The organism is Phyllobacterium sp. K27 (assembly GCF_054796155.1).
In genome coordinates this window covers 1-57,671 of sequence record NZ_JBTWND010000004.1, presented here as the reverse complement: position 1 = coordinate 57,671, position 57,671 = coordinate 1, and the positions used below count along the sequence as shown (strand labels likewise).

Below are 57,671 nucleotides of genomic sequence, written 5' to 3'. Positions count from 1 at the left end.
CTTCGCGACTGGCGCTCGCCACCAAGTTGGGAATTGACTATGTGGTCGATGCCTCCAAACAAAACCTCGCCGATGTGATGCAAGAGATCGGAATGACCGAAGGCTTCGATGTCGGTCTTGAAATGTCTGGTGCGGCGGTGGCATTCCGGGACATGATCGACAAGATGAACAATGGCGGAAAGATTGCTATTCTTGGTATTGCTCCCACCGGATTTGAGATCGACTGGAACAAAGTTATCTTCAAGATGCTTAATCTTAAAGGCATCTATGGGCGCGAGATGTTCGAAACCTGGTATAAGATGATCGCTTTTGTTCAAGGCGGACTGGATCTTACGCCGATCATCACGCACCGGCTTTCGATTGATGACTTTCAAGCGGGATTCGATGCCATGCGCTCAGGCAGTTCCGGTAAGGTCGTTCTTAGCTGGTGATCCGTTCTCAGCTGAGAACATATCCTTCCAGCATTTCGCTGCTCCTCCTCTGGCTTGAGTGCTATGCAAGAAGGAGTATCATTTGACAGCCGCACCTTTTCCAGTAGCCAGAAAGTAGCTGTACTCGGCTACAGATTCCTCACCAAGCTCAACTGCGTGCCATTCGCCCTCAGTTGAGCCAAGAGCATTGGCCAGACGGAGAACGCTCCTTTGGAAGCCTTATGCGTAAGCGATCTTAGATATCCCCCGGCCGAACTGATTTGAGCAGCGCGCTCCAATATACAAGCCACAACAACCGCTGCATTCTCCTGACCAAGAATAGCGCAGGCTTCTTCATAGGCCGACGGGCTAACGCCCAACATTGACCGCACCACCACGGCAGCCGCCATTAAATCGGACCATGTTGCAATTCCGTTTGTGGCATAGGCTTCGATCTCCGGGCAGGCTTGCCTAACCAATCCAAGCGGAATTGGCCTGACATCTTGGCCTGTCGGCTGCATGTTCATGTGATCAGACGTGACTGATATTCTTGATAGATTTTCCTCTCCGGCAATCTCAACATTTGTCCTGTTCAGTTCGGACTTCGCCCTTTGGCTGTTTTCTATGCCAAGTTCAGATTCAAAGTGGTGTTGTGTATTTGAATTATGTTTGTGACGCTCAAAATGAGATTCATTGGCGCTCGTATTTTGAGAATTTACTTTGTTTTCCAACAAGCTGAGTATCTCGGTTTCAATACACTCCAGCCCATCAATTGCAGGTTCCAGGTCCAGTGCTGCCGCTTGCCGCGGAACACCCTCAACCACCCCCCTGAACCGCATGTAATAAGCGCTCCAGTCGAGCTGGGGGAGTTCCTCAAAACCGAGTTCAATAAGCTTGACGATGTTGCGGCGGAGCAGTGTCATACGCTCTTTCAACAGTTTTAACTGCAGTCTTTTCGCCTTCGCTTTGTCGGCCAGTGCTTCAAATTCACCTGAGCGCACGATCAATGGTGCCAATGAGAATCCGAAAGCCTCTCCCCCCTCGCTTGCCCGCGTTTTGCGAAGGTAGCGTTTTCCATTCGGGCTATCCTTGCGGAATATAAGTCCGGCCTCAACCAGAGCGCTCAAATGCCGGCGCAAGGTTGCTGGAGCCATTCCATGGGATCGGAGCGAAAGTTGAACGTTCGATGGGAAAACCACCAAACCATGCTCTTCCCTCAATTCCGCTTGAGGATAAAAGGTCAGCAATGCGTTCAACACAACCAGCGCCCGATCCGATAGGCCAAGGCTTATCCGCGCCTCACACAGGTTGCGAAACAGCTTCCACTTGTCGACTGATGCTTCGCTATCAACATTCTTGGCCGCGGCTTGTGTTGTTAACATGCCAAGCGACAGCGATCGCCGCCCAAAGGGCGTCGTTATGGCCTGTCCGGTCTGCATTGTCTTTCACCTTCTTTAAGGCAAAAGAAATCCACTCGCTCCAACGGCGCCAAAAAGTCTTGACAGTGATTCGAGGAAATGCGATTCTCTAGTTGCTAGACATGAGAAGGGCTTCCGCGACGGCAACGTTCGGGAGCTTTTTTCTTTTGCGGGTTAATCTCCTGTTTTTATTACAGTTTCCGATTCCTTGAAGGCCTGGTAGAGCTCTTCGAGGTTATCGGCAAGATATGCACCGAAGCGTGAGGCATTCTTGGCTTTCAGGGCCAGTGTGAATGCCTTCCCACTCGTGGTCATATCCGCTTTGATTGACTTGTCTGTCGATTGCCAGGACCGTGCTACTGATGCGCTGGTCTTCGCCACTGGCCGATTGGCTTTATTGAGTGCATCGAAAACCAGGCCAAAGCGCGCATCGGCGTCCACAGACTTTGCTTCAGCGCCGGAAAGCACCTCTTGAGCTTTCTCGATGCTTCCCTGCATTTGCAGAAGCTTCGAGAGTTGCCACCAGCGATCCCTGCCGGTCGCCTTTGCTGCACCGATCGCCAGGATCAGAGCTTCCGGAACCGAACCTGATACAGTCTGCATCTTGGAAAACGTTGTCGCATCAAGCGCAAGCGCTGATTTCACAACTGTTTGGCCATAGCCCAGATCAGCAAGGCGCTTGGCAAATAATGTGCGCTCGATGAAAGACAGGTTCGATCGCGCAGCGTTTTCCTGTCCCTGAGCGATGACATGATCCTGATCGGCGAGCGGCTTTACCAGCGCACGAACAGACCGTCCCAGCACCCGCGCGGCCTTGACACGGCGATGGCCAAAGACGATCTGATAACGTCCGGAAGCCGTCGGATGCGGACGCACCAGAATTGGCGTGTCTTGCCCTCTTTCTCTTATAGCGGTCACAAGGTCCTGAAACGCGTCGTCATCGTCATCGATGCGGTCAGAAACAAATGATCCATCGATAACACCCGGATCAAGATCAACGACACTGCCTTTTGCCAGCTCTTCGAAAGAACTTTTTATAGAGCGCGATGCGCCACTGACGACATAGGACAGTGCCTTATCATGATCGCCAGTGACTGGGGCAGGGTTCATGACACCACTGAAAATATCTTTACGAGCCATTTGCCTGCCCCGCAATCAGCTGCTCAACTTTTGTCAAAAAGTCGGTTTTTACCACAGTGAATATCCGCATCATCGACGCCCCCAAGCACGATGGACCAAGCTGGCAATCTCGGAATTCACAGCGTCCAGCGATTCAATTGCTCGCTCATAGGTTGACCGGGTGAAGTTGGTTTTCTCGACTTCGTACAGGGTTTGCTTTGTCAGTCCTGCATCTGAAACTGCTGTCGATTTCAACATGGGATTGGCAAGGATTTCTTCTGCAAGCATGGATTGCATGAAGCCCACCATCTGTGCCTGCGGTATATCCGACGGCTCATAGCGGGTGATCAGATAACGAAACCAGTCCAGTTCCACCTTAGCGCCTGCCTGCTTGACGGTCTTCAGAATGCCGCCAAGCATCAGAAGAAACTGCGACATTGACATCAGATCCAGCATCTGAGGATGCACTGTTATCAAAACGGACGTTGCGGCAGACATCGCAGTCAGCGTCAGATAGCCAAGCTGCGGCGGGCAGTCGACAACAACAACGTCATAACGAGCGTCAACTTCTTCCAAGGCTGCAGCAATGCGGGTAAAGAACTGGCGTCCTTGGCGCGAAGATTTATCCTGCATGGCAAGCGGCGTATCATACTCATATTCCTGCAATTCAAGATTTGCCGGAATAAGATCGAGCCCCGGGAAATTGGTGGGCAGGATAACATCGGAGATAGGTATGCGCTCTTCATCATATCGGATAGCTTCGTAGAGCGACAAGTTGCGGTCCAGCTCCGGTTGGAAGCCGTGCAGTGCAGAAAGAGAAGCCTGCGGGTCGAGATCTATGGCAAGAACACGATGACCTGTCAGCGCCAGATACTGGGCCAAATGGGCAGCTGTTGTTGTCTTTCCCGACCCGCCCTTGAAGTTGACGACTGCGATCACCTGCAGCTTGTCACCGGCTTTGCGATGCGGAACATATTTTTTAACCTCAGTACGCCCATTGCGATCAAGATAGTGCCGCAATTCAAGCATCTGCTCGGCCGTGTAGAAACGACGCCCGGACGACACCTGTGCAGGTACAGGGCCTTTGCCTTCAAGGTGAAGACGCTTGAGGTTGTTTTGTGTCACGCCAAGATAGTGCGCTACTTCCGCCATGGAAAATTGGCGCAGAGTCTTCTTGGCATTCGGCGGAAATTTTTCCATCCGAAGCTGGTTTAACCGGCGTGAGATCTCCGCACCCTGATCAAGTATCTTTTCATCGAACTCGAACTTTGGCAGAGGCACTGCGATATTCATCGAACCGAAACCTCTAATAGCGCTTTTTGAGGACAATTGTCCTGCCAACCGCCATTAGGCTCCGATTCGCACACGACAGCAAGGAAATTAAGCCTACTGGCACAGGCATGCCGTCCTGTCCTCAACAACTTATCAGCACTGGCTGCCAGTCACATCCAGCGGCAAGGCCGCCGTTAACGGCAACAAAAAAGCCGACAATTTACTGCGGTAAATTATCGGCTTTCAATCGTAAATCACATTCACTTAATGTCCGGATTGTCGATGTTTGTCCGGGATTTGTCGTCATCGACAAGCTCGTACCACATCGCGTTCAAAACGGCGAACGCTGCTGCAAAGGGCAATCCCAAAAGCCAGGCAAAATACCACATGTCGTTCTCCTGATTAGTAAGCGTGACCGCTTTTATCGCCAATAGTTGCTTCATCCACCTTGCCCCAGAGGACTTTGTAGACCCAGCTCGTATAGGCAACGATCAGCGGAATGAAGATTACCGAGACAACCAGCATGATGAACAGTGTCAGATGGCTTGATGAAGCATCCCAGACAGTGAGGCTCGATATCGGATCGAGAGATGATGGCAGAATGATCGGGAACATCGAAACCCCGACGGTCGCTATGATTGATGCGACAGACAAGGCGCTCAGGAATATCGTAGTGCCCTCACGTCTCGCTTTCAATCCAAGGAATGCAGCAATCGCACCGACAACAGCCAAGGCCGGAACCACCAGAAGCAAGGGCAGCGCAGCGTAATTGGCGAACCAGGCACCGTGCTCTATCACAACCGTCTTCATCAAAGGATTAGAAGGCGCGGCCTTGTCAAAAACACTTGTGACCTTGTATCCGTCGATGCCCATCCAGAGGTACAGCCCGGCAAGGACAAAGATTACCGGGGTTAAAACCGCTGCAACCATGCCGCAGCGTCTTGCCCTGTCTGCCACAGGACCGGACGTTTTGATCATCAGCCATGCACTGCCATGCATGATGAGCATGGCCACAGAAAGAACGCCGCATAGAAGCGCAAAAGGATTGAGCAGCCCGAAGAACGTGCCTTCGTAAAATATCCGCAGCTCATTGTTGAACCGGAACGGCACGCCCTGAATAACATTTCCGACCGCCACCCCAAAGATCAGCGCCGGCACAAAGCCGCCCACAAAAAGAGCCCAGTCCCATGTGGAGCGCCAGAGCGTACTTTCCCGCTTGGAGCGATATTTGAATGCCACAGGCCTGATGATCAGCGCTGCGAGTATCACGAACATGGCAAGATAAAAGCCGGAAAAGGAAACGGCATAGAGGGGAGGCCATGCAGCAAATATGACGCCGCCGCCCACAATCAGCCACACCTGGTTGCCTTCCCAGATGGGGCCAATCGTATTGATCACAACCCGGCGCTCCATATCGTTCTTGGCAATGAAAGGGAGGAGTGTGCCAATTCCCAGGTCAAAACCATCAGTGATGGCGAAACCGATGAGAAGAGTTCCAAGCAACACCCACCAGATGAGACGCAGCGTTTCATAGTCAAGAAGTTGATGCAGGATCATGATCGTCTACTCCGCTGGGACAATATGAGTGGAAATGAGAGCCGCTTCAGGCTCATGGTCTGGCTCTGGTCCTTGCCTGATCGCTTTCAGCATCAAGCCCATCTCGATAATGAAAAGCGTCGTGTAGATGATCACAAAGCCTGCAATTGTGATGAGCAGGGACTTGGCGCCCAGATGGGAAACCGCAGCGGCGGTAGGCAGCACGCCCTCGATAATCCATGGCTGGCGCCCAACCTCTGCAACGATCCATCCAAGTTCAGCTGCGATCCAGGGGAGGGGGATCGAAAAGACCGCGATACGCAAAAGAAAGGGGTAAGCATCAATCTTCCTGCGAACAGAAAGTACGAAAAAGGTGAAGGTCAGCAGGATAAAGAACATGCCAAGTCCGACCATGATACGGAATGACCAGAACAGTGTCGGTACATGCGGCACAGTATCCCAGGCTGCTTTCGCAATCTGTTCATCAGAAGCCTGCCTTGGATCATCGACATAACGTTTCAGAAGCAATGCATAGCCAAGATCAGAGCCATTGGTCTCGAAAGCGTCGCGGACATCAGCGCCAACGGTTGTGGTGCTGCCTTCCTCGCGAATCTTCTGAAGCGCGTCATAGGCTATCATGCCTTTTCGTATTCTGGATTCCGCATGTTCCACGAGGTCTTCTATACCGGGAATTTCTGTGGTCAGCGATCGTGTACCGATCAGACCCATGACCCATGGAATATGGACAGCGTAATGCGTCTCACGCGCCTCCTGGTCCGGAAACCCGAATGCGGTGAATGCGGCCGGGGCAGGCTCGGTTTTCCACATGGCTTCGATCGAAGCCAGTTTCATCTTCTGGTGCTCTGTCGAAAGGTATCCACTTTCATCCCCCAGAACGACAACAGAAAGGGCAGAGGCCAGCCCAAATGACGCGGCAATTGTCATTGAGCGTTTGGCAATCTCGATGTGGCGGCCCTTTAGCGCATACCATGCAGATACACCCAGCACGAAAATAGAGGCTGTGACATAGCCTGCAGAAACCGTATGAACAAACTTGGCCTGAGCAACGGGGTTGAGCAAAACCTCATAGAAATCAGATACTTCCATGCGCATCGTCTGTGGATTGAAGACCGATCCTACCGGATTTTGCATCCAGCCATTGGCAATCAAGATCCATAATGCGGAGAAGTTTGATCCTGCAGCAACCGCCCAGGTAGCGGCCAGATGGCCCACCTTGGACAGCTTGTCCCAACCGAAAAAGAAGAGACCGACGAAGGTAGCCTCCAGAAAGAAAGCCATCAGCCCTTCTATCGCCAGTGGCGCTCCGAAAATATCGCCCACATAGAGGCTGTAATAACTCCAGTTCATGCCGAACTGGAATTCCATGACGATACCTGTCGCCACGCCGATCGCGAAGTTGATTCCAAACAAGGTCCCCCAGAATTTGGTCATCTGCCGCCAGATCACGCGGCCGGTCATCACATAGACCGTCTCCATGATTGCCAGCAGCACGGAAAGCCCCAGCGTGAGTGGTACAAACAGAAAGTGATAAAGAGCTGTGATCGCGAATTGCAGGCGCGAAAGCGCTACTATGTCGAGTTCCATTGCTTTGCGTCGGTTACCCGACCCCCTGTTGGTCGGCTCGTCTCACACGAGCCGATTGAATAATCGTTCAGTCCGGCCTTAGACCGTCGAGGATGCTTTGATATTCCGGTTGCCCCTTGCAATATGCCGCTTTGAGGCGGCCATGCTCAAGCACCAGCAATCGATCAGCCAGCATGGCCTCTCGTCTGATATGTGTTGCGATGACGACGGTCTGTTGCTTCATTTGGCCGGCCAGCCGTTGCAGAACGTCGCGCGCAGTTTCCCCGTCGATACCTTCAGAGGGCTCATCAAGCAGCCAGACGGGCGCGTTACGCAACAAAAGGCGGGCTAGTGCGAAGCGTCGCCCTTGACCTCCCGAGAGGCCAATTCCGCTTTCCCCAAGCCTTGTGTTCAATCCTTCGGGCAACCCGGCAACCAGTTCAGCCAACCCGGCAATCGCCAAGACATCCAACAAACGTTGGTCGGTTGCGCTTGGATCAGCCAAAAGAAGATTATTGCGGAGGCTGTCCTGAAAAAGTTCGGTCCTTTGGGTGAGCAATGTTGAGGGCATACACTTTACAACCCCTTGCCCAGCTGGGATTTCGCCCGCCAGGAGCGCCAGCAACGTCGTTTTGCCTGAACCGCTTGCGCCAACGATAGCCACGCGCTCACCACGCTCAAGGGTGAGTGATATATTTTGCAAAGACGGAAAGGAGGACGCATTGTAGGTTACACAGGCACCCTGAAGCTCGATCGCCAAATTTCCTGTCGGGGCTTGCAAGGGGAGGGGATTTGCGGTGGCAACCAGATCCGGCCCGAGACGCCGTGCCGCAAGGACAGTTCTGCCAAGTTCTACTGCGCCGCGCCTTAAAGCCGCGAACGGTTCCAGCGCCGCAAGAGCAACCAACATTCCCATCACCGCCACAGGTCCACTGATAGCTCCTGCGCTGGCAAGATACGCAACACCATACAAAACACCACCAAGCAAAACGGCTGAAGCAACACCGAAACAGGCGGCAACTTTCGTTTCGATAAGATTTAGAGCGTCATCCGATACAGCAAGCCGTGCATCTGCTGTCAGAACTGACTTTCTGAAAGCCTGCAATTGCCCTGCCATAACCAGTTCGGTTTGGCCCGCCACAACGTCAATCGTGCGTGAACGAAGCAATTCAAGGTTATGAGCGCGGCGTCGAGCCGGCACTGTGCTCCAGCGCGCAGCAAGAAAGGGAATTCCAAATCCTGTTGCAAGGAGCCATGCCGCGGCTCCCAGACCAAGCAATGGGTGCATCGCGCCAAACACGACCGCTACAGTCAAAGCCGTGCAGAACGCGACCGCTGCCGGAACAAGAATCCGCAGATACAGCGAATCAAGTGCATCAATGTCAGCAGTCAGCCGAAACAATGTTCGGGAAGGCTGAAGTGACAATCTGTTTGATATGCGCCGTTGCACTGCATTCCTGAAAAGCCGCTCGCGCAGCCCTGCAAGTACGCCAAGCGTTGCCTCATGGGTTGTCAGGCGCTCACCATAGCGGGCTGCGGTTCTGGCAAGTGACAAGAACCTTATGGCGGCAGCGGGGGCGAACACGTCAAAGACGAGGGCAGTCGTTGCCGAAGCACCGGCAATTGCTGTCGCCGTGATAAACCAGCCGGACACACCCAGCAGCGCTATGCCTGCAAAGACAGTACAAGCTGCAAGCAACGCGCCTGCCAGCAGCATGGCGCGTTTTTCGGCAAGAAAGAGGCCAACAACAGGTCGAAACACGCTCCAGAGGGTCATGCGGGTTCCTTCACATTGGTCTCATTTCCAATGATGACTATTCTGTCCATGCGCTTCGCCAGAACCGGATCGTGTGTCGCAACAATCAAGGTCTTGCCAGCAGCAACGGCCAGCAAATGATCGGCAATTTCATCGGCAGTTGCCTTGTCGAGATGCGCGGTCGGCTCATCTGCGAGGATGATACCGGCGTCGGGGTTGATCGCCATCCGCGCCAATGCAAGCCGCCGGATTTCGCCCCCGGAAAGTCCTGAGCCGCCTTCGCCCAGATAGTTGTGGCTTTTTGCATTGGCAACGTTGCTCAGGGAAGAAACATCCAACGCTCCATTAACGTCGCCCTTGGTCAGATCATTGCGATGCAGGCATATGTTGTCGTAGACTGTACCCGCGAAAATATGCGGCTTTTGCCCCATGCAGCTCATCCGCTTGCGCAAGATTTCACTGCTGTTGGCATCCAGCAGCGTATCATCGATCTCAATTGTTCCTGCCGTATAAGGCGCCAGTCCTGCAACCAGTGCCAACAGGGTCGATTTGCCCGCGCCGCTTGGTCCCAATAGAGCCACATGCTCCCCAGCGCGAACGTCAAAATTGAATCCATCAAACAGGGGGGCGTTCGACCCCGCGTGACCAAATTTCAGGTTCTTTACCGAGAGCCTCGCCGGTACTCCGGACCACCGTACACTCGGCAGTTGCGAAGCGTTGCCCGGCATGGGCATCCCTGTCGTCGCGAGCCCGTCCAGCGCATCGATTGCGGCCTCTCCGGCAGCTCGGTCATGCCACACCGCCGACAATTCCCGCAAAGGATCAAAAAAAGCAGGCGCCAGCAAGAGAATAAAGAGACCTTCGCCAAGACTGAGGCGATTTCCCCAAGCGCCAAATTCAAGCTGCCCAAGGAAGTGGAACCCGACATAGACGGCGACCATGGCAACGCCCAAGGCAGCAAAAAGCTCAAGAACGGCTGAGGACAGGAATGCAATGCGCAATACAGCCATTGTGCGGATTTTGAGTTCTTCTGCATTGGCGCGCAGTCTTCGCGCCGTGAAATCCACAGCCCCCAAAGAACGGATAGTAGCGAGGCCGCGTAGCCGATCGAGCAAAAACGCATTCAGATCGCCCATTTCGGCGAGATGCCGTTCACTTGCCGCTTTTGCACGCCACCCGATCAGCGCCATGAAAATGGGGATCAATGGCGCTGCAATCAGCAAAACCAGCCCGGCAACCCAGGACAATGGAAAGACGCAGACCAGAATACCAAGCGGAACGATTGTCGCCTTCATTCTTGCTGGCCTGAAGCGCGCAAGATAGGGCAAGATCGCGTCCGCCTGCTCGGCAATCACACTGGCGGCCAGCCCCGATGCGGGCTTTTCAATGTCGAGCGGCGAGCGCCGGGAAAGCGTAAGGATTGCCTGCGTTCTCTTTACAGATAGAGTTTCGCGGGCCTTGTGAAAGGCAAGCCTGGTACCAAGGGCATCGAGCAGGGCTCGCAGTACACCCAAGGCGATGACGGCGGCAGCAACCCAATGGATATTCGCCATGCTGCCAGCAATGATGATGCTTGCTCCTTTGGCCAGTAAAGCGGCCTGCGGTATCCAAAGCAGAGAGGCCAGCACCTGAACAATGGCGGCAGCCTTGCCTCCATCATCTCCAGGTTTTTTCTTCACACCTGCCCCAACCGCGCCATGATCGAGGTTTGCGTGCTGCGATACATCACCGCCTGCCAATCCCTCCTTGTGAAGCGCTATGTTTGACGGGTGCACAGAGCTCATAGTCTCAGCCCTTGTCGTTCGTGCGTTTTGAGCGGCCAAGAGAAACGATCTTGTCCTTGGCTTCCAGAAGCTTTGTGACCTTCGCACCAAGCGTCAGCAACGTGGCAAGACGATCAGTTTCCAGTTGCTTGACATCTTCATACCAGGTTGTCAGCCGCTCGATAAGGCTATGCATTTCTCCCATCCGCACTTGCGCGTGGCGCTCTGCATCGCTTGCGGGTTTCTGCATGAGGATTTCCCGCAAAACCGACAGTGTTGGGTCAACTTCGCGCTTTTTCCGCTCTTCAGCAAGTGTTCTGAGTATTTGCCAGACATCATCCGGCGTCGTGAAAAAATCGCGCCGGTCATCCGGAAGATGCTTGAGCAGAACCAGATTCCACGTCTGCAGCTCGCGCAGGCTCATTGAAACATTGGAGCGGGAGATCCCGAGAGATTCAACGATTTGGTCAGCGTTCAGCGGTTCTGGAGATACATAAAGCAGGGCATAGATTTGACCGACAGTACGATTGATACCCCATCGGCTGCCCATTTCGCCAAAATGGAGCACAAATGATTGGACAAGTGGCGGCAGGTTCATTGTCGCTTTCCGTTACAACAGTTATTTCAGTAATTACTGAAATAACGATACTGCCGAAAAACTCTTTCTTCAACGTCAACCATGGAGGTGCGACGATTAGGCTTCCTTCGACCGCGCAAAAGAAAAGCCCGGCCGAGTCGCATGACCGGGCCGGGCTTTCATATCTAACAAAAGCGTTGCTTAGTTTAGACCAAGCTTACCGCGCAAGGTGGAAAGGTCTTCAGCAAGCGTGTTGACAGCGGCCGCCAGCACGGCACGGTCGTCCTCTGTCAGCTTGTCGTAAAGCTCATAGCCGTCGCCCTTTTTGTACTTTGCCAGAGTGACATCGACCTTGTCGAAGTTTCCTGTAACCTTGGTGATGAATTCACCCTCGTCCTTCTCAATCAAGGGGCGTACGAGATCGAAAATCTTGCGCGATCCATCAAAATTAGCCTTGAAATCCCAAAGGTCAGTGTGGCTGTAACGGTCTTCTTCGCCCGAAATCTTGGTGGCCGCAACTTCCTCCATAAGCACTGCAGCGCCGCCAACAACCTTCTCCGGCGGGAGTGTCAAATCAGTAATACGCTTGTTGAGTTCCGTCACATCTGCCATCAGCTTGTCGGCAAATGGTGCGAGGTCCTTCGTGCTGTTTTCGGAAAACAATCCGTACTCGATCCGGTGGAAACCAGTGAAAGCCGGATCTTTTTCAGCCTTTTCGTGGTCATCGGCCCGTGAATCAATCGACGCATCAAGATCGCTGAAAAGTTCTGCAATCGGTTCGATTGCTTCATAGCTCATGCGTGTTGGAGCAAAGAGAGACTTGGCTTTATCAACATCGCCAGCCTTCACGGCATCGGTAAAGGCCTTGGTATCAGAAACCAGCTTTTCCAGATTCTCGGATACGTAGATCTTATAATCGGCAATGGGGCCAACCAGATCGAGCGGAGCGACTTCGGCCGAAGCCACGCGCGGCAGGAATGCTGCAGAGATCGCAAAAAAGCTTGCAGAGAGTGCTATCTTCAATTTCATCGTCAAATTCCTTTAGGATTTTATGCGGGCCAGCTGATGACCCGACGCTTCAAGAAGTGTCCGGCCTACGAAGTCGTCCTCGTTCGCTGGGCCGGGCAGTGTAAAAAAGAAACCGCCACCAATCGGTTTGATATATTCTTCGAGCGGTTCACCATCGAGCTGTCGTTGAACGGTGATGAAGCCCTTCTCAAGATCAGCCTGGTAGCAAATGAAAAGCAGTCCCTGTTCAAGCTGGCCTGACTTGGAGACGCCATTCGAATAGTTGAATGGGCGGCGCAAAATGAGATTCTCATCAGATGTTTTCGTGCGCTTATTGGCCAATCTGATATGGGCATCCAAGGCAGTGACTTTGCCTTCCGGATCATTGGAATAGTCGGGGATATCAAATTCGCCAGCGCCTCCGAAAGGCGCTCCGCTGGCTTTTTTGCGACCGATGATTGCTTCCTGTTCGGCAAGCGGCGTCCTGTCCCAGCGTTCGACGAAATTGCGTATGATCCGCACGACCTGATATGTGCCCGCATGGGCCCATGATGGTTCGTCGCTTTGATGCACCCAGACGAGCTTGTCCATCAGCGGTGAATCATTGCCATCCGGATTGGCGGTGCCGTCACGGAAACCCAGAAAATTTCGCGCCGTTTCGTGACTGCCGTCAAGTTTTGGCGGAAGAACGGGCACAGAGCCCTCCTGCTTCCACCGAAGAACCATGAGATCGGGCAGGTTTTTCAGAATATCACGCAGGGCGTGGATGTTCGTATCTGGTGTGTTTGCGCAAATCTGCAAGCTCAGATCGCCGTGACATAAATCAGCATCGAGCGCATCGTTGGGTGACGCTTTCATGCGGGAAAGCCGCGCTGGCTTATGGGCTATGAGCCAATCGCGCTGATCAAAGAAGGAAGATCCCAATGACACTGTCATCGTCAAATTGTCCGGCGGGATAACAGGGCCCAAAATGCCCGAATCCGATGGCGGCAATTTATCGTCGAACTCCGGCGGCCTTCCACCTTGCATCAGAAAAGCGATGCGCTGCGACAGCGTTCTGAACAGTCGCTCGACTTCTTCCGGTGTCTTTGCAAGCACATGGAAAGACGCAACCATACCTGCTGCGGGACGTGGCGTGACTATGCCGGCTTGATGTACGCCGTAAAATGACTGCCGTTCCTGCGTTTTGTCACTGACTGGAGCATCCGTAACCTGTTCGCCCTGTTTTTCTGCGGCGCTTGCGGCCGATAGCCCCGCAACCACAGCGGAGCCCGCGCCAAACAGCACGGTACGGCGTGTCGTTGTAAATTTTCCAGTATCATTTTTCACTTAAATTACTCCAAACCAACTGCCATATTCAATTTGCCGATAGCATCAGCCAAAGCCTTCATTTTCTGCGCGAGTACCTCCCGGCTTTCCTTCGTCACCTTGTCATAGGCGGGATATCCTTCCGCACCACTCATTGCAGTCAGGGTCGTGTTGGCCTCGGCAAGCCGGGTTTCGATATCCGCCACAACTGCTGGCGCTGCCTGAACTGCGATCGGCTTCAAAAGCGCCATCATGCGCGATGTGCCAGACAGATTGGCTTCAAAATCAACCAGGTCGGTTTTGGAATAATGGTCCTCACCATTGGCAATCTTCGTATCGGCGATTGAGCCGATGAGGCGGGCAGCACCCTTGGCTATTTGCTCCGGAGGTATTCGCAGCCCGCGCACGCGATCTTTAAGGGCTGTTACATCAGCCAGCAGTTTCGCCGAAACCGGCTCCAGCCCATCAAGACTATCGGAAGCGTAAAGCCCATACTCAATCCGGTGAAAGCCGGTAAATGCAGGATCTTGTTCACGCTTCTCAAGATAATCGGCAATGGGATCGATGGCATTGTGCAGATCAGCAAACATATCTGCCATTGGCTCAATCTGCTTGTAGGGAATGCGGGCCGTTTGATAAAGCGCGCGCGCCTTCTCAAGATCCCCCGCCTGAATTGCTGCATCAAGCGCGGCTGTCGCCTTCACCAGACTATTGGTCTGGGTCATCAGAAACACCTGGAACTCGGCAAGCGCGCCAACAAAGGAAACAAGGGGAGGGCGCGCCGCTTCAGCTTCCGATTCTGCTGATGGCGTAACGTGCAATGTGCCGCGCGGGCTGCTGAGAAGTCCGCAAGTGATTTCATAATCACCGGCCTTCAGTTTTGCCTGCATCGTCTGGGTGAAGCCTGGAAGAATGTTTTCACGTTCCTCAAGAACCATAACGCCATCAAGGATTTCCCACTCGAGCGCACGGTCGGAATTGTTGATGATCTTGAACGTGGAGCGGCCGGCGGGAACGGTGATGGCGTTAGGATCGCAAGTACCATCTTTGATTGTCACGACGATTGCGTTGTCTTGTGTCCCTGACTTCATATTCTTCGACGCAAGATAGAAGGCTCCGGCCCCTGCAGCGACCAGAATTGCAGCACCGGCAACCGCCAGTTTCATCAGTTTTTGCGAAGGGGCAGGGGAAGCTGGACCTGTATTGCGCGTCATTCGGCGTTCTTTCAATTCAACGGGAAAGTTTTGGTGATGTTAAAGGTCTGTGAGCACTTGCAGGACGCAGGAAGAAAAAGAGGCTGATTGACAAAAACCCGATATAGACAATCACTTCGCCAAGTGTCGGTGCATCCTGATAACCGAATATACCCGACAGCAAAGTGCCGAGCGGGCTACCAATCGGCAAAATATTGCTGAAATCAAAAACAACGGACTGAAGACCATTCCAGACGCCAGCTTCGTGAAAATGACGCAGTGACCCTGACAGGATACCGGCAGCAACGATCAGAATAAAAATTCCGGTCCAGTAGAAGAACCGGCGAAGATTGAGGCGGATACCACCGGCATATATAGCGTAGCCAAGAACAATCGATACGAGAATGCCAAACAATGCGCCGAGTGGAGCATCGTTATTTGTGCTCTGCTGAAATATGGCGAGCAGGAAAAATACGGACTCCAGACCCTCACGCGCTACGGCAAAAAATACCATGGCAATCAAGGCGGTGGCCTGACCCGATGAATGCGCGAGTGCATTATCAATGGAGGCGTGCAGCTCCGATTTGATCGACCGTGCTGCCTTGCGCATCCAGAACACCATGGACAACAATATGAAAGCCGCGATGACGCCCACAATTGCTTCAAAAAACTCCTGCGCTTTCTGGGGGAACTCAGCGCTTACCATCTGGAGGCCCGCGCCGACAAATAGCGAGAGTGCAATCGCCAGCAATATGCCGATCCATACCGCAGGCATCCAGGCCCCACGCCCTGTCTGTTTCAGGTAACTGGCAACGATGCCGACGATCAAAGCCGCCTCGATGCCTTCGCGGAGCATTATCAGAAATGGAACCAGCATTTATCAACCTCAGCTTGCATAACGCCCTAAGGGCTGCCACGCAAAATCGCCGGAGTCATAGACCGCATCGAAAAACGAAGCAATAACAATATATTAGAAGAATTCTAATATAAAATTGCACTGGAAATTACCCAATCATTTCCATATGTTGACTGGATTTGTCACAATTCGACTGGGGATCTAAATCAAAAATCATCGTCGGCTGTGACGTTGTTCGTGGTTCGACAACCTCACCATGAGGGAGGGGGGTGGGTTGCAATGACAGTCGCCAACGTTGCAAGAGTTGGCTCCCTTCAACCACCCCCCCTCCCTGACGCTTCGCGTCCCGGGGCGAGCCACTTGTCTCTTCCGTCCTTCGAACCCCCACATGGGGAAGTACCCCGCATTGCCCACGAGATGACCTGTGGCTGATGGCAGTAGCACTTGTTTCTGCTGCATTGGCGCTGTGCGTGGTTCGACGGGGCTCACCATGAGGAGGACTGGTGATTGCAGGGAAACCGTATTTGCGATGTAGCTGAAACGTTGACGATGAGCTTGCAACCCGCTCACTTTCCTCATGGTGAGCCCCGTCGAACCACGCAATACATCACTGCATCCTCAAAAAAAATAATCTTCCAAAAACTTATCCAACAGTTCCCGCTCTGAATTATTCTGCTCCTGTCCTTCCCGCGGGAAACAGCTTCCGGAGCCGTTCGAAGTTTGGGGAAGGATGGGCGCCTCCGATGGCGGGTTACGGACCCGCCATCCGGGGAGGTTCTGTCCAAGGGTTCCCCTGCCGTTACCAGGAACGGCGCGTGCTGGACGAGCACTTTAAGGGGCGAGTAGGCGACGCATGGCGTGCCGCAAATGGCACTCCCCGACGCCGAGGCCTCCCAAGCGGAACGGCAGAATGAAAAATCGCCGGACGGGCGGTCTTCGGATCGCTTGAACTACTACAAAGACGCGCTTCGATGACCGCCCGTCTTTCCCACCACCTCAATAGCCAGACGCGAAAGCGGGCGTGGCAAGGGGTCACCACACCTGTTCTTTGAAAAGTGAACGATCAAGAACGAACAGGCACTTTCTGTGCGCTTAGCCGATCCAGCGTCTTGACCGCCCAGTCCCAATCCGGCGCCAGTTCCGCGCCTCGCATTGCAGCTTCGGTAGCCTTGGCTCTATCTCCATTGACCTCATGCAATTGTGACCGGAGCATATAAATTTCTGCTCTCTGTCGGGCTTGGAAAAGCGTTTCAAGCAACCGGTCAGTAGCGATAAGACCCTGCTCGGGGTTGGTTTTGGTGTGAACCCGCAGATTGGCAAGCTTGAGCAATGGCCACGTCCATTCCGGCTTCGCATCCGAAGCGCGCACGAAAGCTTCGGCAGCTTCTTCAATATTATCAAGTGCCTCATGGCACCGGCCAAGCAACTGCCAGGCATCTGCGGAATCAGGACGGCGCGAGAGATAATCTCTCATGATCTCTACAGATTCTGCATGCTTTTGCTGCCGGAACAGAACCTGTGCAAGCTGATAGTTCCACCAATCGACACTGCTATCCAGTTCGATGGCTTTTCGAAGCTGTTCTTCGGCTTTCTCCGGTTGTTCAAGCCGCATCAATGTCAGAGCCAGTTGATGGCGCGCACGTGCATTCCACGGTTCGGCAGCGACAGCACGTTCAGCATAGATTTTGGCATCGTCCAGCCGCTCGCCCAGACGGGATAACTCTGTCGAAATCAGATGATGCGCTTCTGGATTATCCGGATGATGCTTCTTCAGATCCTCTATCAATGCAGCGCTGATCGATTTGCCGCTATGGGCCGCAATTAACGCTTCATAGATTGGCCGTACAGGAAGGACCGCAGGCGAGACCTGCATCGTCTGCTTGGTTGCCTCCGCCAGATCATCCCGCGATAGAAGCTTCAGTTTGGAGCGGACAACGGACGCATAGCTGAAGTGTGGCGTATCGACAGGAGGATCGATTAGAAAGCGCTCGACAAATTCAGACAGGACAACATCGGGCCTGTAAGCTTCAATCAGTTCCCGGTCGAAGGATTTGCCATAGATATAGACCAGCGTACTGAAACTCTCCTTCAAAAATGGCAGGAGATTACCGCCAAAGGAATCGCCAAACATGACGCAACGCGGCAATGTCGTATCCTTGTTGGTGAAGACACGGATACGCCCACGATTCGGGATTCGATTGTCAAAGGAAAGCTTCCCGGCCGCCTTTTCTATTCTCGTAGACAGGGTAGGGGCCGAAACCGCTGGCTCAAACTTTATGCCTAGATCGCCGACATAAGGAACTTCCTCGAAGGAAATGCGCGATGGCTCGATTTGCAGCGGCTCAATGCCATTTTGCGACAGTCCCCGGCAAAACTCCTGATAACCTATATAGGCGCCAAAACCGCTCCAATGCGTATCTGTTTTGGGATAGGTAAGGCCCTTGGCCTTGCCTGCACGGATTGCCTCAAGCGGATAGACTATCTTTGATGCGCGGCGCGGTCCAAGCGCCGTCATGATCTGGTGGAGCGGTCTTGTGTCGGCAATCTCAACCCAATCAGGCAGCTGCTCGGAATAGACCAGCTCTTTGTTTGGGGCGACGAAAACCAGATGCTGTGCGCCCAGTGAAGAAACATAGGCATCGCGCTCAAGGATCAATTTACGCCAGGCTTCGACACCCTTCTGATCCAGAATATGCCGTCCGGTAATCTGATCGATGACACGATTGGAATCGTGATCGAGAAATATCCACCCATCCTTGCCCAACAGATATTTCTTGCTTTTGTCGGCGCGCGACGTTGAGGTAAAATCATCGGTCATGAACATCTCCTGACTTGCAATTCCTGCCAATCGGTATTTTGAAAGACACGGATATTTCTAATCGAGGTCGCAGCCCCGTCGACATCGCCATCGTCTTTCCCTGCGAAAGATGCCACTGCATTGCTGAACAGTAACTGCGCTGGCGTATGCGCAAAATCATTGACGGCCTCAAAGATTTTCTTCTCGTCGAAATAGAATTTGAAGCTGTCCTCGCTCCACAACATCCCGTAACGGTGAAATTCGTTTGCCAGCTTCACACGCGGACGGTAGCTCTTCGACAGCACCTTCTTTTCCGGCAACCACTGGCGTGCTGTCACATGCACGAGATTTGGAAACTTCGCTTCAACCACGTCGAGTTCGAAACGCTTGTCCCCCTCGCTTTCCGGCACGGAGGTCAGCCAGAATGCATTATTGACGCCCGCTTCATTGGCGATTTTCATCTCGCATTCAAAGTAGCCATATCGCTGACGAAAATCTTTCGTCCGAACATAGCCACCAACGAATGGTCGGTTGCCACGCTGATCATCGCGATTTCGTCCCAGCTTCAACAAAAGCCCGGCACCGGAAATCGTAACATTTTCCGGTCGCCGGACAGACTTGGTCTCACCGCCGCCGTCGGTAACTTTTACCCACCGCTGATCAAAACCGGGATTGTCGGTGAAATCATCGGTGAACGACAAATGCCAATCCCCGGATGCGCGCTGCAATGCAGTAGGCAGATCCGGGCAAAGCGCACGGGCAAGAGCGGGCCGTGCAAGCAAACCAGCCGAAGCAACCCCAAAGCCTGCAAGGGCCAGAAAGGAGCGCCGGCTGAGTCGTGCACGGCTTTCACTCATTCAGCAGCTACCTTTGCCACCGGCGCTTCTTTAAGGCTACGCAGGCTGGTTTCAAGATTCCAGGCACGATTGCGAAGCACTTCAACCTCACCAGTCATGAAATCGATCTCGCTGCGGAACCACGAAACGGCCTCATGGATGTTATGCGGCACCTGAACCAGATTAGGCGTCGATTGCGGCTTGTCTGCTGGCGCTGCCACTGGCTTGGGCAAGACGTGGTTGAGCTTGTTTTCCGTCAGGAAGCGATGGTACTCCGCAAAGTTCTGACGGTAGATATGCTGAACCTTGGTGAAATCGGCCTTCTCAAGCAGTTTCTCAAGATTGATCGGGAGGTAATCCTCGATCTCTATTGAAGGGATCGCAAAGAGCGAAGACAATTCGCGAATGCGTGAATCATAGGTGAAGAAGATTGCCGGAATGCCCTGATGCAAGGCGATGACATTGCCGTGCAGGCGGAAGCCGACCATAACATCGACATTGGCAGCGGCATCTGCTGCCCACTCGTCAATGTCAAAGAACGCGCTCATGCGGTTATTGAGCATTTCCTCAGCTTCGGGATGGCCGAGCAGTCCGAACTTGGTCAGGATGGCTTTGACATTATCCTGCTTCTCCTTGCCCGACGAGAAGATCGCAAGTGTCTCTTCCCGCTCACCCTGTGAATAGAGTTTGCTGGACGGACGTTTTGCAACCGCATCAATCAAAGCCCGCTGCATGCGATTGGTCTTGGTCGCATTGCTTGCATAATCTGCGGAGAGATATTTGTTCAGTGTCAGGCCAATACGTGCCTTCTCCGGGTCGATCGACTTGATGGCGATCGAAGGACGCAATGAACGGTAAAAGCTAGGGCAGCCGATAACGCGCACATTTTTGATACCTAGATCGTTGAATATCTCGGCACTGTAGAAGCCGCGAACGCCGATCGTTTCGCATTTGTCAGCGATGATCTTCCAGGCCTCAACCGTGCCTTTCGGAACATTGAGTTTCTTGTATTTGCCAGCCTGTGCACCGACGCCAATGGCAACGACCGGACCTTTCAGTTTCTTCAGCAAAGGTACAACGTGGCCAAGATCAACGGTCTCGGTCAGATAGTTTGATCCACGCACAACGGTGGCTTCATAGCTGTCATCCTGTGGCCACAGCTTTTCATTTCCCGCGTGGGAAAACTGCACGTTCCTGATTTCATCATAGGCCAGCGCCTTGAGCGTGGCATCATAGACGAGCACGTCGCCCGTATTGATGCCGCCCTTGTTGAAGGCCGCAAGCGGATCTTCAAACTTGAGATAAGCCGCCTTGTTGCCAGGCTTGACCGCAGCACCACCATTCAGAACGAAAAGTTTCTTCATCGCTAGTTCCTCAAATTATTCATATTGGCTGACCCGGCAGCAGCGATTTGCAACGGCCTGATTTCGGTAATTTCATTATGGTCTTCTTGATCTTCATCGAGTGTTGTCACCTCAACCCGGTGAACGCGGCTGGAGGAGATTGGAACAACGGCCTGCTCCAAGAGTTGTGGAGTTTGTTCAAGGCTCTGCGGCAGCCGATCGGGGAACCATGCCTTCAACTGCTTTACCAGCGGTGCAACACTTTCTTCCCAGGCAAGGGAACCACCTCGGATAGCTGCCGCTTCTGATAGACGCTGCAACGCATCAGGGTCGGTCGCCAGGGCAGAAATCGCTTCCGTCAGTTCGCGGATGATTATTGTGTCATCTTCGGACCGGATAAGCAGTCCGTCCACGGCATGATCAATAAGCTCATCGACGGCACCTACCGCCGTGGCAATCGGCACACAGCCGAGCCGCTGGGCCTCGATAATTGTCAGCGGAGCTCCCTCCCAGCGCGACGGCAATACGACAACGTCAGCCCAAGTGAATGCCTTATTGAGATGGCGGCTTGAAAATACCGGCGGCTCAACCTGTACGCCGATTTCTGCAAACCGGTCCTTCCACGATCCGCCTGCACCCGCATCCATCACGTCGCTGCCGATTATCTTCCAGTCGACGGGTTCCTGGCGTTCGCGCAGATCGCGGACGGATGCGAACAGGCGCTCAATACCTTTTTGTGCATCCAACCGGCCAAGGAAAAGCACGTTGAGCCTGTCCTTTTGAGCTTTGGTCCGCCGCGCCGACAACATGGTCTCCCGCTCTTTGGCCGCCAATGCATAGCTTGCTGCATTTTGTATATGCATGAGCTTTGCTATCGGCACACCCATTCCATGCAACCACTCGACCATATCGTTGGAGCAGGTCAGAATCGCATCGTAGACATGCTCAAATGCAAGTGTGAGATAAGGATGACCGGCATCACGCCCCATTCTGGATTTATCCAGCACATGGACATAGTTCAGAACCTTGACGCCGCGGCGGCGCAGATCGCCGAGCAAGGCGTTCACGGGTGCCACCTGATTGTTGATGACGACATCAAGACCGGCAAGAAAACCCATGATCTGCTCGGCCTTAGCTGCTTCGTCATGCCCCATCATCAGGTCATGGCCCGCAAATTTGTTAGGCCCACCCCAAAGTGGATAATCGTCGGACAGAAAGTTAACGGATTTGAATACGCCGTCATTTTCCGGGACGCGATTGTAGACAGCTTTGCCAAACAGGAAGAGATGCACTTCGCACCCGGCGCTCTTCAAAGCATTGGCCACCGCATAGGCCACCTTTTCGACGCCGCCAAAGCTGGCGATCGGCAACAGAAATCCGACGCGCAACGGGTTAGTCGCCTGCGGCAACCGTGGCATGACAGGCTTTGCACCAACTGCGTGGCGCAATAGCTCGAAATAGCGGCTCCGGTTGGGAAAATAAACAGACCGCCAAAGCCAACGGTTCCTTGTCTTTGAGCGATATCCAGCGTCCCGCAGCGCACCAAGCGTGGCCAGAAGTGCATTTGTCGACGATAACGCCGTGCTCTGCATTTCGCGTGCCGTAAATGGACCACTCACCACGATTTCTACGACGTTCGGCGAAGGGACAGATTTATGCAGCGAGCGTATCCAGTCATCTGAAGTATCATCTGCACAGGTTGAAAAAATATCGAATGTGCACATCCAGCCGAAGGGCTTATCGGTCAATTGCTCCGCATCGCTGATCGTACGGATGTCGATTCCCATTCTGGCGTTATTGCGTTCAAAGCGGATCGCGACGAAGTGGTGCTTCTCGGCGATACGCTCACTCAACCACAATAGATTATGGATGAGTCCAAGGCGTGTTAGCGCTTCGCGATGGGCAGCGGTCATCCAGAGCATGAATGGCGGAACACCGAATGTTTCGGGTTCGGTCTTTGCGGCCCAGAAGCGGGTCACAAAATCTTCCAGACTACATTTGGCATGATCGACCGTTGGGTCGGTAAACATATCGACTGCGTAAGCACCCATGCCGATTGCCGCATACCGAGGAGCTTCCTGATGCTCCCACGTCAACAAAGTTTCCGTGGCGAAGAGCTTCTTATGCTTCTGCCGGATATAGGTGAGAATACCTTCGCGTGTGCGATTGGAATCGCGAAGCATGCTTTCAGCGCGTTGGCGGTATTCAAACCCAAAAAAGGGATAGTTTGCACCGAGAAACCCGCGCCCGATTGCCTGCAGCCAAAAGTCCCAATCTTCAAACCCGGATGTCATGCTTTCATCGAAGCGAATACCCGCATCAAGCATACGCCGTGAAACCAGGCTGCCAGCCTCGCAAATATTATCAAAAGTCAGATGCAATAGACGCGAGTATTGTGTCGTGTAGTTTCCGTTCCACTCAATCCCGAACTTATCGATGTTGGGGTAAATCCAGTCAACCTTGTCATCCGCTTTCATAAAAGCAAGAATATCGCGAAGAGCGGTCGTCGTAATCCGGTTGTCGGCATCGAGAAAGTAAACCGCTTCAAGCTCCTCGAAATTGCGTAGTGCAAACTCAATCCCGTAATTGCGTGCTGAGCTCAGTCCACCATTGGCCTTGCGCAGATAAAAGACATTCGAATACGCCAGGGCATAGGTACGCCCGATTTCGCCAGTCTCGGGAAAAGGGCAACCATCGTCTACAATCAGCACAGCAATATCAAACGGTGCCTGTTGTGCCAGCGCCGATTCAATTGCTTCAGCCAGCAATACAGAGTGTTTATAAGCGGGAATTATGACCGCAACTTTCGGCGAAAAACGCGGCTCCGGTTCTTCGCCTGAAGGCAACTGACCTGCTACTTTCTCGCGTAGACGGTTTATCTGGTCCAGCATGAGACTATCCGTTGACCATGAGGCTGACATTACGGAACTTGGCCCAAGCGAAACTGTTGTCACCTGGCGTCTTCATCCGCGTTGCGAAATAGATATTTTGCCAAACACCGATCTGATCATCGATGAAGGCGCTGATCCGGTTGTTCTCCCCCGGTGCAATACTGACCCATCCCGAGAATCCTTCTCCCGGCTCCACCGTGCGCTGTTCCGAAAAAAGGGCCTGCGCATTGTCGAGGCTTGCGGCGATGACGATCGAAAATTCGACATCCTGCGACTCTTCGTTGTCGACAACGACATCGGACGAAATTCTCAATATTTTTGGAGGGCATGCTGCGGGGATCTGGCCAATTGTCATTCCCGTTGCAGGAGGGTGACAGCCTATCGCTTTCTCTTCCGGCAAGGGAAGGATGGCAGCGAACTCAAAAGAAATCTCATCGGTGTTTGCTAAGGTAGCGAGATCAAGAATGCTTGACGCCATTGGCATCTCTTTGAACCCGCCTTCCCGCGCTTGTTCCGACTGTGCCGGCAAATAATTGGCCCAGTTCGGCAGAACAACGCCCGGCATCCCGCACCAGACTTGTATAGCCAGACTGTTCTTCAGAAGCGGCACGTCATTGGCAGCATCGCGAACCTGAAACATTTCCAGCGGTTGCAGTCCACCGAGCGACAAGAGAGGTAACTCATCATCGGCGCCTTCGACCTGCAATCGCAAGCTCAAAGTGCGCCGCAATCCCGCAAGGGTTCTGGAAAGACCAAGGTAATTCCAGCCATGCTTGAGCTTCCGTAACGGAATAATCCAACTCTCGACGATAGACATATCTTCCATCGTTACAAGCTGAGCATTTAGCGTTGCGTCGTCGCGATGCGACACGCGATCGAAATGGATGGCAACGGCACTAACGCCCGCGCTCGCCACGGGAAGAATTTGTGAAATGCCGTCAAAGGAAGCATCGGCCAGCACGTTTGACCGAGACGAACTCGTGACGGGCTCGTTGGAGAAAGCTAGCTCGAAGGGTTGCATTCCCTTGCGATCGATAAAGCTCTCAACGGTGGCGAAACGATTTTGAAGGTTATCATTCAGGGTTCTCAAGGTTAAAAGCTCGCGGTTGGATTTAACCATCCGCCGTGCATCCGAAGCCAGCATTGCCGCCAGTTTCTTGATGAGAATACCCGCCGTCTCGATCTCTTTGCCGGCTCGCCATTCGATGATCACCGGCTCTTCGACAATGCCGCGACCCTTGAGCCACTCCAGCAATCGCTTCTCGCGCCCTCTATGTGCGGGATTTAGAAGGACGGCCAGGATGCACAGCGGCGCCTCGAAGGCCTCGGCCTTGCCTCCTGCCTCATCAGAGAAAATGGCGGCCTCTTCTTTCACTCCTTCGAATCCAAGAATTCTTACCGCATTGGAGAGCTCCATGGGCAAATCATCATGATCGATACCCAAGCGTAACAGGATCGGTTCTTTTAACAGATCAATGTTTTTCGAAGATTTCGTAGCCGGCGAAAGCTTGTACGAAGTCTGAACCGTCATATTCTGGACCCTTGATCGATTGATGTGTTAGATTTTTGATTTCTATACATATAAAATGGCAACTTCGTGAAGATTGTCACATATTTCTATTGCAGTGCAACAATAAAATTATTTCAACTGTTTGCCATTATTCTCTAATCAATCTGGGATTATTATAATAATAACTTGCCTATATTATACTATGACTTTAATTCAAGATTTGAAATATTTCGGCGAACAAGTACGTTTTCAACCCGGCCAATATGGCCGGGTTGAAATTTCAGATGGCTGGAATCAGACGGCCACGCGTTCTTGCTCTTCACGCCGCATTGTTTGCAGTTGGCGCTCCCAAGCGAGTGCATCACCTACAATCTTATCAAGATCTGCCCGCTTCGGTGTGAAACCGAATTCGTTACGGACGCGTTCATTTGCAGCCACCAGTATTGCCGGATCACCAGCACGACGAGGAGCCATCTTGACGGCAAAATCCACCCCCGACACACGCTTTACAGCATCAATAATTTCCAGCACTGAATAGCCGTAACCATAACCGCAATTTGCCGTCGTGCTCTTGCCGCCCGCCTCAAGGTAATTGAGTGCGCAAAGATGAGCTTCCGCCAGATCGCTGACGTGAATGTAATCGCGGATGCACGTTCCATCAGCGGTTGGATAATCGGTGCCATAGACATCGATATGGGGGCGGTCACCGGTTGCTGCCTGGCTTGCAATCTTGATCAGATGCGTTGCCCGGGGAAATGACTGGCCCGAACGCAGTTTTGGATCAGCACCAGCCACGTTGAAATAACGCAAAGCAACAAACCGAAAATCCGTATGAGCGGTAGCGGCATCGCGCAACATCCATTCTGTCATGAGCTTGGATGTTCCATAGGGTGAGATCGGTTGGTGAGGCATGCTCTCGGTGATTGGTGTCCGCTCTGGTTCGCCATAAACAGCAGCGGTTGACGAGAAGATGAAATGCCGGATGCCCTCCGCGATAGCCGTTTCCATCAATGCCCGTGATTGCACCGTATTGTTGCGGTAGTAGGTTAGGGGATCACTGACGGAATCGGGAACGACAATCGAGCCGGCAAAATGCAGGATCGCGGTGACGCCATGCTTGCGGATAGTTTCTGCAACCAATTCCTGATCGCCTACATCACCTTGAATAAAAGGAACACCTTCAGGAACCAGCCATTCGAACCCACAGCTAAGGTCGTCGAGGACAACGACATCTCTTCCCGTATCTTTCAGAGCAAGAACCATATGACTGCCAATATAGCCTGCACCGCCTGTAACAAGAACGCTCATTGGTAACTCCTGGGAGGTTGTTTCTAGCTTTGTTGAAGATTTTGGCTTTTGCCAATTAATGAATTCTGTTCAGGCCACACGCCGGACGGAATCCGGCACGCTGTCTTTTGTTTCAACCATTTTGTGATCGACCCGGTTCTCATCGAGAAATCTGCGCATTTCGCCGTAAGTCCGATGCCAGGCATCATTGTATTTATCGAACAATGATTGATCCCAGTAATCCTCCAACCGAAATTCCCCATCCTCGAACACATCAAAGCGGGGTATCTGATATGTTTCGGCAAATTCAACTGTCCGGCTATCATAGGTAAAATAGATCGAAGGCACGCCATTGGCCAAAGCCATAAGGTTGCCATGCAGGCGGTAGCCCAGAACAAGGTCTTTTGTCCGCACCAGATTCTCGTAGTCAGCCACGACATCCGAATAAAAGAGCCGCTCGCGGTAGAGCTTTTCTATTGCATCATCGAGATACCAGTCGGAAGCCCATCGATTGGCCTTCAACGCCGCAATGGCATCTTCCTTCTGTTCGTCAGTCCCAAATACAAGCTTCTTTTCCTCGATTTCACCCTGCGCCATCAGCGTCACATCGAAACGGCTTGCCGTGTCTTTGATCAGATCGCGATGAAATGTCAGATAGCGCTCAATATCACGAGCATAGGCCGGAGAGACCTCACGGCGCACCGTAAGACCTACATTGCGAACTTGCTCAAGCGGAGGAAGGGTGACTTTCAACGTTGGATCATTGCGCCGAAATGCAGTCGGACACCCAACGATCCGCACATTGTCGATACCGATATCCTTGAGGACCTGAGCAGAGTAGGCCCCCCGCACCCCAATGGATGCCGTGGAATCCGCCATGATTTTCAGGAGCGTCTTGAGATCTTCTGGGAGTTGTATCTGTCCTTCCACAGGAGCCTGCGCGCCAATACCCCAAGCGATTACCGGCAATCCGAGGCGCTTCAAAACTGCAATCGCATGCGGCCAGCCCATATGCTGATGAATATAGTTCGACCCACGCAGAATCACATAGTCGTATTCTTCTTTCAGCCGGTCGATCTGATCAAAGTTTGGCTCACCGAGCGGTAATTCCCGCAGCTTCTCGAAGTTCATCAGCTTGAGTGACGAGTCAAAGACAAAGGCATCACCAATATTATGATAATGGTCAATATATCTTTGAATGTCACTGTGCTGATACCAGCGAACATTATCGTGGTCGTAAACTTCGCCTGATGGGCTCATTACGAGTACACGTGCCATAGGGTATTCCTTTTTGTAACTTTTGAAAGCAATCAACTTGCTTGTGAAAGAACGACTTCGCTCGCTGCCGTTGTTTTGGTTGAGCCTTGATGAACGGACCGGAGCAATTTCGCATAAAGGGCAACATGCTCTTCCGCACAATCAATGTAGTTGGTCGGCTGACGAATTGAATGATGCAGTCGATCCCAGATAAGCGGATCACTCAAAACCTCAGTGAACCGGTCCGCAAGATCTTCGGCACTACGCACGCGGAAATGTAAGCCATCCTGTCCATCCCGCACCTTTTCTGCCATCCCCCCGATATTTGAGCAGATAATGGGACGACGATGATGCAATGCTTCCTGAATAACGATCGGAGAATTCTCCCACCAGATTGACGGCATTAATACCCAATCGATTGACTGCATCAGGCGAGGCATTTCGTTATTCTGGTAAGCACCGTGAAAGCGTACGCGAGAGCCTGCATCCTCCATGAGCTTTTCCATACGCGCCCGAAATTCTGCGGGCTGCTTTTCAAGGTTTCCGCCAAATATCATCAGCCTCGTATCTTCACCCCATACTTCCTCGGGTACTCGCGAGACCGCATCAATCAATACGTCTATGCCTTTAAACGGCGTGATCTGGCCGAAATAAGCGAACCGGTTCCGCCGTGGCTTCGGTCCGGAGAGTTCCCGCGGCGGCGTAACGCTGTCAATCGACACGCCATTTTCAATGACATGCAGTTTTTCCGGATCAAGACCCCACTCCGCATATTTCCCGGCGAGAAAACTGCTTGGTGAAACAAAGGCATCAGCCAGTTCAAGCATGCCGCGAACAAATTTCTCGCGTTTCAAGAACCGCGCAGGCGGGATATCGGGGAAACAGGCATGGCAATCGATGGGCGAAGCTTCGTTGCATAGTTTGGACGTGCCGGCTTTGACCATCTGTCCGTCATTGTTGCAGATGGCAAGATACTCATGAAAAGTCATCAGTATAACTGCCTTGGGCAGCGCCTCGCGAATAGCGTACAGTGTTTCCAAACCGAGCCCCAATACGTGGTGGAAATGGACCACATGCGGATTGAGATCCCCGACAAATCGCAAAAGATCACGACGAATTTCGTCCGTGTTATTGTTTGAAAGATAAAAATGATCGTACTCGTCCGAATGAAATAGAATTTCATCGCTGGAGCGCCGCAAACTCATGAGTGCAGTGGTCCCGTGACGCGGTATTGGATGTCCGGCGCGCGCGAGATATACAGATTGAACCCGTGGCAGGGTGTTTAAGCCCTTGTGCAAATTGTAAGATGCAATTTCACCGCCTCCAAGAGAGATACTTGGATGTGCATGAGAAATTACCAGAACGCGGAGTTGTTCAGTCATACTGGATTCTCCGGCTTCGGATTAGTCTCTTTCCCAAAGCTCTTGGCCCATCGGGCATCAAAAATCTGTCTGTCGATCCGCTCAATCAGCGCGACCGTGGAGGCCTTCTCGGATACCGTGAGATCATCAGAGCCCAGCATTTGTGCCGATGGCAGCCAATAGGACTTAAGTCCCGCTTGCTTCAACTTGAGCCCAAGGTCCAAGCCTTTCTCATGTGTTCCCATGTAACCGCGTGTAAAGCCGTCCACCGAAAACAGTGCTTCTCGCGGCATGATGCAACATTCGAACGTTGCCGTTGCAACTTCTGTCGTAGCCATACCAGCCACTGCATCAATGGGGTAACCCGCATAACGGCTGATCAAGGCGCGATCCGACTGCGCGCCAGCCACCCATGTCCCCGCCCAGCGTATGGAATCGTCCTCAAACGCTAGGGTGGGCGAGAGAACACAATTGTTGCGCGTCTCATATGCAGCCAGCAATTTGTTGAACCAGCCCTTGTTTCGGGGGAGCAACGACGCAGCGAGAAACACAACCGTTTCGCAAGACACCGCCCGCGCACCGACTTCAAGTGCATCATAGAGATCCTCGGAGCCGCTTGCCGACACCAACCGGACACTGAGTTTGTAAAACTGCGCCAGTCTGCGCACCCGCACCCCAATGCGATCGATAATATCTTCAGCACCGGCAATCACAATCGGCAGACACTGTGTTTCGGAATCAAGTGCCAAGAGAGCAATAAGTGGCCCGACTTCTTCAACTCTCTCGTCAATGCCGATGATAAGCGCCGGACCTTTACTGTCATCAAACGCACCAACATCGGCGACGCCGAAAATTTCCGGAGCAGGGCGACTCACATTCCGCAAAAGTGGCACAAGCTGCTGATCAACGATATGGCGAAGCGCCCATGCATTTGGATCAATCGCGCGAATCTGTCTGACCACAGCCTCACGCGATGTAACCCGGATCGGTGTCAAAGGCATAAAGGCGCGCCGCTCATCGCTAAGACAAAGCTCCAGATAGAAAGGAGCGGTGCTGTCACCGGAAAGTTCCCGAGCAAAGGCAACAAATCCGTGCGCATGACGGTTCGGATCGAGTCCAGCATTGAATGGGGCGCGATTGTCGAATTCGGCAGTGACATCGGGTCTGTCAATACGCGTCCAATTGCCATCAAGCTGGCTCTCACCACGATGACGGCGTAATTTTACACTTTCAATATGGTTGTCGGGATCAAGCAGCCACCCGGAAACGAGGAGACCACTGCCATCGACGCGCAGGACATTGTCAATGCCGGCGCGGACCGGAAGGGGCAGGCTGGAAACTGTCTCTGTTCCGTCAAAGCGGTTGGCAGCCGAACGCATCCGCAGCAATATTTCTGTCGAGCCACGAACGCGCGGCAGGATTGCACGCACGTGACTGGGCGTTTCCCGCGCACCAACAATCAGACGCCGGTCATACACTTCAGTGAAACGCCATCCGCGCCGCCCGCGAAACAAAAGCCGCTCGATATCGCTTGCCTCGACTGTTTCGTTGGCAAGCAAAAGCCCGGCAAAACCTGACGCTTGATCGTTTAAATCCGGGCGGGCAAACACCGATATTACACATTCCGCCAGAGATGATGCACGTCCGCTGATGAAAAGTCGCGTCACTGACGGTGTCAGGTCCTGTGCCCAGCCTTGTACGAAGATTTCGCCTTCATCGCTGCCACCGATAAGTTCAACACATCCATCCGAACGCGCGCCCGCCTGCAACAATACTGTAATCGCTGCGAGCTTTTTTCGCCCTATCGGTCCGGATATCAAGGCCTCGACAAGCCCATCAATGACCGATGGAAGATTTGATCCTGCCAGATCCGCGATCATAGCGATCAGATCGCCAGTCGAAGCCGCCCTGTTGGCAAAAGTATAACGCGTTACCTTCGCCCTGTGCTGGAACATGATGGTCTTGAGTGATGCGCGGCGCAATATGCCAGTGGGAACAACAGCTACAAAACCATGAGTACCGGCTGGCGAGGCATTCTTGAGCGGCCAGCATACCAGTGTTGCCTTGAGACTGAGTGCTGGATCGCCATTGAGGAACAGCGCCACTTGCTCCGAGTTAAAATTTCCTATGCCCATGACAAGCACCAGCGTATCGTCGACGGGACAACCAACAACCATCTCGCCTTCCATGACAATGGAATGACTTCCTGCTGGCTTGGCGGCGTTGGTTATCGGCAATATGTTTCTATCGTCTCGCAAGCGCTTTTACTCCAAAGGTTCAGTGGAGTACCGACAAGGAAACGAGAGCCCCGGCGGCAAAGCCGACAAGCACGAACAACAGCAGGAAAAGCGGCTTCACCTCGCCACTGGATCGCTTCTGCAGCGATTCAATGCGCTTCTCCAGGCCGCCAACCACTCCGTCAAGGCGCATCAGATGCACATCAAGTTCGGTCAGGCGATTGTTTACGTCACCGCGCATCGCTTCAATTGAACTGCCAATGTCCAGCCCCTCGACAGAAGAGCCGCCGCTATTGCCATCGAGCACCGGTGCAGCACGTTGCAGCGACCTCTGATTGACCTGCAACTGGCGTTGCGCGGCCATCAACATGTCAAGCTTGTCCAATATACGGGTCATTGGCGCGGCTATAAGTGCCTCAGCCGCTTGTTCAGCAGGCTTGGGCACACGTAAAGCCTGTTCAACACCTGCCGCATTGATAGCTACCACGACCAGTTCCGCCGCCCTTATCGATGCAAATTGCGGCAACATGACATTGAACGCATGTGCGCCATCACCAATACCGCTTCGCTTCAAGTCAGGACGATCCTGATCAGCTGTTGCTTCAGCAATCGGTTTACCGTCTAGCAGTACGCGGATTGTCACCCGCACTGTGGGAGCAGATGGATCGAAGGCCCAGCCATAAAGACGTCCATCGTCAACTGCGTCGACCCGGCCCTTCATCGGTTCTACCTTCGGTGATCGTGCATTATCTTGCACGGGAGCGGCAGTGGGCTGTGATAAAGCCTGCGCTGGGACTTGTGTCGCTATAGACATGATCTTCCTTTCAGGCTGCTGCCACACGGTGCGAGCGTAATGTCCCTATCAGGTCGAGATACTTTGCTGCTGTTATGGCAATAGTGTCGGGGTGGCGCGCATGACTGGAAAGCCGCTGACGCAAATCGGCATCTTCTGCGACACGCCGGATAGCAAAAGCCAGAGCCATCGGATCATTGGGAGTAACGGTCAGACCGTTTACTTCGTTCTCGATTGTTTCGGCCATACCGCCAATATTGCTGGTGATTACCGGGCAATTCTGACCCTGTGCTTCCTGAATGACCAATGGAGCATTCTCCCACCAGATCGAAGGCATGATTGCACAATCGACACTCGCAATGAGTTGCGCAATATCTTCGCGCCGATAGGCTCCACGCCGCTGAACAAAGGGATATGTTTCGCCGAAAAGCCGATCGATGTCGGCAACAAAAGCCTCACTTTGAAATGGTGCTGCGCCATGAACCCGCAACTCAAAGTCCAATCCCTCGGATACAAGCTGCTTTGCCGCTTCGAGCAAAACTGTTGTGCCCTTCCATGGATTGAGATTGCCGAAATAGCCAAAGACTGGTTTGGAGCGGGCAGCCTCCGGCCGTTTGACCGGGGTACGTTCGGGTTGTCCGTTCGGTATCACGCTGATAAGGTGTTCTGACAGACCCCAGTCAACATATCGCTGCTTGAGAAACTCGCTTGGCGAGACAAACCCGTCTACTGTGCTGAGCAGTGATTTCAGATGTCGCTCGCGCAGCACGAACTTGTCGAGCGCAATGTCTTTGAAGCAGCTATGGCAACGGTCAGGACTTGCTCCGTAACAAAGCTCCTTGTTCGCTGTCCGGACCATCAGACCATCATGATGGCAGATAGGGTAATAATCATGCAGCGTCATGACGATACGGCAATCGGGCAGGGTGCGTCTGACGATATGGGGAAACTCTGCACCGAGCAGCAGCAGATGATGCAGATGAACAACATCCGGCCGGAAGTCACGAAGCAGTTCCACAATATCCGGCACGATGCCATAAAGATCGACCTGGCTCATGAAGAAGCGGTCGAAATGACCAGACCAGAGGAGAATCTCGTCACCGGTGTTGCCGATGCTCTGAAAACTGGTTCCGGGGCGAGCTTCGCGGTGAATATGATTGGTCGCACCGAGGAAAAGTGCATCGCAGCCAGCCCGTTGATACGCCCGAAACAGATCATGCGCAAAAATCTCGGTCCCTCCAGGATGGAGGGCAGGATGATTATGGGCGGCAACGAGAACCTTCATTGGCCAAGCCCGTCTTTTTCCGCAACGAACAGGTCCTGATAATGATCCGAAGAGATGCCGCGCCAGTGCCCGAATGATTTCAGGACCGTGTTCAGACCTGCGCCCGTGATTGCCCGATCCAGAAAGCCGTCATCAAAACCGACAGCTGCGAGGGGTGGGAGTTCCGGTACGAACCAGCAGGGTCCATCGTCATAACGTTGAAAGCCAAGCCGCGCATCACGTTTCTTGGAAACATTGTCCTGTGCAACCTTGTCAACGACAAATGCTGTCATGAAGAGCCGGCCGCCCGGAGCAAGAAGACGCTCGACTTCCCGTAAGTACGCACTGACTTCTTCATCCGGCAAATGCGTGACAACGGAGGTCATGATGATAAAATCGAATTGATTTCCATCGTAAGGAAGAATGAGTTCAAGACCGTCAATTGCGCCTTTTGGGTTGTACAGATTGTGCGCAATGTCCACATGGCGGAATTCAAAGTTCGAATAGACCGGACTGAGCTTTTGATTGCACCATTCTATACCGCCAGCCACCGGATCAATGCCACAATAGCTGCCTTTTTCAAAGTCGAGGAACTGCGTCAGCGGCACTGCCATCCGTCCAATGCCGCAACCGATGTCCAGTACGCGGTCTGTCTTTTCCAACCCACCCTTGCGGATGAAATGGCCAAGAAACTCGGCGCCAACGGCCTGATAACTGCCGTCCCCAACAAATATGCTCTCCAATTCAGGGCATGGGAGAAACCGGTTCTTCAACACGGTCTCCATCAGCCATTCGACGTAATCATTATCATAGACCCGGACATGATCCGCTGGTGATTTTTTGAGTGCGATGACCTCGGTCAAGCGGCGCTCCTTTCGGACTTCTTACTAACAAATGGTGTGACCGTATCCTCGTTCGTCTCGTCGAGATAACTTGTCATCAGTTCTGAAATGTCGCGATCCCAACGTTGTGTGTGGAGCCACGAATTGTACTGGCTGGCGAGACCCCGCATATAATCGGAGCTCCGGCGTATTGACCGCCGCTCGAAGTGGTAAAGCGCGACATTCGGCTCATAGGCAATCTGGAACCCTATCTGGCGGATTTTAAGGCAAAGGTCGCTGTCCTCATAATCACCGATCACATAGTCTTCGGTGAACCCTCCCACGAGGTCGTAAATATCCTTTCGCGTCACCAGGCACGCGCCGGTGACGCCCGGTACAAAGCGGGCAATCCGAGCTGGCGCATAATCACCAGGCATTCCCTTGTAGAAATGATGGTTGAGCCATACTCCGCGTTGGTCGCGGGCGAAATAAAGCCCGGCATGCTGCAACGAACCATCTTCAAACAGCAGCCTGGGTCCGACAGCGCCAAGCTTTTTCTGTTTGAACAACGGGTTGATCAGTTCGTCCAACCAGCCGGCCTTGCAGGGGACGACATCCGAATTCAGCATAACCAATATTGTGCCGTTAGCGAGGCTGGCGCCAGCGTTGCATGCCCGCGCATAACCGCCATTGCGGTTCATCGTTGCAAGCTTCATCGGTAAATCGTGAAGGATATGCAGCCCACCCAGCATGTGCTCGGTATCATCCTGAATTTCAGGGGAATCGAGTACGAAAATGACTTCAGCGTTCTCAACGAGCCAAGGATCCGTCGCCATAGCAGAAAGTTGGAAACGCAGAAAATCGAGATTGCGATACAGCGGGATAACAATCGAAACCAACGGGGATTCCGGCATAACTCCGTAATCCTTCACATCGGCGATCTTGACTATCTTTCCTATCTTCTGCTCGACTTCCCGCAGGGCTGGCGCCAGAATTCTGTCAAACACGTGTGCCTTGGCATGCTGGGGCGGAACCGCGCGCAATATGCAGTTGCGTTGGGCACCCGCCTCAAAAGGCTGCATCTGTGGCACGAGTGCAGACGTCGCACCGGAAATCAGTCTCATTTGGAACCGCGGCTGCAACAAAGGTCCAAGATTGTTTACCTGAGGCAGCCAAGCGGCAAAACCCGTCACGTCAGACCGCGATGCGTCCTCACCTTTTCCGGTTTTGCCTGGAAAACTGTAGAGGTCGGGTTTCAATGGAAGCGCTGTTCCGTCTTCAGTTACGTATTCGATACCGGCGAGCATTCCGGAGGGATCGTTCGTCCAGCCTCCAACCAGCAAGCCGCCATCCAATGCGAGGGCCAGATCGATTTCCCCCGAAGGCTGCGTAGCGGATTTTCCGATCTGGCGGGCCGAAAGCGGTGCCCGTATCTGCATGTCAACTGCAGTTGCGATCCCCGCACCGGGCATCTTTGCGAGATGGCGCACAAGAAAGGCGCGCAGACTTGCATCCCCTTGTTTCTTTCCCCACCACTTCTGGAAATCGGATGCATTGGTATTGTCCGAGAGCTTGCGCACTGCAACACCATTCTTGCCTGAAATGACCAAGCGAAACGATTGGGGAAGAGGACGGGCAGATTCGACAAGCAGATGGCATTGCTGCAAGCCCTTTTTGGCCGCAGGTCCAATGACCAGCTTTACCGGGAGCGAAATGACCGAATTGCCGCTAATGCCATATATTGCAGTAACTGTACCAAGGTCTGGGTCGAGGCCAGTCTCCAGCAAGTGGTGGCCATCAATTGGCTGTCCGCAGCTGCGTACCTCGCGCGGCTCGGGTGCAAGCGCGACTGTTACTTCGCGAGCGACGCCGGCAAAGATTGAATTTTGCGAAAGGCGAAACGCGCTTCGCCATGTACCGAGCAGATTGTTGAGCAGCTTGATATGTCCGCTCGGGCCGATATTGCTCAGAGCGCGCTCTATATCAAAAGCACCAAGCTCTGACGCAGGATAAAGCGTCACTTCCTGGTCTGAGGTTGAACTACCATTGGAAAGTCTGAGTGCAACGGGATCGGCCTTTGTCCGCATTGCCCAAAACATGCGCTGGCCGCCGGTTTCGAGCGGCATGCTGAGGCTGACAAGCGGCACCAACGGAATTGACGCTTCGATTGTGCATTTCGTCGAAGCTCTGGATGGCGTTGGAATATCCCATATTAGAACAGCCACGTCGGCACAAAGGCGCGAGATCGAAAGGTCCTGTATATGGTCTTCAATGTCCGTTGAATGGTCTAGGTGCAACAAATTGCCCTTTCACTCACTGCGCAACGCGAGAAAAAAAGCGTGCCCTGTGGGAGACAGGGCACGCCATAAATCGATATTAGTGAACGACGAAGAAATCGCCTGGGTTTGCGAGTACATCGTCAGCGTTCACACCAACCAGTGTGACAGAGTCGCCGTTGCCAAGATCGACAACTACGTCACCACCAACCTGGGTAACATGGGAAGCAACATCTTCAGCCGACTGGATATCCGTTCCATTGATGCCACTCGAAATCTGAAGATGATCTTCACCGGCAGTGAAATCTAGGATGACGTCGTTGCCGCCGCCGCCGTTGAAGACAAACGTATCGCTGCCTGCGCCACCAATGAGTGTATCATCGCCAGCACCGCCAGAAAGTATATCGTTTCCAGCACCGCCGGAAAGGATGTCATCACCTTGCCCGCCGTACAAGATGTCATTGCCTGCGCCGCCGAGAAGAACATCGTCTCCACGACCACCAAACAGAACATCGTTGCCTTCATTGCCGGTCAAGACGTCATCGCCGTTATCGCCGAACAGGATGTCATTGCCTGCGCCCCCGAAAATGGAATCATTTCCGTTGCCGCCGAACAGGAGATCATCCCCGTCATCGCCGAATATTGTGTCACTTCCGTTCCCACCAAAAACGACATCATCCCCACCATTGGCATGAATGAAGTCATCAAAACGGGAGCCAAACAAAACGTCGTCGTAGGCGCCGCCTTCTAAAGTGGCCATCTGCTTCTCCTTTGTTGCTCTGCATTGAGTTTACGCATTGCCGGAAAATTCCCCGGCGACCTGGTGCTTTGACGATTGTGCGCTGCACCAAATCGAAATGCAACATATGTTATGAATATAAATGTGGCAATCAATAGTAACAATTTATTACATGAATGTATTACGACATATTTATATTAGACTTATAATTCTGCTTTAAACTCAATATACTTGAGTTATGCATATTTATTAGGCGTAATTTATTTTTAATTTTGAAATAACGGCGCTGGCGTCAGCAATACCAGCGCCTGATCCCTAATCTTCCCTGAACGCTCTGTTAAAGCTATCGGTGATGGGGCCAGTTATATAGTCAATAGCACGGCGTGCCTTGTGGACGATCAGAACTTCCGCAGGCATGCCAGGATAGAGCTTGACAGACGGGTTAGCTGTCAGTGAGTGGGGCGATATCTCCGCGCGTGCCACAAAGTAGGCCGTTTCACTCTTTTCGTCGATAAGCTGATCAGCGGCAACATAAGTTATTTTGCCGTCAAGCGGTGAAAGCGACCGTTGATTAAACGCCGTCAACTTGACTTGAACTGCTGAATTTACAGCAACGCCATCAATATCGCGCGGACTAATCTTCATTTCGACGACCATTGGTTCATTTTCTGGCACTATATCAAGTATTGCCTCGCCAGCTGCAACCACACCACCAGGGGTGCGTAAACGGATATTATCAACGATACCAGCTTGCGGCGAACGTATTTCAACACGGCGCATTACGTCTTTGGCAGCAACAATCCGCTCTTCCGTATCTGCAAGGTCGGTCTGGCTGGTGGTAATTTCGCCTGCGATTTCTGACTGTACATCACTTTCAATGCCGGTGAGCGAAAATTCAGCACCCGCCTTTGCCTGCTCTGCCTTGGCCTTGTCACCCGCGTATTCACCGCGACTCCCTGCAAGTTCGCTTAATCGCGTATCGATCTCGGTTAGCTTGGATTTTTGGGCAAATCCTTTTTTGACCAGACTGGCGATTGCATCGCGCTGTTCGGTGATAAGCGCAATCTGCCGGTCAGTTGCCGCAATCTGTGCCTCCGACGCCTTGGCCTGTTCGGTATATTGTTCAATGGTTTTTTGCTGCACATCAATACGGCTCTTCTTCTGAGAAGAGCGTTTTTGGAAGAATATCTGCTCTGCCTTCATGGCATTTTGTGCGGTGACATCATCCCCTGTGCCAAAATCTTTTGGAAATTCAATTTCAGTTGCGCTCGCCTGTTCCGCGCGCAAACGGGCAAGCTTTGCAATCAAACCGACGCGGCGGCTTTGCAGGGATTTCAACTCCGAGCGTGCCCTTGTATTATCCAGCCTTACCAACGGCTGACCAACTTTGACGACATCGCCTTCCTGAACCAATAGGCGGTCGAGAATGCCTCCTTCAAAGTGACTGATGGTTTTGCGTTTTGAATCGACGATTACCGTTCCAACTGCAACCGCAGCGCTTCCCAGCTCGGCCGAATAGGCCCAACCAAAAAATCCGCCAAATGCGATGGCAATTGTGGCAACTCCAGCGATGATCAGTTTGCGTAACGGGCTCTTTGCATCTTCCTGCTCGAGGTCTGTAACCCATTCAGGTCGAACCGTGCCGAATTTCGTAGGCAGATTATCGCCAGTCGATGCAGCGCGCGGGGCAAGCAATTGTGTAACCCGTTTGGGGAGATTGATTTTTTCGGTCATGACGCAGTCGCTCTCTTGGAGGCGGTCGGTGTTATCGAGGCGACAACATCTGTGCGTGGTCCGAATTGGGTAATACGGCCATCCTCGAGGACGAGAAGCTTGTCTGCCACCTGCATGATTGTTGGTCTGTGGGCTATCATGATAATGATCGCACCGTCATCGCGTGCTTGTTCTATGGCACGCATCAATGCCCTCTCACCCACAGCGTCGAGATTGGCGTTGGGCTCATCCAGAACAATGAGGCGAGGGCGATTGTAAAGACAGCGTGCGAGCCCGATCCGCTGGCGTTGACCGCCCGACAGCGTCAAACGCCCGTCGCCAACAGGCGTATCGTAACCGAGCGGCAACCTTCCAATCATCTCGTGCACGTCTGCCAATCGGGCAGCTTCCAGAACCCGATGAGGATCACTATCCCCCATGCGTGCAATGTTGTCCTTGATCGTACCTTCAAGCAGCGCCACTGACTGCGGCAGATAGCCGGCAATTTCACCAAATGAACCACGCTCCCAAAGATATACGTTGTTACCGTCGAGAAAAACGCCGCCTGAGGTGGGCTTCACGATACCGATCATCAATCGGGCCAGCGTTGACTTGCCGGCGGCTGAGGGGCCTACGATCCCGAGGACCTCGCCCGGAGAAAGAGCAAATGAGATTCCTTTGATAATGGGCATTTCAACGCCAGGTGCGGCATAAACAAGCCTGTCTATGATAAGATCCCCATGGGGACGCGGTGTCGGCATTGTCTGGCGCACCGCAAGGTTCTGTGCCAGCAAGGACTGAATCCGCTGCCAGTTTCCGATAGCATTCACCCATTGCCGCCACGTCTCAACGACCTGATCGAATGGCATGAGAAGTCGCCCGACAATGATACTCGTAGCAATCATGGCACCAGGCGAAATTTCCTGCTCCATAGCCAGCAATGTGCCTGTGCCGAGCGTGACCACCTGAATCATGAACCGTAATGTACGCGTGATGGAACTCATGGCACGGCTGCGTCCTCCGCCGAGGTCAAGCAGGTCCAGCGCGTTCATCTGAAGACCGCGCCACCGACGCGCTAAAGCGGGCAGCATGCCCATGGCTTCAATGGCTTCAGCATGGCGCAGTGTTGCACCGATCTTGGAAATCGCCTCGATATTCGCCTGATTCGCATCCTTCACGAGGCCGCGGGTCATTAAATCTGTCACAACACCGCAGCAGATCATAATGATCACGGCCACAATACCAATGATCCCGAAAATTGGGTGCAGCATAAAAAGAACTCCGAGGAAAATCGGAGACCATGCAGCATCCAGCGGAGCGCTCACGGCGGACGACGTCAGAAATGTTCGCAGTTCGGTGAGGTCACGCAGGGATTGTGTTGCTTTTGGAAGCCCTTGGTCGACCGACGCCTGCACCGCGGCGGTAAGAACCGGAAGGTTGAGCCGACGAACCAATGCACTGCCCATTGCCTGAAATGACAAAGCACGGATGAATTCAAGAATGCCGTAAACAATCAATGCGCCAATCGCAAGAATCGTCAGCATCAGCAGCGTATCCGTGCTGCGGCTGTTCAAAACACGGTCATGAACCTGCAGCATATAAAGCGGGACTGTCAGCTGCAAAATGTTGATGCAGGCACTCAACAGGACAGCATAAAGCAGCCCCGCCAAGAACACCCGGCGGGCTTTGAAAATGAGTGTTTGAGGCGTAGGCACCGTAGGTGTCATCGCTTTTTTTCCAACATTGCTATTGCCATTCTCATTGATTTGACGAGTATCTACCATACACTTCTGCCTTGGAAATGACACAGCTGCGGTTTAGCTCCTACGACCTTGGTCTAAGGCCATAGACTAGTAAAGTAATACTGCGCAGAATGTGACAGAAAAAAGTTCTTACGGTGGGGAAATATTCAAAGGAGAACCGAAAACATACTTGTAACTTACTTCAAATTTTGAAGTAAACTTGATCATGGAGACCAAGATGATACAAAAACTTCTGCATGAAGAAGTGGAAGTCGAAACATCTATTGACGGCTACGATGCCGCCAATTTCCCCGAAATTACCGCAGAAAAACAGGGACATAGACATCCAGTTCATACAGTAGTTGTAAACGTTTTTGAGCTGGCAAGAATGATCGAGAGGGTCAATCGGCGGTTCGCGAGTTTGCTCAGGACAGAGATGACAAAACTCGGCGTTGAAGACGTTGGGCCAGCCCAGGCGATGGTTCTGCTGGCCATCGGTGACGTTGAGCTTTCCGTTGGAGAACTGCTTGACCGCGGCCATTATGTCGGCTCCAATATCTCCTATTATCTGAAGCAGCTTGCTGATGGGGGATATATTGACAGGGTAGCATCCCAGCGGGACAAACGATCTGCCCGGATCCGATTGACGGAAAAGGGCGAGCAGCTTTGTGCCAATCTGCGCGATGCCGGGGGCGCTTATAATCGGGTTCTGGCGAGGGATGATGGTGATCTGCGCAATCTCGAGATCGCATTTCAAACATTACATCGGCTTGAACTGGTGTGGGGTAATGCTGCACGTTACGGCATATAATATCTGTCCAGCATATGCTGTGACGCTCGAAAAGGACTGAAATCATGCATGTGGCATTCGTGCACAGACGTGGCTTCGGTCAATTTTCTGCTTTAGCTGAGCATCTTGCCTCCAGCGGACACGATGTCAGCCTCGTTTGTGAGACTGTAGACCGACGCCTCCCATCGGTCCGTGTCATCAGACACAGGGCAGAGCCCGGCCCACGATCGGATACTCAGATGGCAAAACATCTGGGTATACCGGACCACCATATCCGGATTGGTCATCGCGTGGCTGAGACATTCGAAGCTATGGTACGCCATGACCAGCAGCCAGACATCGTTATCGGCCATATAGGCTGGGGCAGCATGATGTTCGTAAAGGACGTGCTGCCACACGTTCCCGCGATAGGATATTGCGAGTTCTTCTATAGAGCTGATGGCGCTGATGTCGGGTTTGCACCCGATGACACGCCCGACGCAGATACGCGCAAGCGCCTGCGTTTGCGCAATATAGCCCAGCTTATCTCTCTTGAAGCCATCGACGGAGGCATCAGCCCTACGCAATGGCAGAAGAGCCTCTATCCAGCAGCAGCACAAAACCGCATCGCGGTCTGCCATGAAGGCGTGGACACCGAACGCTTTCGTCCCGACCGCAATGCCTCCTTGCGTCTACCGGACGGCCGCGTTCTGAGGGCAGGGGACCCGCCAATCATAACATTCGTTGCCCGCGACCTGGAGCCTTATCGCGGTTTTCCGCAAGCTCTGGAAGCGGCATCCAAAGTTCTTGCTAAAAATTCCGAAGCTCTCTTTATCTTCGTGGGCGGCGACGGTGTCAGTTATGGCAAACCGCCATCTGGTGGAGGTTCGTGGAAAGACGCCATGCTGGCGCAGCACAATGTTCCGGCCGACCGCGTCTTGTTCACAGGCCCTATCTCGCATGATCTGCTTCGTCAGCTCTATCAAATTTCCACAGCACATCTTTATCTGACCTATCCGTTCGTCCTGTCCTGGTCCGTCGTGGAGGCTATGGCATGTGGCGCTTTGATAATCGGATCGGATACTGCCCCGGTGCAGGAGATCATTCGCTCGGGGAAAAATGGCTTGCTTGTTCCGTTTTATGATACGGATGCTTTGGCCGACACCATCCTACGTGTTTTGCACAAGCCGGACGATTATATGCCTTTGCGCGTCGCCGCACGCAGGACAGTTGAACATCGTTTCCGGTTGGCAGACTGCCTGACACGCCAAAAAGCCTTGATCGGATCAGCAATCAAAGCTGGTTGATGCACTGCTATCGATTGCGGTTTTGCCGGTTTATCGCAGCATTTCTGTCCTGAACTTCACGCAAGCTTGTCTCCATTACGTTGGGAGGCCCAAAATGCCCTTGCGTCCCCACAGGACTTGTTCCACTTGTGTCGTTGGCCGATCTCTTGGCGACGGCATGCGAGCCCGCACGGATGGCGCTTCCAGCAATATCATAAACATTGGCGAACCATTCCTGGCCTGCGGCCGCAATCCGTCTCGTGAGAGGTGTGATCTGGATAAGCAGAAATAGACCGGTAAAGCATAACAGGACAAAAGGCCCCGTGTCTTTCATTGTCACCACTGCATTGCGATCATTGGCAACTTGCATGAAAGCCATAATGATGTCGAAAGTACCAAAGATATAGAAACTCAAAAAAACATAGAGAAAAACGGGAATGAGCGCGGTCTGTATGAGCCCGGACAGCCAGCCGGAGAAAAAGCGTGACGACACGGGAAACATCAGCAGAATGATAAAGACTGGTGCTAAAGCAAGAAGAATCCACAGAGCAATTTTGGCAAACAGGAACAATGCAGCTGCGTATCCGACGAAAAGTGCAGCAGCTATCCAGACAAGAACGGAATGAAACTGCGAGCTTAGCACGACACTTGAGGGGTCATTTGGGTCTTTGAGAACCGGCTGCTTGTTCTTGTATTGCGCCGGCACAGCCTGTGTCTCTTCGGTAGATGTCACGGGAGAGGGTGATGCAACATTATCTGCTGCTGCCTCGATCTTTAACGATGCCATGAGCGCGCCTTTGTAGACATCGGCAAGGTCGCGCGCTGGCGTCCCCAATGTCATCACTTTACCGCTGCGCGGGTTGACGATCTTATTCAGCATGACGCTACTTATGAAATAAGGCGTTCCCTCTATAGCCTTCATCACATTGGACTGAAACGGCCCCCATTGTGCGACCACCGCGAAGATGATCGCCATACGCAACAGCTTGAAGACCATCGTCAAGAGGTTGGTATCGCCGCGTCCTTGCCAAAAACGAAAACCCCAGAAAATGAGATAGAGCACCAAAAGCGCGCCCATAGCGGGTGTCAGATAGGCGGCAAAAACCCGGTAGACAGCACCGCTAAAATCTTTGCCCATACTATCGATATTGGAGAACAGCGCAGTGAATGCTTCCATTCGCCGAGCCTATTGTGTGGTCAGAACGGCGTGATTGAGCGCCTCATTGACGGGAAGAAGCGGCCCACAATCATCAGGCCCAAAGGCTGCGGCCGATGCGGGAAGCGCACATGGCGTCTTCAGTCTGGACTGGCTTGAACAGGCGACGGAAAAAACAAGGACAAACAGCAAAAGGCCCCGATAGAGAATTTTCAACGTATATCTCCTTGTCCGCAAAAAACAGGTAGCCAGCCTGCAGGATCGTCGCCAAGTTTTTCACGCAATACGTCAAGCTCCTTTATTGTCTCCGCTCTACCGGACAGCACTTTGAGCAGATCGTCCATCCCGCTCAGCCGCAGTCTCGCAATGACTGATTCCCGACCATGTTTGATCAAGAATGAACGGCTCGACGGATCGGTCGTCTTAATCCAGTTGACTTCCCTCGAAGAAAGTCCGAGCGAACCGCCGTGACTGTCCTCATCTGCGTGCGGATTTGGAAAAAACATGTGGGTCGCGCTCTGTTCGATGAGCGTATTCGCTATAGGGGAGTTCACGATATCTGCGGCGCTCTGAGTGCCAAAGCCTATAATGCCGTTGAATTTGCGGATCGTTTTCATCTTATCTTTGATGAAGGCCGCAAATATTTCATCGTCCAGCAATCGCCAACCCTCGTCCAGAAAAATCAAGATCGGGCTGCCGTCAAGCAAGTCCTCCAGACGGTGAAAGATGTACATCAGCGACGCGCTTCGCGTGAGGGGATCATCCAATATCTTTGACATGTCAAATCCGGTAACGGACGACCAACTGAACCGATCCTGTAGATTATTGAATAGCCACCCCAATTGATCAGCGCGCAGCCACTTTTCAAAGCGCGCCAGGAGGTCATCATCGCCAGCACGAATGCGCCCTCGCAACAAAGTGGCAAAAGCCGGCAATGTCCGAGCCTCGGGCGCCGAGGTCAGGATGTGGGCAATTGCGGTGCGAATAACACCCTCCTCACTCGCCGGCAGTGTCAAACCATGTGGGCGCCGCAACATCAGCGAAAAAAGCTGAAACAGAAACTCCCGGTTGGCAGCTGTGTCTGGCAGGTGTAACGGATTGAAACCTGTCGGCACCCCTGGCTGCAACACCTCATAATTTCCACCGAGTGCACGGATAAAAATCTCTCCGCCGCGGTCCTTGTCAAAAAACACACAGCGAGGTGTTGGTTTAATGCGCTGCGATTGCGCCATCAGAAATGAAAGGGCAACAGTCTTTCCCGAACCGGAGGGTCCAATCATGGTGAAATTACCAAGATCGCGTACATGAAAATTGAAGAAATACGTACTCTGGCTGGTTGTCTCCAGCAGTGATATCGGCCCGCCCCAATGATTGCCGGTGGATTGACCCGCTGGAAAATTATGCAGCGATAGAAACCCCGCAAAATTTTTGGAGGAAATCATCGCCGACCTTGCGATGTAAGAAAAATTGCCGGGCAACTGTGCCCAGAACGCCGCTTCGCTGTTTAAATCCTCCCGCAACCAGAGCACGGACTGATCCGTCAAAGTTGATCCGACTGCGCGAATGCAACGATCAAGTTCCGCCTTGTCCGCTCCAAGGCACATAACCGACAGATGATGCTCTCCGTAAATTGAACGTGAGCTTAAAAGCTCATCGCGCGCTCCGGCAAGTTGATTGCCGACGATTGATCCGGCCTCATCTGCCATGGCAATCTGCCGCGACACGCGCTCCATCTGGTTCTGCGCAACGGGTTTGTCGACAATTGCAAAGCTTTGACTGACCACAAACTCGTGCGGAATCTTCAGCAATCCATCCAGAAGCATAGGACCCGTATAACTTGGATACTCCCGCACCGATAACATTGCACCAATACGAGAGTCGTCAGGAGGTGACGCACCAACAAATTCAACGGCATTGCGACCGAAATGAATGCGTTTCATCGCCAGAGCGCCGTCAAGCGGCATGCGCGGCAATCGCATCGGCACGGGCTCCAACCCGTTCACCAGTTGTACCAGAAATTCCAACGGCTCTGAGAAATAGCTTCCAGGCGCAGGTTCACGAATGCCGAGTATGCGCGCCTGATAGTCCTGAAGCACATCACGGACACCAGACACAGCATCGTTTAACTCACGCAGTTCTTCTGCCTCGCCCTGCCGCCGGCTTCCGCTTTTTTGCCAAAGATTCTTTTGCCGAGCGCATCGATCAACCCTACCTGCCCCCGCAGTGGACGCCGAACAATGGTGATGTACATCTCATTGACGAACATGCGACGTTCTTGCAGCTGCGCCATGTAGCGCCGGTTCAGCTCATCGGCGAACGCACTCTCGAAATTACCGCCCAGCGTCGGTATCAAACGCCGTCGAAGCAGGTGCCCGTAGACAGCAAAACGGCTATTGCCAAGCGAACGCAAGATTGTATTCCGGCCTTCCAACTTGGCGTTGATTTGCGCCATATCAGCGGTTTCGAAACAGAAGCCTTCCAGTTTCATGACACTCAGAAGCAGGCCGTCCTTGGTCCGCAGCACCTTGTCATCTACGTGTCTCGTATAGGGGATGTGGGCCGCTACCGACCGTTCGCGGGTGGCTTGAGCGCCGTGAAGCATCTCCTTGCGTACCAAACGCGATATCAAAGCTGCTCTCCTGGCGCATAGCTCCTGACACCCCACAAGGCTTGCGATTGTGGCGGTGTCTTCGATCCCTTAACCCTCAAAATGTTGAATATCTGCTCATCACGCAACGTAAGAAAATAACCGAAACTGTGAATGGGCAAGACAAGGAGCAGTGAAAGCAAGCTTTTCGTCGCCAGAAATATGACTGCAGTTACAACCATGTTGAACATCGCAAACATATAGGGCACCCCAAACAGGGTTGGCGCACGGGTCAAAGCCTTGACAAGCGGGGTCATTTCGGGCGCTTCTTCGACCATTGGATCAATGCCCCAGCGCGCTGCGGAAAAATGCAACAATCTGCGTCGATCCAAACACCAGAACAATGCCCATTATCACCGAGCCCGCAATGCCCCAGGTAAAGCGGCCGCTCCAGGCTAGAAACCCGCAGCTTATAACGGCAAGGATTGCAAGCATTGATGCAATTGGCCCTGTAAGCACCGAAATCAATGTTTCGAGCATACCGGTAACGGGCTGAATACTCTGTGCGAAGGCTTCCTTGGCGAAGCAAGTGACCAGGACAAATATGAGAAGTTTAAAAAGGCGCGATTGAAAAAACACAATATTACTCCACGTGAAGAACGAAGCCTTGGCTCCATGTTTCCGGATTGCCGTCCGGTGTTTGATTGTGATCCGTTGACTGGTGTGCCCGCTTTCTTGGAGAGCCCTTGGCAAATGGCTGCCAACCATAGAGGTCTGTCAGGACGGCAGAGACATACTGAACTGTTTCCGGGTAAAGCGGCAGACCGCCATTTCGCTCCACGGCGCTTTCGCCCGCATTATAGGCAGCAAGGACATAAATTGGATTTTGATACTTCTTCTGAAGTAGCCGCAAATATCTGATACCACCGCGCCCATTGTCCTCAGGGTCACAAATGTCGACTTGAAAGCGTTTCGCGGTATCTGGCATTAGCTGCATCAATCCCACAGCTCCCGCATCGGAAACGCTCTCCATACGAAAGCCGCTTTCCCGTCGTGCGATTGCAACCAACAGATCCGCATCGAACTCTTCTTCCTCAGCGACCTTACGGACGATTGCTTCGCCCTGTCGGGCATCTATTGGTGAGGCACCGACACAGGATTTTGCAGGAGAAGCTGGACCGAACCGCTCCGGATCAATCACTGCGCCGGGCGCTGCAACTGTGATTTTGACAGGTTCGCGATTGTCCTGCGCCAACGCAGGTCCAATATTGAGAAAAAGCATGCACACTAGAACATTGATGATACGGTTTTTCATAATGGCCGCCCCACAGGAGCAAAGCCTTGCCGCTGAAGATGCAAGGGTTCGGAACTCTTGATACCCATACAACCCCTGTGCCGCACAAAAGGATCGTAGTATATTTCGGTCAACATGCCAGGAGAGCCATTATGCCGTCCTAATTGGATGACCAGTGGCAAAGTTGCCCGCAAGGTTTCCACAAGCTCTGCTTTACTCAAGCCAAAGCCGCCAGCTCCATTTTGCAGGATCAGTAAGGCCAAACGACTATAGGCCGACTGCGGGGAATTGGCATGCACCGTGGAGAGAGAACCTGGATGACCTGTATTGATTGCTTGAAGAAAGTCCAAAGCTTCCCCGCCTCGCACTTCGCCAAGCAGCAGGCGATCCGGACGCATGCGCAAGGACGCCTCAACCAAACGGCGCGGATCAATACGCGCTATATTCTGATTGCCACGCGTTGCGATAAGCTGGACATGATTTGGCTGGCCCGGCTTCAACTCAGGCGTATCTTCGATGGTGATCAACCGCTCATGGGTTGGAATTTCCTGCATCAAAGCATTCAGAAATGTAGTTTTTCCTGACCCTGTGCCACCCGAGACCATGATGGACACTCGGCGTTTCACCGCCTCCCGCAGGAAAAACTCGATATCCCCTTGCCCCAAAATTTCACACAGCACGCTTTCATCATCAGTGAGGCTTGATGTGCTATCCGTGATCCGGGCAGACTGCAGCGCATGCGAAGCGGCATAATCTGCAAGATTAAGCTGACGTGCGACCTGTCGGCGGATAACAATTGCGCCACCGGCAGGCGCTGCAGGAGACAGCACGGCTTGAACGCGCGCTCCGTCGGGCAGAGACGCTGACAACAAGGGCTCTTCCTCATTGATGAACTGATGGCTCGCAGCGGCTACCCGTTCGGCCATGAAGCGAATCCGGTCGCTTGACAATTCCGGTATTGAATAGCGCTGCATTCCCGCTACTGACTGGCCTGAATCCCGCGCTCGTTCAACAAACAAGCTACCCGGTTCGTTGATGCACACCTCGATAACATCCGGTGCACGCAACAAATCGCGCAGTGGCGCGAATGCCAGATCAATTAACTCGGAGAACGGCGCGGTGAAGTTCACTGCAACCCTCCCTTATAAACAGGAGCGCGCCACTTTTCGTCCCGGGCACCATGACGCCCACGCCTAAGCTCTTTGAGCTTTTCCATGACCGGATCAGGATAGAGATCGGAAAAATCGAGATCGCGTTTGACGAAAATCGCAACCGGTGTCCCCTGATTTATACTGATCGTTGGCTGGATGTTTACGGTGCCCTTCAGAGCCTCCTGTGCAACTTGGGCAAAACCCTCAGCCAACACTTGCGCGCCTTTTTGACCAAGGTTCGCGCCAATGCTGTCTTCATCATCATCGGGATATGTTATGATTTGCGTGGTTATATTTGTCGCCGGATCAGTCGTCTTCGTGATGATGGGCTGAGAGCGTCGCCGACGGCTAGCACTCAAAGATGGTTCAGCCAACAACTGCGGTGCAGCGGATAGGGTGGTCAATAGGATGGCAGAGCCAAAGCGCTTGAAATAGTGATTGTTGACATGACCGCCAGAGCCCGTGACGCCCAGTTCGTCTGTTCCCGGCGAACCCAGACTCAAGGAAACCCCGTCAGCTCGCAAGAGCCGCGTCCATACAATGAATGCCCGCGTCTGCCCTTGTGCAAGACCGGCATTATACTCACCTATCAAGCGCGTGCCAGAAGGAACAAGCACCCTTCGCCCGTCAAATGACCAGACATCTTCGGTGGTTACTGCTCGCACCATGCCCGGCAAATCTGTCTGAACGGCAGTCTCCAGCACACCGCGTATCATGGTTCCCTGCGGAACAAGGGCATCAATGCGTTTGACCCGCTCTGCTATGGAGACTTCAACCGGCTTTGCCGATAAAGCACCTAAAAGAAGTGAGTTCGGATTGGTATCCTGAAACGTTGCAACACCTTTAGCAGTTTCTTCCGGCATCTTGGTGGGATCAATGGGAGCAGGTTCAGATGAGCCTGCTTCCGATACAACCATTGGTGACCGATAACGCTCCCATTTCTTTTGGTCATTTTCGGCGTCTCGTGCGGCGCGTTCGGCTTCTGCAGCCCGCTTCTGTTCCTCGAATTCCGCCCTTTGCCGAGCGAGTTCTTCAGCTGCCGCTGTATCTACTCGGGGCTCTATGCTGCGGGAAGACTGCTCTGGTGAGGGAGGGGCTGGTGGCGGCAGGATCAATTCTACTCGTGGTGGTGGCAATAAATTTTCATCAGCTTCACCATCGCCATGTTCCGGGGTTGCCGAACCCTGAAGCCAAAAAGGCATTGCAAGGAGCGGTATTATCAAAACGCCAAATACAATAGCCAATGCGGTCTTGCTCAAGCTTCTTTTCGGCTCAAGCAATTGCGACTGCAGTGCGTCGTCCAGTTCAATGCTGCGATGATATCCAGGATCAGGCATGGATTAGTTGATCCTCCTGACTGATGGCTCGCGCGCCGTCGCAATGGAACTGCTTTTTCTCAGATTGAAGAGGCATAATGCGAGGTCTCCACGACGCAGCACCCATTGGCTGGCAATCTTGTCGACAACGATGTACTCGCCCTCACGACGAAAATTAGCAATGATTTCTCTTTTACCGCCTTCAACGACAAAGATTGATGGGATATCACCGTCGAAGCGAAACCATGTCTTGATGCCATCGTCGAAAGCGTTCTTGGGCTTGAGTTCACGATCGCCACGAAAACTATAGTCGGTATTGCTCGTCTCGAACCTGAAATTGTCCCTGTTGGGCTCAGACACCAATTGCCGGGCTTTTGCCAGCAGGTTTGCATCCGCCTCTTCATCGGGGTAGCGAAATTTGACCATAAAGGTCTGATCACCTTCAGATACTGCTCGAGACCGCAAGATGAAGGTATAGGCACGCTTATCGCTGACAACATTCATGTTGGTAACGGTTTTCGACTCGACCGGCTTTAGAAAGATGATATTCCCACGCTTGTTAGGCTCAATCTTCCACGAGAGACTGTCCCCAACCGCCACCGTTTCGATTTTCTCGCTGTCGCCGAACACAATCATTGTGGAAACACCATGGGTTGCATCCACTGAAACGACATTGACGGGATTATAACTAACGGTTCGCACCCGCGAATCGGCTGCGCCACGTCGCGGTGCAATCTCGGCCAGACCTTGAGTTGCGGCGCCACAAAACCCGATCACGCTCAACAAAAACCCGGCTTGGCATAAGGCCTGGCGCCTCCTGCTCATGGCTGTCCTCCAGCGGACGACGAAAGACTTTCCTGATCCCGGCGATAATCCGTAATCTGGAACCCAAGCGGATTGTCAAAGCGCCATTCGTTGGATTGCGGCGCACGCGTGTAGTGAAAGTGCATAAGTGCAACCCAATGCTCCTCTGCACTACCTGCCTGCCCGACACGCTGAGTAGAAAACCTGACAATCGCTGTTCTGTTATTAGGTATCTGGATAGACTTGATTACAGGCAGAATTCTTGTTTCCCGGCCATAAAGGTTGACGGGGTTGGACGGACTGGAAGGGTTGTACAAATTCAAAAGGTCGCGCCCCGCATCACCTGTCGAGAGCATTTGCGCCAGATCGAAATCCTCTTGGAGTGAAGCCGGGTCATAGGTTTCCCGCGCGCGCAGATAACGCACAACATTCATGCGGGTGATGGCTTCATTCTGGGTCAGATCACCTTCGGCGAGGGGGCGCTTAATCTCCATGAACCCCGTGGTTTTGTCGACCTCAATCACGTAGGGCTCGAAAGTCTTCAGCGGCAGCAGCATGGCAAGACAACCCATTGCGATGGCAGTCAGGACACAGCTGAACGCAGCAATCACCCAAGCGATCAAGCGTGACCGCTTAACCGAGCGAATAACGTCATTCTCCCAGCGGATTGCCTCGCTGAAATAGGCAGCATCCGGCCCGGTCTTTGGTTCACCAGACAAGGAACTGCTCACCAGAACCAGCCAGCTTGATAGACTTGTTCATTCTCGCAAATGCTGGCAGCAAAACTCTCAAAATTACACCTGAAACAAATACAGTATTTAATGAGGTAGATCGAAAAACCGTTGAATATTGCCGGCAACAGATCAAAAATTGACCGGCACGACTTTTCATCAATCAGACCTATTGCCTTTTGCGAGTATTAAGCTGTGCGGTTCAAGTCAATACAACTTAAGTCTGATATGCACTGGGTAACTATTCAGATCTTTCAAATTTAGTGCAACTTTACAATAGCTTACACCGAATCATTCCACATTGGTGCAGAATGCCGATGTTTGAATCGGTGAGAAGTAGCCAGTCTTTGTAAAACTGCGTAACAGTGCTATCCATTTCATCCCAAAGGCAAACATAGCAATGAACGACGCCCAGATCGCGGAAATTGAAACCTGGCTGGACATACAAGGGCTCTCCGGCACCAGCGAAACAGAACTTATGAACGGGTTTTGTCAGCGTTGTCTTGATGCCGGAATCCGGCTTGAGCGGGCGAACGCCTTCGTCGACACCTTGCATCCCATTTATGAAGGCAGAGTGTTTTTATGGCGCAGAGAAGGGAAGGTCGAGCGCGCAATCATTGAATATGGCTCTTCGCAGGAAGGTGAAAGCGCAAGCTATTGGCAGACATCGACCTTTTACAGCATGCTGAATGCTGGTGAGGATGAAATGCGCGTGCATCTGGCCCGAGCGGAGGCCCCAGGCTTCCAGCATCTCATCACTTTGAAGGAGGAAGGATGTACCGACTACCTTGCTCTTATAAATCGCTTCTCTTCTGAAGGCAGTATCGGCGAGATGGATTGCTTTTATTCATCATGGACAACTGACGAGCCACATGGTTTCGATGAAGAAAACCTTGCTGCAATTCGCCGGATGGTTCGCGGATTGGGGCTGGCGATAAAATGTGCTTCACTGACGCGTATCGTCCAGACTTTGGCCGATGTCTATCTTGGGCATGATGCTGCCAAGCGCGTTCTTGCCGGGCGGATCAATCGAGGATCGGCAGAGCGCATTGAAGCGGTCTTGTGGTACTCTGATCTGAGAGGCTATACGCGCATTTCGGACACGGCGTCGCCTGACGCAATCATTCCCATGCTCAATGACTATGCTGAGGCGGCCATTTCCTCGATACAGGAAGCGGGTGGTGACGTACTTAAGCTTATGGGCGATGGAATTCTCGCGATCTTCACCAATGGCGTCTCTGCGGAGGCTTGCGCTGCAGCACTGAAGGCGCAATCTTTATTACGCAAGCGTCTTGTTACCCTTAATCACGTTCGCGTTGCTGATGGTGCTCCTGCTACCGATGTATATCTTGGCTTGCATATAGGAGAAGTGTTCTACGGCAATATCGGCAGCGATACGCGCCTTGATTTCACAGTTGTCGGTCCGGCAGTAAACGAAGTCAGTCGTATCGCATCAATGTGTCGCTCGGTTGACCAGGACGTATTGATTTCTGATAGTTTCGCCGCGGCTTTACCAAGCGAGTTGCGCCACCAGCTCGTGTCTGTCGGGCGCTATGCCTTGCGGGGAGTAGGCAGGGCGCAAGAGCTTTTCACTCTTGACTTGGCCGCAGCTGGAAAGAAGTAGGCGTTCATCCATCGTCAACTGCGTAAAATTGCGGGGCATTCCATCCTCCTGAAAACAAAGAGGGTTTTGTACGTGTCGCATTTGAAAATAGAATGTACTCGGTACCATACAATGTGGCAGCAAGGTTGAAATGTCACTTTGGGCGTTGTCAGCCATTTGGAATACGGCACTTCAGCTCCGCCGCAAGCCCCCGACCGAACCGGCTGGACCGGGTTGCAAGGGAAGGGCGGGGGCGGGTGAGATAGCGCTGCTGGCTTTAGCTTTCTCTGTAGCATTTGAGCCGCCACCAGTTGATACTCGCACGCATTGATTGATGCAGGGTGGAGACGGGATCGGTAATGCTTCCGAAGATCAAACTATCAGGCGATGTGGATGTGGTCGCTCTGTCGCCGCTGATGCGCGGCATCGTCCTGGCTCTGTCCTATGCCGAGACCCAGGGCGGCATCGGCCTGACTGCCACCGGCGCTGTGAACCGCAAGTTCGTGCACTGGACTGCCATCCACTTCAACTGGCCCGGCTATAGCTTTGACGAACTCTACAGCGCGAACAAGGTCCTCAATGAATCCGACATGCCACCGCTTTGGGTCGTGCGCGACATCACCCGCCATCTAAAACTCCTGCGCCGCAGGAAAGACGTGCTGGTGCCAACGAAACGCGGTCAGGACTTTCTGGCAAGACCGGAAGCTTGCTTCGATCTGGTCGCCACGGATTATCTCTATGCCTATGTCCATCACGGACAAAATCCGGACGATATACGCGACCGAATGCAATGGTGGGGCGTCTTCCTCAATCTCATCAATATCATGACGACCTCAGGATGCTCGCTGGACGAAATGGCAAACGAACTGTTCCCAGGAGAAGCCTATCCTTTGACGGAAGAAAAAATGTCTGTGGAAGATCAGGCGCTGAGATCCGAGTTTCGTTACAGCGTCATTCGCCCGCTTTGCAGGCTCGGGCTACTTTATGAAGATCGTGAGGGCCTGACCATCTGGCAACAGGGAACCTATCACAAAACGCCATTATGGACAGCTTGCCTGCAACTGGAATCCGATACGCAAACCTTGATCGGCGTCCATTGATAAGGCCGCAACCTTCACCCGGCAGGAGTCTGCCGAGATAGCGCTTTCTCACGCCGCGCGATGACTGCGGGATCATTCATAAAATCCTTCCGCCGTCCCGGGCCGCGAAACCGCTTGACGTAGCCGTTCTTGTCGCTGTTGGTCTTCACGGTCGGCTTTTTTTGTTCGTCCTGATGTTCCTTGATATAGGCCAGAACATCGCCCAATCGCTTGTTCTCGGTGATCGCCGTATGCGTTACCCGCTGATTCTTGTCGAACACCCTATAGGGCAGGCAGTGCCCCTTCCAGCGTACATCAAGGCGGCCATCCGCATAGGCATAGGTCTCGACATAGCAACCGACCAGACCACGTGTCACATCGGTCTCCTCCAGCATGATCCGCTGGCGCTCAAATGAAAACGTCAGCTGCGATCCGACATAACGCTGCTCGCGCTTGCACAGGATCTCCTGCAGCCGATCCGGAGTCAGATTCAAAGGACGATGCAAATCCTCGGGCCGGGCAGGGACGACCGAAAATCGTGCGTTATAACGGTTCATGAAACTCTCTAAAAACGCATTGCCTGCCGCCATATTGTCGATCCCGGCCAGCCGCAATGCCTTGACCAAGCGATCCTGCAATGTCCGGTTCATTCGTTCGACACGGCCTTTGGCCTGGCTTGAATTTGCACAGAGAATCTCGATGTTTAGCTCGCATAACGCACGCCCAAACTGGGTCATGGCCTGGCCACCCCTGGCATCCTTCTTTGCCACCCGGAACACCGAATGCTTGTCAGAATAGAAGGCAATCGGGGCGCCGTGACGCTTAAGATACAGCGCCAGTGCTTCAAAGTACGAAAACGCACTTTCCGAACGCACGAACCGCAACTCCATCAACTTGCCCGTCGCATCGTCGATGAAGACCAATAACGAACATGGATCGCCACGATCTTCGAACCAGCGATGATCCGATCCATCAATCTGCACCAGCTCACCATAAGCCTCGCGTCGCAGCCGCGGCTGATGAAACGTCCGGCGCTGCTTGCGCGACAACCAGATGCCGGCATCCACCATCCAGTGGCGCAGCGTCTCACGCGACACACGCAGCCCATCACGTTCAGCCAGCATCTCCGAGGCCAGGGTCGGGCCGAAGTCCGCATAACATTCACGAACCAGCGTCACCGCATAATCCCGAACGCCATCGCTGAACCGGTTGTTCGACGGCCGGCCGATCGCCTTGTGCCGGATCGAGACCGCACCGTCCGCGCGCATCCGCTCCAACAGACGACGGACCTGGCGTGTGCTCAAGTCAAGAACATGGGTCGCCGACACCAACGTCATCCGCCCAGCCATCACTTTCGACAGAACTTCGATCCGCTGCAGGTCGCGTTCGCTCATCGCTATCAATCCCATCTGCAATCTCCCACACGTCAATCAGACGCGGGGAGTGTGACATTCCAACTTTGCAGAAACAGGACACTTCAACTTTGCGGCTACACATCTTGTCAAAGCATTTTAAAGAAGAGACATTGCTGGCAATGTAGAAATGCAACAATGGCCAATTCTGATTACTAGGACTGTCGGGGATATTCTTCTCGTAAAGCAGCAACGCCAGCCGCCGACCGGCGCAGCTGGTCAGGGTTGCGCAGCCCGGTCGGTGGCGGATAGGATTCGTTGCGAGCAATACTTCAGCTTTGACAGCCGGATCCCATCCGTCATTCCGTCGCCTTCGTGCGTGCAATGGCTTGCTGCCGCCGGGCAATGACAGCGGGATCGTTCATGTAATCCGTCCGGCCGCGTGGTTTACGCTTTTGATAGCCATTGCTCTGGCTGCCGTCGGGAAGGCCAAACATATGGCTGGTCTGGCCAGTGCGGCGCGGTCCGCTCTGGCTGCGCTGGAGCGCACGGCCGGATTGCATCTCGGAAACGAAAAAGCCAGGACCTCGTCCAGACGCTTGTTCTCGACAACTTCCGACCGCTGCACCGAACGCAGTTTGTCGAAGGTCCTGTAGGGCAGGGTGATCCCGTCATGCATGACCTCCAGGCGACCGTCCGGGTAGTCGCACACGATGACCTTCTCACCCGCCACCCGCTTGGCAACATCCGTGGGCTCAAGGATGAACAGCACCTTGTCATAGCGTAGCGTCAGCATCTGCGACAGCTTGCGCACTTCCTTGCGGCACATGGCACCATCGAGATTCTCATGAGCGGCCAAGGGCGATGCATGTTCTTGGGATTGCGCGGCTCCTTGCCAAAACGCGCGTTGAAAATCGGCAATGAACGCAGGCGCGAAACCATTCGCCGCCTCGATCGTGCTGACATCATGCAGACGCAGTTCCTTGACCAGCCTGTCCTGCAGGGTCTGGTTGGCGCGCTCGACCCGGCCCTTGGCCTGCGGAGTGTTGGCGCAGATAATGTCGATGTTGAGTTCATGCAGCGCGCGGCCAAATTGCGTGAAGCCGCTCGTCCGGTCCAGGTTAGAAGCATGGGTCGTGCGGAAGATGCCATGCTTGTCGCTGTAAAAGGCCAGCGGCTTGCCCCAATCCTGCAGGTAGGCCTTCGCGGCATGGAAATAGTCGAACGTGTTCTCTCCGACCTGGCAAAGCGTAAGTGAAGGAGCTTGCCCCGTCGCATCATCAATGAAAACCAAAAGCGCGCATTTGGGGACCGCGATCCTCGAACCACCAATGGTGCGAGCCATCAATCTGCACCAGCTCGCCGAAGCACTCACGGCGATTGCGCGGCTGATGCAAACGCTTCTTGCGTTCCCGGCGTGAGGTCCACAGACCAGCCTGCGTCATCCATTGCCGCAAGGCCTCCTTGCTGATCCCGATCCGGTGACGCTCGGCCAGCTTCTCGCAGGTGCAAGCGTAGGGCCGAAGTCATGATAGTGTTCACGCACGATATCCAGAACCGCATTGCGAAAGGCTTCCGGGTAACGCCGGTTGCTCGGGCCGAAGCCGGCCGCGCTTCTTCGACACAAGCCCATCCTCACCGTCACGATCGTAAGCAGCAAGCAGGCGGTGCATATGGCTTCGGCTGATCGGACAGCAACCTGGCAGCGTTGCTGACGACTCAACCGATTCGTCTCTGACTTTTAGAACCGCCTCAAGGCGATGAAACTCTTTCTGGGGACAGTAGTAACAAGACAAGGCATGGCAGCTCCACGATCAATCAGATGGATTAAAAACGCCAAACCTTCCTTTCCTCAAGTTCAGTGTGGATCGGGGGC

The 57,671-nt window shown here is 53.1% G+C and carries 48 protein-coding genes (1 of these 48 running past the window's edge); 6 read left to right on the top strand and 42 right to left on the bottom strand.

Translation table 11 applies throughout. From position 1 onward, the window contains the following. Positions 1-431 carry the final stretch of an L-threonine 3-dehydrogenase gene (tdh, locus tag ACYJL1_RS21760; RefSeq protein WP_460899237.1) on the top strand. 604 nt of this gene lie to the left of the window's left edge, so only the last 431 of its 1,035 coding nucleotides appear in the window; its start codon lies beyond the left edge, outside the window; the stop codon is at positions 429-431. A 128-nt stretch (positions 432-559) separates the two neighbouring features. On the opposite strand, the gene repC is transcribed toward tdh, so the two are convergent. The 29 genes from repC to ACYJL1_RS21615 all read right to left on the bottom strand — a co-directional run bounded on the left by repC (position 560) and on the right by ACYJL1_RS21615 (position 40,709). Then, positions 560-1,849 (bottom strand): plasmid replication protein RepC, encoded by a 1,290-nt coding sequence (gene repC / locus ACYJL1_RS21755; protein ID WP_460899236.1) that lies wholly within the window; start codon positions 1,847-1,849, stop codon positions 560-562. A 153-nt stretch (positions 1,850-2,002) separates the two neighbouring features. Beyond that, complete coding sequence (gene repB / locus ACYJL1_RS21750; RefSeq protein ID WP_460899235.1) at positions 2,003-2,968, bottom strand: plasmid partitioning protein RepB; 966 nt, start codon at positions 2,966-2,968, stop codon at positions 2,003-2,005. A 69-nt stretch (positions 2,969-3,037) separates the two neighbouring features. Continuing rightward, positions 3,038-4,240, bottom strand: a complete 1,203-nt coding sequence (gene repA / locus ACYJL1_RS21745; protein ID WP_460899234.1) for a plasmid partitioning protein RepA — start codon at positions 4,238-4,240, stop codon at positions 3,038-3,040. A gap of 239 nt (positions 4,241-4,479) precedes the next feature. Further along, the gene (gene cydX / locus ACYJL1_RS21740) at positions 4,480-4,608 is read right to left on the bottom strand and encodes a cytochrome bd-I oxidase subunit CydX (RefSeq protein ID WP_460899233.1); all 129 of its coding nucleotides are present in this window, start codon (positions 4,606-4,608) and stop codon (positions 4,480-4,482) included. Positions 4,609-4,621: 13 nt separating this feature from the next. After that, complete coding sequence (cydB, locus tag ACYJL1_RS21735) at positions 4,622-5,776, bottom strand: cytochrome d ubiquinol oxidase subunit II (protein ID WP_460899232.1); 1,155 nt, start codon at positions 5,774-5,776, stop codon at positions 4,622-4,624. A 6-nt stretch (positions 5,777-5,782) separates the two neighbouring features. Beyond that, entirely contained in the window at positions 5,783-7,360 is a 1,578-nt protein-coding gene (locus ACYJL1_RS21730) for a cytochrome ubiquinol oxidase subunit I (RefSeq protein ID WP_460899231.1), read from the bottom strand. A gap of 67 nt (positions 7,361-7,427) precedes the next feature. Further along, complete coding sequence (locus ACYJL1_RS21725; protein WP_460899230.1) at positions 7,428-9,116, bottom strand: amino acid ABC transporter ATP-binding/permease protein; 1,689 nt, start codon at positions 9,114-9,116, stop codon at positions 7,428-7,430. Continuing rightward, positions 9,113-10,879 carry a thiol reductant ABC exporter subunit CydD gene (cydD, locus tag ACYJL1_RS21720; protein WP_460899229.1) on the bottom strand — a complete coding sequence of 589 codons (1,767 nt, stop codon included), beginning with the start codon at positions 10,877-10,879 and terminating at the stop codon, positions 9,113-9,115. Before cydD ends, ACYJL1_RS21725 begins: the two co-directional genes overlap by 4 nt. A gap of 4 nt (positions 10,880-10,883) precedes the next feature. Continuing rightward, a complete protein-coding gene (locus ACYJL1_RS21715) occupies positions 10,884-11,456 on the bottom strand; it encodes a GbsR/MarR family transcriptional regulator (RefSeq protein ID WP_460899228.1) in 573 nt (190 codons plus the stop codon). A 180-nt stretch (positions 11,457-11,636) separates the two neighbouring features. After that, on the bottom strand, positions 11,637-12,458 hold the full coding sequence (gene efeO / locus ACYJL1_RS21710) for an iron uptake system protein EfeO (protein WP_460899956.1): 822 nt from the start codon (positions 12,456-12,458) through the stop codon (positions 11,637-11,639). Between the two features lie 18 nt (positions 12,459-12,476). Further along, positions 12,477-13,772, bottom strand: a complete 1,296-nt coding sequence (gene efeB / locus ACYJL1_RS21705; protein WP_460899227.1) for an iron uptake transporter deferrochelatase/peroxidase subunit — start codon at positions 13,770-13,772, stop codon at positions 12,477-12,479. A gap of 5 nt (positions 13,773-13,777) precedes the next feature. Then, a complete protein-coding gene (gene efeO, locus ACYJL1_RS21700) occupies positions 13,778-14,965 on the bottom strand; it encodes an iron uptake system protein EfeO (RefSeq protein ID WP_460899226.1) in 1,188 nt (395 codons plus the stop codon). 16 nt (positions 14,966-14,981) lie between these two features. Beyond that, positions 14,982-15,821, bottom strand: coding sequence for an iron uptake transporter permease EfeU (gene efeU / locus ACYJL1_RS21695; RefSeq protein WP_460899225.1), 840 nt, complete (start codon positions 15,819-15,821; stop codon positions 14,982-14,984). A gap of 1,042 nt (positions 15,822-16,863) precedes the next feature. Then, entirely contained in the window at positions 16,864-18,618 is a 1,755-nt protein-coding gene (locus tag ACYJL1_RS21690) for an alginate O-acetyltransferase AlgX-related protein (protein ID WP_460899224.1), read from the bottom strand. Next, positions 18,615-19,454, bottom strand: a complete 840-nt coding sequence (locus ACYJL1_RS21685) for a glycoside hydrolase family 16 protein (RefSeq protein ID WP_460899223.1) — start codon at positions 19,452-19,454, stop codon at positions 18,615-18,617. The genes ACYJL1_RS21690 and ACYJL1_RS21685 overlap by 4 nt, the downstream gene beginning before the upstream one ends. Further along, on the bottom strand, positions 19,451-20,797 hold the full coding sequence (locus ACYJL1_RS21680) for a polysaccharide pyruvyl transferase family protein (protein ID WP_460899222.1): 1,347 nt from the start codon (positions 20,795-20,797) through the stop codon (positions 19,451-19,453). Before ACYJL1_RS21680 ends, ACYJL1_RS21685 begins: the two co-directional genes overlap by 4 nt. 2 nt (positions 20,798-20,799) lie before the next feature. Continuing rightward, complete coding sequence (locus ACYJL1_RS21675) at positions 20,800-23,667, bottom strand: glycosyltransferase (RefSeq protein ID WP_460899221.1); 2,868 nt, start codon at positions 23,665-23,667, stop codon at positions 20,800-20,802. 4 nt (positions 23,668-23,671) lie between these two features. Next, on the bottom strand, positions 23,672-25,198 hold the full coding sequence (locus tag ACYJL1_RS21670) for a DUF6212 domain-containing protein (RefSeq protein ID WP_460899220.1): 1,527 nt from the start codon (positions 25,196-25,198) through the stop codon (positions 23,672-23,674). 273 nt (positions 25,199-25,471) lie between these two features. Further along, the gene (galE, locus tag ACYJL1_RS21665) at positions 25,472-26,485 is read right to left on the bottom strand and encodes a UDP-glucose 4-epimerase GalE (protein ID WP_460899219.1); all 1,014 of its coding nucleotides are present in this window, start codon (positions 26,483-26,485) and stop codon (positions 25,472-25,474) included. A gap of 69 nt (positions 26,486-26,554) precedes the next feature. Beyond that, positions 26,555-27,742, bottom strand: coding sequence for a polysaccharide pyruvyl transferase family protein (locus ACYJL1_RS21660; protein WP_460899218.1), 1,188 nt, complete (start codon positions 27,740-27,742; stop codon positions 26,555-26,557). Between the two features lie 32 nt (positions 27,743-27,774). Beyond that, the gene (locus ACYJL1_RS21655; RefSeq protein WP_460899217.1) at positions 27,775-29,103 is read right to left on the bottom strand and encodes a glycosyltransferase family 4 protein; all 1,329 of its coding nucleotides are present in this window, start codon (positions 29,101-29,103) and stop codon (positions 27,775-27,777) included. Beyond that, complete coding sequence (locus ACYJL1_RS21650) at positions 29,100-31,340, bottom strand: hypothetical protein (RefSeq protein ID WP_460899216.1); 2,241 nt, start codon at positions 31,338-31,340, stop codon at positions 29,100-29,102. The genes ACYJL1_RS21655 and ACYJL1_RS21650 overlap by 4 nt, the downstream gene beginning before the upstream one ends. A 19-nt stretch (positions 31,341-31,359) precedes the next feature. Continuing rightward, positions 31,360-32,133, bottom strand: a complete 774-nt coding sequence (locus tag ACYJL1_RS21645) for a hypothetical protein (RefSeq protein ID WP_460899215.1) — start codon at positions 32,131-32,133, stop codon at positions 31,360-31,362. A gap of 10 nt (positions 32,134-32,143) precedes the next feature. After that, positions 32,144-33,397 carry a glycosyltransferase family 4 protein gene (locus ACYJL1_RS21640; protein ID WP_460899214.1) on the bottom strand — a complete coding sequence of 418 codons (1,254 nt, stop codon included), beginning with the start codon at positions 33,395-33,397 and terminating at the stop codon, positions 32,144-32,146. Next, the gene (locus ACYJL1_RS21635) at positions 33,394-34,239 is read right to left on the bottom strand and encodes a class I SAM-dependent methyltransferase (protein WP_460899213.1); all 846 of its coding nucleotides are present in this window, start codon (positions 34,237-34,239) and stop codon (positions 33,394-33,396) included. Before ACYJL1_RS21635 ends, ACYJL1_RS21640 begins: the two co-directional genes overlap by 4 nt. After that, entirely contained in the window at positions 34,236-36,494 is a 2,259-nt protein-coding gene (locus ACYJL1_RS21630; protein WP_460899955.1) for a glycosyltransferase family 2 protein, read from the bottom strand. Before ACYJL1_RS21630 ends, ACYJL1_RS21635 begins: the two co-directional genes overlap by 4 nt. 79 nt (positions 36,495-36,573) lie before the next feature. Then, the gene (locus tag ACYJL1_RS21625; RefSeq protein WP_460899212.1) at positions 36,574-37,233 is read right to left on the bottom strand and encodes a calcium-binding protein; all 660 of its coding nucleotides are present in this window, start codon (positions 37,231-37,233) and stop codon (positions 36,574-36,576) included. A gap of 294 nt (positions 37,234-37,527) precedes the next feature. Then, the gene (locus ACYJL1_RS21620) at positions 37,528-38,946 is read right to left on the bottom strand and encodes an HlyD family type I secretion periplasmic adaptor subunit (protein ID WP_460899211.1); all 1,419 of its coding nucleotides are present in this window, start codon (positions 38,944-38,946) and stop codon (positions 37,528-37,530) included. Beyond that, on the bottom strand, positions 38,943-40,709 hold the full coding sequence (locus tag ACYJL1_RS21615; protein WP_460899210.1) for a type I secretion system permease/ATPase: 1,767 nt from the start codon (positions 40,707-40,709) through the stop codon (positions 38,943-38,945). The genes ACYJL1_RS21620 and ACYJL1_RS21615 overlap by 4 nt, the downstream gene beginning before the upstream one ends. A 199-nt stretch (positions 40,710-40,908) precedes the next feature. On the opposite strand from ACYJL1_RS21615, the gene ACYJL1_RS21610 reads away from it, so the two are divergent. Continuing rightward, positions 40,909-41,478: a MarR family transcriptional regulator gene (locus ACYJL1_RS21610; protein WP_460899954.1), complete on the top strand. Its 570-nt coding sequence runs from the start codon at positions 40,909-40,911 to the stop codon at positions 41,476-41,478. A 44-nt stretch (positions 41,479-41,522) separates the two neighbouring features. Further along, complete coding sequence (locus ACYJL1_RS21605) at positions 41,523-42,743, top strand: glycosyltransferase family 4 protein (RefSeq protein ID WP_460899209.1); 1,221 nt, start codon at positions 41,523-41,525, stop codon at positions 42,741-42,743. A gap of 7 nt (positions 42,744-42,750) precedes the next feature. On the opposite strand, the gene ACYJL1_RS21600 is transcribed toward ACYJL1_RS21605, so the two are convergent. The 11 genes from ACYJL1_RS21600 to ACYJL1_RS21550 are packed head-to-tail and all read right to left on the bottom strand — an operon-like array spanning position 42,751 to position 51,761. Further along, on the bottom strand, positions 42,751-43,899 hold the full coding sequence (locus ACYJL1_RS21600) for a TrbL/VirB6 family protein (RefSeq protein WP_460899208.1): 1,149 nt from the start codon (positions 43,897-43,899) through the stop codon (positions 42,751-42,753). 9 nt (positions 43,900-43,908) lie between these two features. After that, positions 43,909-44,094 carry a hypothetical protein gene (locus ACYJL1_RS21595; protein ID WP_460899207.1) on the bottom strand — a complete coding sequence of 62 codons (186 nt, stop codon included), beginning with the start codon at positions 44,092-44,094 and terminating at the stop codon, positions 43,909-43,911. Continuing rightward, entirely contained in the window at positions 44,091-45,992 is a 1,902-nt protein-coding gene (locus ACYJL1_RS21590; RefSeq protein WP_460899206.1) for a VirB4 family type IV secretion/conjugal transfer ATPase, read from the bottom strand. The genes ACYJL1_RS21595 and ACYJL1_RS21590 overlap by 4 nt, the downstream gene beginning before the upstream one ends. 8 nt (positions 45,993-46,000) lie before the next feature. Then, a complete protein-coding gene (locus ACYJL1_RS21585; RefSeq protein WP_460899205.1) occupies positions 46,001-46,507 on the bottom strand; it encodes a hypothetical protein in 507 nt (168 codons plus the stop codon). Further along, positions 46,504-46,803 (bottom strand): VirB3 family type IV secretion system protein, encoded by a 300-nt coding sequence (locus ACYJL1_RS21580; protein ID WP_460899953.1) that lies wholly within the window; start codon positions 46,801-46,803, stop codon positions 46,504-46,506. The genes ACYJL1_RS21585 and ACYJL1_RS21580 overlap by 4 nt, the downstream gene beginning before the upstream one ends. A 4-nt stretch (positions 46,804-46,807) precedes the next feature. Next, on the bottom strand, positions 46,808-47,104 hold the full coding sequence (locus ACYJL1_RS21575) for a TrbC/VirB2 family type IV secretion system protein (RefSeq protein ID WP_460899204.1): 297 nt from the start codon (positions 47,102-47,104) through the stop codon (positions 46,808-46,810). A gap of 4 nt (positions 47,105-47,108) precedes the next feature. Next, positions 47,109-47,780, bottom strand: coding sequence for a lytic transglycosylase domain-containing protein (locus ACYJL1_RS21570; RefSeq protein WP_460899203.1), 672 nt, complete (start codon positions 47,778-47,780; stop codon positions 47,109-47,111). Continuing rightward, a complete protein-coding gene (gene virB11 / locus ACYJL1_RS21565; RefSeq protein WP_460899202.1) occupies positions 47,777-48,889 on the bottom strand; it encodes a P-type DNA transfer ATPase VirB11 in 1,113 nt (370 codons plus the stop codon). Before virB11 ends, ACYJL1_RS21570 begins: the two co-directional genes overlap by 4 nt. Further along, positions 48,886-50,247 (bottom strand): type IV secretion system protein VirB10, encoded by a 1,362-nt coding sequence (gene virB10, locus ACYJL1_RS21560; RefSeq protein ID WP_460899201.1) that lies wholly within the window; start codon positions 50,245-50,247, stop codon positions 48,886-48,888. Before virB10 ends, virB11 begins: the two co-directional genes overlap by 4 nt. A 3-nt stretch (positions 50,248-50,250) precedes the next feature. Further along, complete coding sequence (gene virB9 / locus ACYJL1_RS21555) at positions 50,251-51,051, bottom strand: P-type conjugative transfer protein VirB9 (RefSeq protein WP_460899200.1); 801 nt, start codon at positions 51,049-51,051, stop codon at positions 50,251-50,253. After that, on the bottom strand, positions 51,048-51,761 hold the full coding sequence (locus tag ACYJL1_RS21550) for a VirB8 family type IV secretion system protein (protein WP_460899199.1): 714 nt from the start codon (positions 51,759-51,761) through the stop codon (positions 51,048-51,050). The genes virB9 and ACYJL1_RS21550 overlap by 4 nt, the downstream gene beginning before the upstream one ends. Before the next feature lie 400 nt (positions 51,762-52,161). On the opposite strand from ACYJL1_RS21550, the gene ACYJL1_RS21545 reads away from it, so the two are divergent. Together ACYJL1_RS21545 and ACYJL1_RS21540 are read left to right on the top strand one after the other, a co-directional pair. Beyond that, positions 52,162-53,385 carry an adenylate/guanylate cyclase domain-containing protein gene (locus ACYJL1_RS21545; RefSeq protein ID WP_460899198.1) on the top strand — a complete coding sequence of 408 codons (1,224 nt, stop codon included), beginning with the start codon at positions 52,162-52,164 and terminating at the stop codon, positions 53,383-53,385. Between the two features lie 338 nt (positions 53,386-53,723). After that, positions 53,724-54,464, top strand: coding sequence for a hypothetical protein (locus ACYJL1_RS21540; RefSeq protein WP_460899197.1), 741 nt, complete (start codon positions 53,724-53,726; stop codon positions 54,462-54,464). Between the two features lie 14 nt (positions 54,465-54,478). Here ACYJL1_RS21540 and ACYJL1_RS21535 read toward each other — a convergent pair whose 3' ends face one another. Then, positions 54,479-55,852 carry an ISNCY family transposase gene (locus ACYJL1_RS21535; protein WP_460899196.1) on the bottom strand — a complete coding sequence of 458 codons (1,374 nt, stop codon included), beginning with the start codon at positions 55,850-55,852 and terminating at the stop codon, positions 54,479-54,481. A gap of 364 nt (positions 55,853-56,216) precedes the next feature. Further along, positions 56,217-57,140, bottom strand: a complete 924-nt coding sequence (locus ACYJL1_RS21530) for an ISNCY family transposase (RefSeq protein ID WP_460899195.1) — start codon at positions 57,138-57,140, stop codon at positions 56,217-56,219. A 183-nt stretch (positions 57,141-57,323) separates the two neighbouring features. Here ACYJL1_RS21530 and ACYJL1_RS21525 point away from each other — a divergent pair, with 183 nt between their 5' ends. Continuing rightward, positions 57,324-57,482 (top strand): hypothetical protein, encoded by a 159-nt coding sequence (locus tag ACYJL1_RS21525; RefSeq protein ID WP_460899194.1) that lies wholly within the window; start codon positions 57,324-57,326, stop codon positions 57,480-57,482. The last annotated feature ends 189 nt before the right edge of the window (positions 57,483-57,671 follow it).

Coding starts and splice junctions, on each gene's coding strand:
- ACYJL1_RS21615 (WP_460899210.1), bottom strand. CDS start 40,709: ATGGTAGATACTCGTCAAATCAATGAGAATGGCAATAGCAATGTTGGA.
- ACYJL1_RS21660 (WP_460899218.1), bottom strand. CDS start 27,742: ATGGCACGTGTACTCGTAATGAGCCCATCAGGCGAAGTTTACGACCAC.
- ACYJL1_RS21605 (WP_460899209.1), top strand. CDS start 41,523: ATGCATGTGGCATTCGTGCACAGACGTGGCTTCGGTCAATTTTCTGCT.
- efeO (WP_460899226.1), bottom strand. CDS start 14,965: ATGACGCGCAATACAGGTCCAGCTTCCCCTGCCCCTTCGCAAAAACTG.
- ACYJL1_RS21580 (WP_460899953.1), bottom strand. CDS start 46,803: ATGGTCGAAGAAGCGCCCGAAATGACCCCGCTTGTCAAGGCTTTGACC.
- ACYJL1_RS21570 (WP_460899203.1), bottom strand. CDS start 47,780: ATGAAAAACCGTATCATCAATGTTCTAGTGTGCATGCTTTTTCTCAAT.
- ACYJL1_RS21670 (WP_460899220.1), bottom strand. CDS start 25,198: ATGACGGTTCAGACTTCGTACAAGCTTTCGCCGGCTACGAAATCTTCG.
- ACYJL1_RS21545 (WP_460899198.1), top strand. CDS start 52,162: ATGAACGACGCCCAGATCGCGGAAATTGAAACCTGGCTGGACATACAA.
- ACYJL1_RS21540 (WP_460899197.1), top strand. CDS start 53,724: ATGCTTCCGAAGATCAAACTATCAGGCGATGTGGATGTGGTCGCTCTG.
- ACYJL1_RS21530 (WP_460899195.1), bottom strand. CDS start 57,140: ATGGCTCGCACCATTGGTGGTTCGAGGATCGCGGTCCCCAAATGCGCG.
- ACYJL1_RS21690 (WP_460899224.1), bottom strand. CDS start 18,618: ATGACCGATGATTTTACCTCAACGTCGCGCGCCGACAAAAGCAAGAAA.
- cydB (WP_460899232.1), bottom strand. CDS start 5,776: ATGATCCTGCATCAACTTCTTGACTATGAAACGCTGCGTCTCATCTGG.
- ACYJL1_RS21675 (WP_460899221.1), bottom strand. CDS start 23,667: ATGCTGGACCAGATAAACCGTCTACGCGAGAAAGTAGCAGGTCAGTTG.
- ACYJL1_RS21625 (WP_460899212.1), bottom strand. CDS start 37,233: ATGGCCACTTTAGAAGGCGGCGCCTACGACGACGTTTTGTTTGGCTCC.
- ACYJL1_RS21655 (WP_460899217.1), bottom strand. CDS start 29,103: ATGACTGAACAACTCCGCGTTCTGGTAATTTCTCATGCACATCCAAGT.
- ACYJL1_RS21715 (WP_460899228.1), bottom strand. CDS start 11,456: ATGAACCTGCCGCCACTTGTCCAATCATTTGTGCTCCATTTTGGCGAA.
- galE (WP_460899219.1), bottom strand. CDS start 26,485: ATGAGCGTTCTTGTTACAGGCGGTGCAGGCTATATTGGCAGTCATATG.
- ACYJL1_RS21725 (WP_460899230.1), bottom strand. CDS start 9,116: ATGACCCTCTGGAGCGTGTTTCGACCTGTTGTTGGCCTCTTTCTTGCC.
- cydX (WP_460899233.1), bottom strand. CDS start 4,608: ATGTGGTATTTTGCCTGGCTTTTGGGATTGCCCTTTGCAGCAGCGTTC.
- virB10 (WP_460899201.1), bottom strand. CDS start 50,247: ATGCCTGATCCTGGATATCATCGCAGCATTGAACTGGACGACGCACTG.
- ACYJL1_RS21680 (WP_460899222.1), bottom strand. CDS start 20,797: ATGAAGAAACTTTTCGTTCTGAATGGTGGTGCTGCGGTCAAGCCTGGC.
- ACYJL1_RS21685 (WP_460899223.1), bottom strand. CDS start 19,454: ATGAGTGAAAGCCGTGCACGACTCAGCCGGCGCTCCTTTCTGGCCCTT.
- ACYJL1_RS21535 (WP_460899196.1), bottom strand. CDS start 55,852: ATGGGATTGATAGCGATGAGCGAACGCGACCTGCAGCGGATCGAAGTT.
- ACYJL1_RS21640 (WP_460899214.1), bottom strand. CDS start 33,397: ATGAAGGTTCTCGTTGCCGCCCATAATCATCCTGCCCTCCATCCTGGA.
- ACYJL1_RS21645 (WP_460899215.1), bottom strand. CDS start 32,133: ATGTCTATAGCGACACAAGTCCCAGCGCAGGCTTTATCACAGCCCACT.
- ACYJL1_RS21600 (WP_460899208.1), bottom strand. CDS start 43,899: ATGGAAGCATTCACTGCGCTGTTCTCCAATATCGATAGTATGGGCAAA.
- efeU (WP_460899225.1), bottom strand. CDS start 15,821: ATGCTGGTTCCATTTCTGATAATGCTCCGCGAAGGCATCGAGGCGGCT.
- virB9 (WP_460899200.1), bottom strand. CDS start 51,051: ATGAGCAGGAGGCGCCAGGCCTTATGCCAAGCCGGGTTTTTGTTGAGC.
- cydD (WP_460899229.1), bottom strand. CDS start 10,879: ATGAGCTCTGTGCACCCGTCAAACATAGCGCTTCACAAGGAGGGATTG.
- ACYJL1_RS21730 (WP_460899231.1), bottom strand. CDS start 7,360: ATGGAACTCGACATAGTAGCGCTTTCGCGCCTGCAATTCGCGATCACA.
- repB (WP_460899235.1), bottom strand. CDS start 2,968: ATGGCTCGTAAAGATATTTTCAGTGGTGTCATGAACCCTGCCCCAGTC.
- ACYJL1_RS21620 (WP_460899211.1), bottom strand. CDS start 38,946: ATGACCGAAAAAATCAATCTCCCCAAACGGGTTACACAATTGCTTGCC.
- repC (WP_460899236.1), bottom strand. CDS start 1,849: ATGCAGACCGGACAGGCCATAACGACGCCCTTTGGGCGGCGATCGCTG.
- repA (WP_460899234.1), bottom strand. CDS start 4,240: ATGAATATCGCAGTGCCTCTGCCAAAGTTCGAGTTCGATGAAAAGATA.
- ACYJL1_RS21525 (WP_460899194.1), top strand. CDS start 57,324: ATGATAGTGTTCACGCACGATATCCAGAACCGCATTGCGAAAGGCTTC.